Source organism: Ruegeria sp. AL7, from assembly GCF_056536105.1.
Genome location: NZ_JBQFJF010000001.1, coordinates 1645269 through 1701767, shown reverse-complemented (window position 1 = coordinate 1701767; position 56499 = coordinate 1645269). Strand labels below are relative to the sequence as shown.

Genomic DNA, 56499 nt, shown 5'->3' with positions numbered 1-56499 from the left:
GGAGAGGTCGGGCGCGACGAACTGATGGCCGCCGAAATGGCCGCCTATCACGGCCCCGGCACCTGCACTTTCTACGGCACCGCCAACACCAACCAGATGCTGATGGAGTTCATGGGCCTGCACCTGCCGGGCTCCAGCTTCGTCAATCCCAACACGCCCTTGCGCGACGCGCTGACACAGGAGGGCGCGCGCCGCGCCCTGTCGCTCAGCGCGCTGGGAAACAGCTATACCCCGGTTTATCAGGTGCTCGACGAACGGGCCTTTGTGAACGGTATCGTCGGCCTGATGGCGACCGGAGGCTCGACCAATCTGCTGATCCACCTGATTGCCATGGCGCGCGCTGGTGGTATCGTTCTGGACTGGCAGGATTTTTCCGATATCTCCGCCGTGGTCCCGCTGGTCGCGCGGGTCTATCCCAACGGTCTGGCCGACGTGAATCACTTCCACGCCGCAGGCGGACTTGGGTTCACCATTGGCACGTTGCTCGAAGAAGGTTTGCTGCACCCCGATACTCTGACCGTCGCCGGGCAGGGCCTGCACAATTACACGCGCGAACCCAAGCTGATCAATGGTGAGCTGACCTGGCAAGACGGTACAGGCCACAGCCTGAATGACAAGATCGTCCGCCCCGCCCGCGATCCGTTCCAGCCCACCGGCGGCCTGTCGCGCCTGACCGGCAATCTGGGCACAGCCGTCATGAAGGTCTCGGCCGTCGCGCCAGAACATCAGGTGGTCGAGGCTCCGGTCCGCGTTTTCCACGACCAGGACGCGGTCAAGGCAGCCTTCAAGGCTGGCGAGTTCACCGGTGACGTCATCGTCGTCGTGCGCTTCCAGGGCCCCAAGGCCAACGGGATGCCGGAACTGCACTCGCTGACGCCCATGCTGTCGATCCTGCAGGGCCGGGGGCAGAAAGTGGCGCTGGTCACCGATGGCCGCATGTCTGGCGCATCCGGCAAGGTGCCCGCCGCCATCCATGTCGTCCCCGAGGCGCTCGACCGCGGCCCCATTGCATACCTTCAGGATGGTGACATCCTGCGCGTTGACGCGGTCAGGGGTGATCTGGAAATCCTCACTGAGGGCGTTCTGGACCGCGCGCCCGTCACCGCCGACCTGTCCGCCAATCAACACGGTACAGGGCGCGATCTTTTTGGCGCGTTCCGCCAGAATGTCGGCTCGGCCGACACCGGTGCCAGCATTTTCGGAGTTTAACCTCATGTCCAAATCCCAACGCACCCGTGAAATCTGCGCACTGGCCCCGATCGTTCCGGTTCTGGTCGTCGATGACGTTGCGCAGGCCCGCCCGCTGGCCGAGGCATTGGTCGCCGGCGGTCTGCCAGCGCTCGAGGTCACCTTGCGCACGCCCGCCGCGCTCGACGCGATCCGCGCGATGGCCAAGGTGCCCGGCGGCGTGGTCGGCGCAGGTACGCTGGTCACACCCGAAGATGTCCGCGCCGCCAAAGAGGCGGGCGCGCAGTTCGGCGTCTCTCCGGGCGCAACCGACGCGCTCATCGCGGCGTGTGAGGCCGAGGGCCTGCCGCTGTTGCCCGGCGCGGCCACGGCCAGCGAAGCGATGGCATTGCTGGAAAAAGGCTATGACATGCTGAAATTCTTCCCGGCCGAGGCCTCGGGCGGCGCGCCCGCACTCAAAGCCATCGGCGCACCCCTGCCGCAGATCAGCTTTTGCCCGACAGGCGGGGTGTCGCCGTCCAACGCCCGTGACTACCTGTCCCTGTCCAATGTGGTCTGCGCCGGTGGCAGCTGGGTCGCGCCCAAGCAGATGGTCGAAAGCGGCGACTGGGCCGGGATCGAAACACTTGCGCGCGAGGCATCGAAGCTGGCGGATTGACGCCGCGAAGCCCCTCGGTAATGTGGGCGTCAACTCAGACAGGTTGACCCCATGACACAGACATCTGCCCTCTCCCAGGGGCGAACTTATTTGGCGATCCCGGGCCCGTCGGTGATGCCGGACGCAGTCCTGCAGGCGATGCATCGCCCGTCGCCCAATATCTACGATGGCGCGCTCATCGACATGATGCCCGCGTTGACCCGCGATTTGCGCCGGGTTGCTCGCACAGGCCATGACGTCGCCATCTATATCGCCAACGGTCACGGCACGTGGGAGGCCGCTCTGTCCAACGTGATCGCCCCCGGCGAAACCGTTCTGGCTCCTGCCTCGGGCCGGTTCACCCATGGCTGGGCCGAGATGGCCGAAGGCATCGGGGCAAAGGTGCAACTGATCGACTTCGGCACCTCATCCGCCTGGGATCTCGACCGGATTGCCGACGCATTGCGCGCGGATAAAAGCCGTCAGATCAAGGCCGTTCTCGCGGTTCATGTGGACACATCAAGCTCGATCCGCAACGATATCCCGGCACTGCGCAAACTGCTCGACGATCTGGACCACCCGGCGCTGTTGATGGCCGATTGCATTGCCTCGCTGGGATGCGACCGGTTCGAGATGGATGAATGGGGCGTCGATGTCACGGTCACCGCCTGCCAGAAAGGCCTGATGACCCCCGCAGGCACAGGCTTTGTCTTTTTCAACGACAAAGCACAGGCCAAGCGGGCCGCCATGCCGCGTGTGTCGCGATACTGGGACTGGCAGCCGCGCGCCAATCCCGACCTGTTCTACCAGTATTTCGACGGTACCGCGCCGACGCATCACCTCTATGGTCTGCGCGCCGCGCTCGACCTGATCCATGCGGAAGGGATCGAACAGGTCTGGGCCCGCCATGAGCGTCTGGCTACTGCCATCTGGGCGGCCTGCGAAACATGGGCCGAAGGCGGCGCGCTGCATCTGAACGTTGCCGACCGCGACCACCGCAGCCATGCCGTTACAGCCCTGCGCCTGACCGGAGGCCGCGGCACGGCCCTACGCGCGTTCACCGAACATCAACTGGGCCTGACATTGGGCATTGGCCTTGGGATGGAGGATTACGACAGCTGTTTCCGCCTCGGGCATATGGGCCATGTCAACGGGCAAATGGTGATGGCGATGCTGGGCGGTATGGAAACGGCCATGGCCGCGCTTGATATCCCCCGTGGCAAAGGCGCGCTCGAGGCCGCCGCCGCCGTCCTGGCCGCCTGATACACGTCAGACGAACAGCGCTGATCCGCCCCTTCATCTGGCCAAAAATATCCTCGGGGGGAATCGCGCATTGCGCGATGGGGGGCAGACAGCCCCCCTTTGCCCCGTTGGCAAGACAGACCAGCGCTAGCCCGTCTTTGCCCGCACCTCTGCTAGCGCCTTGGGCAAGGCGGCCGCAAAAGCATCCAGATCTGCTGTTTCACCACAGCTTACCCGGATGCACCTGTTCTGGGGCGCTGCAAACGGCATCCGAACAAACAGACCCCGCGCAACCAAAGCCTCCAGTACCGCTCTGGCGAACTCGCCATCCCGCCCGCAATCAATCGTCACGAAATTGGTGGCCGAGGGCAGGGGCTCCAACCCGTTCTCGCGGGCAATCGTTCCTATCCGCTCACGCGCCTCGGCGATCTGTGTTTGAATGTGCTCCAGCCAGGCGCCATCCTGCAACGCGGCCAGCGCCCCGGCCTGCGCCGCGCGGTTCATGCCGAAATGGTTGCGCACCTTGTTAAAGGCTGCGATCAGGTCGGGCGCTCCCATGGCATAGCCAACCCGTGCGCCCGCCATGCCATAGACCTTGGAAAATGTCCGCATCCGGATCACGCGAGGGTCGTCTGCGCTGACGGGTGCCGCTGTCCCATCTGGCGCGCATTCCACATAAGCCTCATCCAGAATCAGCAGGCAACCGTCGGGCAGGGCATCCATCGCCGCCACGATATCCGCGCCGGAATGCCAGCTGCCCATCGGATTGTCCGGATTGGCCAGATAGACCAGTTTTGCACCCACCTCGGCCGCCTTCGCAAACAGGGCCGCCGGGTCCTCGTGATCCCCGGCATAAGGGACCTTGTGCAGAACGCCACCGAACCCGGCCACATGATAATTAAAGGTGGGATACGCCCCGTCCGAGGTTACAACCGCATCCCCGGGCCCTACAATCAGACGCACAAGATAACCCAGAAGCCCGTCAATCCCTTCGCCCACAACGATATTTTCGGAGGTTACCCCATGATACTCGGCCAAAGCATGGCGCAGATCGTGGTTCTCGGGATCGCCATACATCCAGATATCAGACGCGGCCTGCTCCATGGCCCGGATCGCGCGGGGCGAGGGGCCAAACACGCTCTCGTTGGCCCCAAGACGGGCAATGAACGCCGCGCCGCGCTGACGCTCTTGCGTTTCGGGGCCCACAAAGGGCACGGTGGCGGGCAGGGATTGGGCAAGCGGGGTGTATCGAGGTCCTGTCATGCCTGCAGATAACCCCAAGCCCGAGCTTCGGGCAAGCGCGCACCTCATCCCGCGTGTCGGAACGTATTGAAACACAAGTAAGGAGCGCAGATGCGCATACTGTCTGCCATTGTTCTTCTGGGCCTCGCCTATCTTCTGTTCTGGCCCGTTCCCGTTATCCCCGTCGCCGTTGAGATGCCGGAAGATGCAGGTTTCACAGGAGATTTCGCCGAGAACACAGCGCTGGACGCCGCGCAGATGATCCGCCTGCCGGATGGGGAAACCGGCCCCGAAGATATCGCCATCCTGCCCGACGGCGCGGTCTATACGACCAGCCGGTCTGGCACGCTCTATCGGATTGACGGGGCCGACCCTGTTGTGGTCGACCAGCTTGGCGGGCGTCCTCTGGGCCTCAGGGCCGGGCCGGATGGCGCGCTATATATTGCCGACAGCTTTCGCGGGGTGATGCGCTGGACCGGGTCGGGCACGCTTGAATCCGTGGTGGCAGATATCGACGGTGCACCCGTGGTCTATGCAAACCAACTGGACGTGGCACAGGACGGCACGATCTATTTTTCGAACTCCTCTGACCGGTTCGACCCCGAAACCATGGGCGGGACCAAGCCGACCTCGGTCCTGACCATCTGGGAACAATCCGATACAGGCTATGTCGCCCGTCACACACCCGACGGCAGAACCGAAAAGATTGCCACTGGGTTCGTCTATACCAATGGCATTGCCCTCTCGCCCGATACAGATTTCCTGCTGATCGCCGAGACCGGCCGCGCACGGGTGCACAAGCTGTGGCTCAGCGGGCCGAAAGCCGGTCAGCAAGAGGTCTTGCTGGACAATCTGCCGGGCTATCCCGACAATCTCGAAGCACAGGGCGATGGCACCTACTGGATGGCCTTCGCCAGCCCGCGTGTTCCGTCCGAGGTGCTGATGCCGTACCCCTTCCTGCGCAAGGTGATCTGGCGACTGGGTCCCACCGTGCGCCCGGCGCCGATCCACCGGGGTATGCTGGTGCAGTTCGATGGTGAAGGCACGATCCTGCGCACGCTACAGGATCCGCAGGGCCGTATTGGTATCACGACAGGGGGCCGGATCGTGGGCGATCAGTTTTATGTCATGACGCTTGATTCCCCCTGGTTCGGGCGGATGCCTGTCAGCGATATGCCCTGACGTCGCAGTGGAAATCGGCGTCCCGTCCGGGCATGGTCGCCGCAACTGAATTTCGGGAGGTCCCCCATGTCACGCGTATCCGTCACCTATCAAGACCATGTCGCCCATGTCACCCTGACCCGGGGTGACAAGATGAACGCGCTGGATGACGCGATGGTCAAGGCATTGCTCTCAGCCGGGCAAGAGGTCGCCGCCTCGGACGCCCGCGCCGTGGTTTTGTCGGGCGAGGGGAAAAGCTTCTGCGCCGGGCTCGACATGGCAAGCTTTGCCAAGATGGCCCATATGGACCCCACCGAATGGCTGATGACCCGCAGCCACGAAGATGCCAACGAAATGCAGGAGCTGGCGCTGATATGGCGTCGCGTACCGGTGCCGGTGATCTGCGCCATTCAGGGCGTCGCCTATGGCGGTGGCCTGCAAATCGCGCTGGGCGCGGATATCCGTATCGCGCACCCCGAGGCGAAACTGGCGGTGATGGAGATGAAATGGGGTATCATCCCCGATATGGGCGGCATGGTTCTGTTGCCCCGGCTTGTGCGTTCGGACGTGCTGCGCCTGCTGACCTACACGGCCCGGCCCATCGGCGCGCAGCAGGCGATGGATTGGGGGCTGGTCACGCAGCTTTCAGATGATCCGCTGACCGAAGCTCTGGCCATTGCCGAGAATATTGCCGGTCAAAGCCCCTCGGCTATCCGTGCGGCCAAGCGGCTGATCGAAGTGGCCGAAACCCAGCCCCGCGCAGACGTTCTCAAGGCGGAATCCGCCGAGCAGGTGGAGCTGATCGGCAAGCCTCATCAGATGGAGGTCGTGATGGCGCAGATGCAGGGCCGCAAGCCCGAGTTCAAGTGATCAGCGCATGAAAGCCCGCCGCGCATCGCGGGCCATGTTGTAACGCATTTCCAGATCAGCGATCTCCGACATCGCGGCCCGGCGTTCCGCGGGGTCGGTCAGGGCCGGATACGCTTTGCGGGCCGCATCCAGTTTCTTTTTGATGTCGAACTCTTCGGGAAGAACCCCGGCTTGCGCCATGATCCGGTGCCCGGCGGCGATGGCCGGATCGCCCTGCGCCTCGCCGGACCGGTCGGGCAGGGGGAGACCTTCGCCGACAAGGCCCTGCAACTGCCCCTCGGCCTGTGCCTTTTTGATCTGGCGCTCCACCAGTTTTCCAAGTGAACCGAACATGGCGCAATAATACCCGGTAAGGGCGGGATGCGAAAGCGGCTACCGAACTCTGTTGCTGACCAGATAGGCCAGCCCGCCGACCAGCAGACCCCAAACCGCCGCGCCCAGGCCAAAGACGGTGACGCCCGATGCGGTGATCGCAAAGGTCAACATCGCGGCCTCACGCTCGGCCGGAACCTCAAGTGCTGCGAAAATCGAATTGGCCAGAACGCCGATCAGGGCGACACCGGTCAGTGTCCCCATCAACAGCGGATCGGCATGGGATGCAAAGCCGGTAATCGCCACGGCAAAGATACCGAATACACCATAGAACACACCACTCATGATGGCCGACCAGTACCGTTGCGCGGGGTCGGGGTGGCTGTCTTCATTGGAACACATCGCAGCCGTGATCGCCGCAAGGCAGGTGGCAGGTGCACCAAATGGCGCAGATAACAGGCTCGCCCCACCCACAGATGAAAACAGCCTGCCCGGTGCCGGGGTATAGCCAAAGCTGCGCATCACCGCGATGCCGGGAATATTCTGGGTCGCCATCGTGACAATGAACAGCGGGATGGCGATCCCGATGGTCGAAGCCAGCGAGAAACTGGGCGAGGTCCAGACCGGTGCCGCCAGCCATCGCGCCGGGGTCACCGATGCGTCGCCTGCGTTCAGCACCACAACCAGCGCGGCGGCGACAACGGCCGCCGGAACAGCGAACAGCCGGTTGATCCGGCCCGCGATGAACCATGTCAGGATCACCGGCAGGGCTTGCGCGGGCAATTCGACTGCGGCCTGAAAGGGCAGAATGCAAAGCGGCAGCAGAACCCCCCCCAGCATGGCCTGTGCCAGAGTCGTCGGAATGGCGGCCGCCAGCCGCCCCAGTGGCCGCCAAAGCCCGGCCAGAACCGTCAGCGCCCCTGCACACAGGAAGGCGCCCGTCGCCTCGGCAAACCCCAGCGCCGGTGTCGCGGACACCGCCAGCAGCGCCGCCCCCGGCGTCGACCAGGCGACGCTGATCGGTTGCCGGTACCACAGGCTCAGAACAATGGCGGTCAGTCCCATTGCGATGGCCGCCATCATCAGGCCCGAGGCCGCCTGCGCCGGAGACGCCCCCATCGCGGCCAGCCCCTGCAACACGATAGGAAATGAACTGAAGAATCCGACAATGGCGACTACAAGCCCGGTCGAGACTGTCTGGAGCGGTGGGGCAAACTGGGTCATGACTGCCTCGGGCGGTTGGGGTTGGTGATTGCTAACAAGCGGCGGCAGGGACGGGCAAGGTCTGAACGCGCAAAAGAAAACCCCGCCAGATCAGCGGCGGGGTTCGGGGTATGAGTATTTTTGAAAAGATGAAGATCAGGCGATCTCGGCCAGACGGGCCAGCGCCTCGTTCAGCTTGGCTTCTTCTTCCTCGCGTGCGGCGAGGTTGGCTTTGGCTTCCTCGACCACCTCATCCGGGGCCGAGGCCACGAATTTGGGGTTGTTCAGACGCCCACGCAGGCCACCCAGTTCCTTGGCCAGCTTGCCCTTTGCTTTCTCCAACCGCTCCTTTTCCGCGCCAATGTCGATGATATCCGCCAGCGGCAGGCCGAAGGAGGCTCCGGGAGCGGCAATCGAGATGGTGCCCTTGGGCAGCGCGTCCGCGCTGGTCAGGCTGTCGATGCGGGCCAGACGTTTGATCAGCGCCTCGTTGCGGTCCCACGCGGCTTGGCCGTTGGCGTCGATCTCGGTCACCAGCATCGGCACGTAAAGACCCGCAGGCACCCGCATCTGCGCACGGGCCGAGCGGGTGTTCTCGATCACCGAGATCACCCAGTTCATCTCACGATCCGCGTCGGCGTCGACCAGTTCCGTGCCGTAGGTCGGCCAGTCGGCATGGACGACCATTTTCGCGCGGTTGCCGGTCAGGCCCCACAGCTCTTCGGTGATGAAGGGCATGATCGGGTGCAGCAGAACCATGCACTGATCCAGAACCCAGCGCATGGTGGCGCGGGTTTCGACCTGTGCTTCGGCGTCGTCACCCTGCAGCAGGGGTTTCGACAGTTCCACGTACCAATCGCAGACCTTGCCCCAGACAAAGGCGTACAGGCCGTTGGCGGCATCGTTGAAGCGATAGCTCTCCAGCGCCGCGTCGACCTCCGCCCGCACACGGGCGGTTTCGCCGATGATCCAGCGGTTTACGGCGGCCTTGGGCTGCAGGTCGGCCACGTCCAGTTGCGGGACGGCGTCGGTAAAGACCTCGTTCATCTCGGCAAAGCGGACGGCATTCCAAAGCTTGGTGCCGAAGTTGCGATAGCCGGTGATGCGCTCGCGCGACAGTTTCAGCACACCGCCAATCGCCGCCATCGAGGCATTGGTGAACCGCAGCGCGTCGGCACCGAACTCGTCGACGATTTCCAGCGGGTCGATGACGTTGCCGGTGGTCTTGGACATCTTCTTGCCCTTCTCGTCACGGACGAGCGTGTGCAGATAGACGGTGTGGAACGGGATTTCGTTCACCACGGCCAGTTGCATCATCATCATCCGGGCGACCCAGAAGAACAGGATATCCGCGCCGGTGATCAGGACGTCCGTGGGGAAGTAGCGCTCCAGCTCCTCGGTATCTTCGGGCCAGCCCAGCGTGCCGATGGGCCAGAGGCCGGAGGAGAACCAGGTGTCGAGGACGTCGGGGTCGCGGTAGAGGCCGATTTTGCCCTCGCGAATGAACGAGATAGCCTCTTCCTTAGTAGAGACCTCGGCGATTTCCATGCCTTCGTAGTAGCCCTCAACGTCCGCCCGAATTGCATCAAAAGACGGGCCGCAGAATACCGCAAACTCCCCTTTGTTGTGGCTTTCCATACGGGCGATGCGATCAGGGTTCGGTTCCAGCCCCGAGCACTTCTGCTGAGGCCCATACCAAACCGGAATCTGATGCCCCCACCACAGCTGGCGCGAGATGCACCAGGGCTCGATGTTTTCCAGCCAGTGGTAATAGGTTTTCTCGCCCGATTCAGGGATGATCTTGACCGTGCCATCCTTGACCGCGTCCAGCGCAGGGCCGACGACCTTTTCGGCGTCGACGAACCACTGGTCGGTGAACATCGGCTCGATGACGACTTTCGAGCGGTCGCCAAAGGGTTGCATGATCGGTTTGCTCTCGACCAGTGGGACAAGTGCCGGGCTGAAGTCCTGCTCACCGTCTTCGTCCTCTGTAGGCCGGGCCTCAGTCCGGCTCGATCCCAGACGCGGATCGTCCGCTGGACACATAACAGCCAGACCTTCGCGGGTGATCTCTTCGACCACCTTGGCGCGCGCCTCGAACCGGTCCAATCCGCGCAGGTGATCCGGGATCAGGTTGATTGCGTCGATCTCATTCTCGGTGAACGGCTTGCCGCGCGCATATTCCTGCGCCTTGCCCGCCTCTTCGGCGTAAGGCGCGCCATCAGCCCGCATCGCGCCCTTGGTGTCCATCAGGCGGTACATCGGAATACCGCCGCGCCTGGCGACCATATTGTCGTTGAAGTCATGCGCGCCGGTGATTTTCACCGCGCCCGAGCCGAAGTCGGGATCGGGATACTCATCGGTGATGATCGGAATCTGGCGGCGATGCTCTTTCGGTCCAACCGGGATTTCGCACAGTTTGCCGACGATCGGCGCGTAGCGCTCATCCGACGGATGCACGGCCACAGCACCGTCGCCCAGCATGGTTTCGGGCCGCGTGGTTGCAATGGAAATATAATCCCGCTCTTCGCGGAAGATCACATTCCCATCTTCATCTTTTTCCAAATACTCATATGTCTCACCGCCCGCCAAAGGGTACTTGAAGTGCCACATGTGGCCTGGCGTTTCAATATTCTCGACCTCAAGGTCCGAAATCGCAGTCTCGAAATGCGGGTCCCAGTTGACCAGTCGCTTGCCGCGATAGATCAGGCCCTTCTCGTACATATCGACAAAGACCTTGATAACGGCATCATGGAAGTTGGGTGAGTTTTCGTGCCCGGTGCGTGGGTCACCTGGTGCGCCCGCCATGGTAAAGGCATTGCGCGACCAGTCGCAGGAATTCCCCAACCGCGTCATCTGTTCGATAATCTTGCGGCCGTATTGCCCCTTCCAATCCCAGACCTTGGCCAGAAACTCCTCGCGCGCGTAGTCGGTACGCTTCTTGCCCTCTTCGGCCATCAGTTTCTTTTCAACCTGCATCTGCGTGGCGATGCCGGCGTGGTCCTGACCAGGTTGCCACAGAGTGTCGAACCCGCGCATCCGGTGCCAGCGGATCAGAATATCCATCAGTGTATGGTTAAAGGCATGTCCCACATGCAGCGCGCCGGTCACGTTGGGCGGTGGCAGCATGATGCAAAAGCTCTCATCACGCGAACGGTTCGCGCCTGCCTTGAAGGCTCCGGCCTGTTCCCAGGCCTCATAGATACGGGCCTCGGCCTCGGCCGCGTTGAATGTCTTTTCCATCGCCATGGGATGCGTCCTGCGTCAACAAATTCGGGTCAGCGCCTGCAATAGCGAATGGAGACGGGAAGGGGAAGGCCCTGTGCGGCGACGATTGCCGAAGTCACTCCGTGCCGGTCGCCTCGCTTCCGTACAGGTGCGTGCTTTGCGCCGCGCCTTGTGTCATCGCCTTGGCCTGATCCTCCCGGATGCGGGCGTGAAGCGCCAAGGCTGGTGCCGAAAACAACTCGGTCGGCGGTTCGATGAGGATGAAATTGCCCACCCGGTCTTCGCCCCGCGCCAAGACCGCGTAATCGCGGTCCGCCACTTTTTGCTGTGCGTTCGGGTTCAGATACCGGATCGCCAGCCCGATCCGCCGATCGTCCGACGTATTGGGCCCCGAGCCATGGATTGTGAGGCCATGGTGCAGCGACATCTGACCCGGCTGCAGTTCAATATGTGTTTTGTCCTCGTCTGCCACATCGACAGCCACCTCCTGCCCGCGCGACAGCAGGTTGTTGTCTGAAAACGTATCGTTATGGGGCAGGATCGGGTTTTTGTGGCTGCCTCTGACAAAGTCCATGCAGCCGCTTGCTACCGTGGCAGGCGACAATGCGATCCACGCGGTCATCTGATCCGGTGTTTCGCCCATCCCCCAATAGGTCAGGTCCTGATGCATTCCAACAACCTGCGTCGTGCGTGGCTCTTTGATGAACAGTTCCGCAGACCACAGCAGCAAGTCCGGTCCCAGTATTCCTTCGACGACGTCCAGAACCCTGGGGTCCAGTGCGATACGGGCGACCAGCGGCATCACCACATGGGCGTTCAGGCGTTTGTACATGTTCAGCGGCAGCGGAAGGTCGGCCACGCGCCAGGTCTTCTCGACCTGCTCCAGCTCGGCCCGGAACTGTGCGGTCTCATCCGGCGAGAAGACAGTGATGGGAAAGGCAAACCCGTCTTGCCAATACGCGTCGACCGATGGGGCGTCCAGACGGCCCTGTGACAGGGAAATGGGTTCGGGCATGGGGGACCTCCGGCAGGCTGTATCTTAAAACAGCCTACGAATCCCTCTGCGGCTCCCGCAATCCTGTTTACGACATCGGTGTCGCCACACGCTTTCATGCAAGGCGCTGGACATAAGCAAGCACAGGGCTAGTGTCGCCATCAAGGCAGCGACAGGAGCATCCCATGGAAAAATTCGGCAAAAGCCAGCCCGTCAAACGGACCGAAGATCAGCGGTTCCTGACCGGGCAGGGGCGCTATATGGACGATGCCGTGCCCGGCAATGCGCTGTTTGCCGCTTTCTTCCGCAGCCCAGTGGCCCATGGCGATATCACTGCGCTGGATCTTGAATCCGCGCGGAGCGCCGACGGGGTGCGGCTGGTCATAACATTGGACGATCTTGCCGCCTCGGGCATCGACACGGTGATGAATGCAGCAACCTTGACCAACCGCGACGGGACCGGCTCTGCCGCGCCGGATCGGCATATGCTGGCCAAGGACCGTGTGCGCTTTGTGGGCGAACCCGTGGCCGTTGTCATCGCGGATACGCTGGTACAGGCGCAGGACGCGGTCGAGCTGATCTGGATGGATATCCGGGAACGCCCCGCCAAGCTGGACGTGAAAGCGGGGGGTGAGGCCCTGCACCCGCAAGCGCCCGACAATCGCGCGTTTGACTGGGGTCTGGGTGATGAGGCCGCGACCAAGGCCGCCTTTCAGGCCGCCGCCCATACCGTGTCGCTGAACGTGCACGACAACCGCGTCATCATCAGCTCGCTCGAGCCGCGGGGCTGTCAGGCCGACTGGTCTGGCGGGCGTCTGCACTTTTCCTATGGCGGGCAGGGTGTCTGGGCGATGAAGGCACAGCTGGCGCAAAAGCTGAAACTCGATGCGGATGCGATCCGTGTCACCACCCCGGATGTGGGGGGCGGGTTCGGCATGAAGGTGATGCCATATCCCGAATATTTCTGCGTGGCCGTGGCCGCGATGAAACTAGGCCAGCCCGTGCACTGGATGTCCGACCGGTCCGAAGCGATGCTGTCCGATCACCACGGCCGCGATCTGACCTCGCTGGCCGAGCTGGCCTTTGATGCAGATCACCGGATCACCGCCTACCGCGTCCACAGCAAAGTCAACCTTGGTGCCTATAACAGCCATTTCGCGCAGGCGATCCAGACAAGCCTGTTCAGCAAGGTGCTGATGGGGGTCTATGACGTTCAGACCACCTATCTCCGGGTCGAGGGGTTCTATACCACGACAACACAGGTCGACGCCTATCGCGGTGCCGGACGCCCCGAGGCGATCTATGTGCTGGAACGCGTGATGGACCGCGCGGCACGCGAACTGGGCGTTGACCCGTGGGAGTTGCGGCGCAAAAACTTCATCAGGCCCGGCGATTTCCCCTACACCTCTGCCACGGGTGAAACCTATGATGTCGGCGATTTCGACATGGTCCTGCGCCGTGCGGCCAGCCAGACCAGCGGGTTCGAGGCCCGCAAGGCCGCCGATGCCGAACGCGGTCTGATCCGGGGGCAGGGTCTTTGTTACTATATCGAAAGTATTTTGGGCGACCCTTCCGAGAACTCGAAGGTCGAGTTTTGCGAGGATAGCACTGTGAACCTTTATGTCGGTACACAATCGAACGGGCAGGGGCACGAGACGGTTTATGCCCAGTTCCTGTCCGATCAGACCGGCGTTCCGATGGACAGGATCACCGTCATTCAGGGGGATACCGACCTGCTTGGCCATGGCGGCGGAACGGGCGGCTCGCGCTCGGTGACGGTGCAAAGTACCGCGACCCTCGCCACCATTGACAAAATGATCGCCGCATTCACGCCTTATCTGGCCGATAAGATGGGGGTCGAGGACAGTGATGTGCGATTTGACCATGAAACATTCCGCGCGCCGGGCTCGAACCTGACGCCGACCCTGACCGAAGCCGCGGCCATGGCCCGCGCCGACGGGCGATTGGACTTGCTGACGCATGAGTCCCGCGCGCAACTGGATGCCCGCAGCTATCCCAACGGCGCGCATGTTGCCGAGGTCGTGATCGATTCCTTCACCGGCGAAACCCGTGTGGACCGCTACACCGTGGTTGATGATTTCGGAAATCTTATCAACCCGATGCTGGCCGAAGGGCAGGTGCATGGCGGGGTGGTTCAGGGCATCGGGCAGGCGCTGTCGGAACATGTGGTGCATGATGATCACGGACAGCTGCTCACGGCATCGTTTATGGATTACGCCTTGCCCCGCGCGGTGGACGTACCCATGATAAAGTTTACCTCGGCGCCGGTGCCGTCAACTTCCAACCCGATGGGGATGAAAGGATGCGGCGAGGCCGGCACGGTGGGCGCTCTGGCCGCTGTGGCGAACGCGGTTCAGGATGCGCTCTGGGATCACGGGGTGCGGCAGGCGGATATGCCTTTCACACCTCATAAAGTTTGGGAATTGCTGACGCATGGAACTGTCGCGGCTGAGTAGGAAGGTTCTGGGATGGCTCGGGCGGCCCTTACGGTCCGAGCACTCCGCCGAAACGCGGCACCGCGAGCCGATCAGCCACGTCATTATTTTAGATGGCACCATGTCCACCCTCGAACCGGGGTTCGAGACCCACGCCGGTCAGACCTATCGCCTGTGCTGCGAAATGGGCAGCAAGGTGTCGGTGTTCTACGAGTCGGGCGTGCAGTGGGAAAGCTGGAAGTCCACCATGGACGTGATGATGGGCCGGGGCATCAACCGCCAGATCCGCCGCGCTTATGGCTATCTGGCGTCCCGCTACAAACCCGGTGACCGCATTTATTTCATCGGTTATTCCCGTGGCGCCTACGGCGTGCGCAGCCTGGCTGGGGTGATCGATATGATCGGCCTGCTCAAGGCCGAACACGCGACCGAGCGGAACATCCTGCAAGCCTACCGCCATTATGAATGCAATGTCAGCGGCACTGCCGCCCGCGATTTCCGCCGCAAGTTCTGCCACGACAACGTCAAGATCGAGATGGTCGGTGTCTGGGACACGGTCAAGGCGCTGGGCCTGCGCCTGCCGCTGCTGTGGCGCTGGGCCGAGGATCGCCATGCCTTTCACAACCACCAGCTGGGCCCTGCCACTCTGCATGGCTATCACGCGCTGGCCCTCGACGAAACGCGCGAGGTGTTCGAGCCGGTTTTGTGGCGATGCAAGCCCGAGTTCAATGGCCATGTGGAACAGGTCTGGTTCCGTGGCACCCATGGCGATATCGGCGGCCAGCTGAACGGCTATGAAGAGGCCCGGCCGCTCAGCAATATCTCGTTGATCTGGATGCTGGACAAGGCCGAGATGCACGGGCTGCCGATGCCCGAAGGCTGGCGCACCCGTTTCCCCACGGATGCCCATGCGCAATCGGTTGGAACCTGGCGCGGCTGGGGCAAGATCTTTCTGCTGCGCAAACACCGCAAGGTCGGGCGGGACCAGTCAGAACGCCTGCATGTCTCGGTCGCGCCGGATGAATTGCCGGGCTGGGTGGCGATGCCGAACCTGCCGACACATCCCGCGCAGTGAAAGGCTACCATGTGCCACTGACACCAAGATCACCGGCACTTCAATGTCAGGTTCGAGCCCAAAGCGGACTGAAATGTGCTCACCAAAAATGAAGTGCGGCGATAGACATTCTCTTGAGCGGTCTAACCCATCACTAAATGCATTCACCGCCATCGATAACCAAGGCTTGCCCCGTCATAAAAGCGGATTCATCTGAAGCTAAATAGACGATCCCATGGCCAATCTCTTCAACTGTCGCCCACCGACTCATAGGGATCGCCTGCTCGATGTAGCTTTCCAGTTTGGCACGGCCACCCATCTGCTTTTCGAAGCCTGCATTGAAGGGGGTGTCTACAAATCCTGGACAAAGGGCATTGAAACGGATTGCATGGACGGCGTAGTCGGCTGCCATCTGCCGGACCATCGCAACAGCTGCGTGCTTTGTAGTCGCATAGGCGATCATGCCCCGGTCGTATTGAACCCCAGAATTGGAGGCCGTGACGATCACGCTGCCTCCACCTTGTGATTTCATATGGGGGACGGCTGCGCGCGCGGCAATGAAGTGAGCGCGGACATTCAATGCCCAAGAAGCATCCATTCCATCTGGTTCCACTTCTTCCAGCGTTCCTTCGATCTGCAACCCAGCATGAGAGTGCAACACGTCAAGCCGACCGAAGTTTTTTACTGCTTCGTCTATGGCTTTGGTAAGGGCATCGTCATCGGTCACATCAAGCTGTATGGCAGATGCTTGATTCCCCTGCGCAACGATCGCGGCCACAGTGGCTTCAGCAAGTGCTGCATCGCGATCCGTTACCACAACATGCGCACCCTCTTGTGCCATTGCCATTGAACCCGCCCGACCAATTCCTGATCCCGCGCCCGTCACGAGCGCGACTTTACCTGCAAGCCGCATTTCACTTGGCTCCTTTATTTAACTATTCGATTTTGAGGCGCCTCGGCGCAAAAGCAGTTGCGCTGCAACGAGCAACAAGAGCGACGCGCCCATAACCATAGTGCCGATGGCATTGATCTCGGGCGTTACGCCGCGCCGGATGGATGAGAATATGTAGATAGGCAGGGTTGTTTCTGAGCCAGCTACGAAGAACGCTATGATGAAATCATCAAATGAGAAAGTGAAGCTGAGCAGGAAGCCCGCCAAAATTGCCGGTGCTATCAACGGCAGGGTCACCTGCCGAAAGGTGCCCCAGGGCGTCGCAAAGAGGTCAGCCGATGCTTCCATGAGGGCACGGTCCATACCCGATAGCCTTGCACGTACGATGATTATGACCAGCGCCATTGTGAACATGGTGTGTGCGGCGACAAGCGTGGGCATCCCCATGGAAAGTTGCGGGGGATTTGCTCCATCGGGCCATAGGCTCGCAAGAAGCGGGTTTAGCCAGCCAAATACGGTGACCAGGGCAATGAGTGTCGCGATACCGATGACGATACCTGGTATCATTATCGCAATATAAATCATCGCATCGAATAAAGTTCGGAGCCATCCCTTAACCCCTTGTAAAGCGATGGCCGCCATGGTTCCGAGTGTGGATGCGAGGCAAGCAGTTATGAATGCCGCAAGCAGACTGGTCTCGAGCGCGTCCATAACAAATGGGTTGTTGAGCGCTTTGCCATACCATCGGGTCGAGAACCCCATGAACTGGCTTGCGTGTCGTCCGGCATTAAAGCTGAAAAGCGCGATGATGCCGATTGGAATATAGAGAAAAAGGTAGACGCAAATCGCGTACAAGCGCATCGGACCCTCACATCAGCGAGACATCTTCGCGCTGGCCACCCAGGCGCGAGATGAATTTCATGTAAATTGAGACAGTGACAAGCATTACGACAACCAGCGTCATTGCGACCGCCGATCCGTACGCCCAGTTTCGAGACTGCAGGAACAGGTCCACCAGCGCATTTCCGACGAAAAACACTTTTCCGCCACCTAAGATCGCTGGGATCAGAAATTCGCCCATGAGTAGGATGAAGACCAGCATGCAGCCAGTTGCGATACCTGGTATTGACAGAGGAAGTGTTACCTGACGGAACGTACGCCACGGAGTAGAGCCGAGATCCGCTGAGGCTTCCAGAAGGCGTTTATCCAGTTTGTCCAAGCTTACAAAAATTGGGAAAACCATCAACGGTAGATACCCATAGACAATCCCCACAAGCACAGAGAACGGCGTATTTATCAGGCGGACATCATCGATGCCGATCGACTCTAGTAAAGCGGGCAAGCCACGCCCCCCAAGGATGAAAATCCATGCGTATGATCGGATCAGGATCGATGTCCAGAACGGCACGATCACCAGGATCAACAGCGAAGTTCTCCACTTTGGTGAACAACGCACCGCAAGAAAGTAGGCGAGCGGGTAGGCAATTACCAACGCAGCGATAGTCCCCAGAGGTGCAAGGATCAAGGTGTTCTTAAACGCCGTCCATCGCGCAGGAAGGTTGGCATATTGTTCCAAAGTGAACGCTGGAACATAGCCTCCGGCGGCACCCCGTTCGCCAAAGGAAAAGACGAAGACGACCAGTAGTGGAAGGGCAAGCATTACCAAAAGCCATATTCCTGCCGGTGCCAGCAACAGTGCTTTTCTGCCTCGTTCGGTCATATTGTCCTCGTCTTTTCCGATATTGCGGCCTTGCCGCTTAGGCCGACTTGAAGCGGGCGAGCAACTCGGCACGGTTTGGATCGGTTAGCGTAGCCGCCGCGCCAAACTCGAGCGCATTCAGAAGGTCAGCTGCCGGATAAAGGATCGGATCTTCCAGCAATTCCTTCGGCAGCAACGCATTGGTGCGAGCATCAGCCGATGGATAGCCATGAGCGAGGACTTCTTTCGCATTAACTTCCGGGTTCAGCAGGAAGTCGATCAAGGCATAAGCGGCATCCATATGGGGTGCGCCCTTAGGAATAGCGTAGTAGTCGGACCAGAGTTCACCGCCCTCGGCTCCCAGAACGTAGGCGATTTCAGGCATGTCGACATTCATCTGCTTGCCGTCACCTGTCCAGCACATCGTCATCCACGCGTCACCGTTACGCATCGGTGGCTGATAATCCGACGAGATTGCAAACAGATGCGGTTTAGCATCCAGCAACAATTTCTCGGCATCCGCCAGTTCCTTCTCATCGACCGAGTTGAAGGAGTAGCCGAAGTATTTCAGGGCATTACCGATGGTGGTGAGTTGGTAATCATGCACCATTGTCCGACCTGAGTAACCTTCCATAGTAAGGTCCCAGAACTCTTTCCAAGTGGTTGGAGTCGGAGCGCCGTCAAGCTTACTAGTATTCACTGCAAAGCCGGTCGTGCCCCAGTTTTTCGGCACCGCGTAAAGCTGGCCATCGACAGAGCCGGCATCTGAAAAGCGCTGTTCGAATGAACCTGCGTCGTAGTTTGGCAGTTTGGACGTATCGAGCGGGATGATCAGATCTTCGCCCACATACGTAGTGATCGTGTAATTGGTTGGAACGAACACGTCCCAGCCAGACCCTCCGGCTTGCAGTTTTGCCAACATCTCTTCGTTCGAGCCAAAAACATTGACCTGAACGTGGGCGCCAGTGGCTTCCGTGAAGGCTTCGAAGTTCATCTCGTCATGGTAGTTCGGCCACGTGGCGAGGATCACTCGGTCGCCAATGTCTCCGGCAGCAAATGCCGGGCGTGGACGCAACCCAGGCATAGCCGTGCCCAGAACGGCCGTTGCCATCCCAAGACCTGTCACGCCCAAAAAATGTCGCCGTGTGACCGAACCCTTTTGGTACCGGCGAAGCTCTTCCATGAACTTTTGCTTGGAAATAGTCCCATTATCCTTAGTCATTGTGAACCTCTCTGTTGTTGGATTGCGGGATCTGTTAATTTTCCAGGATCAGCAGTGCGCCTTCGCCCCATGAAACAAAGGCCTGTTCTCCTGCATTGAACGTCCCCTCGTTCAATTCCGCTTGCCTTGGCACAAGTACGTGGAAATCACCCAGTGCTTCGTTGCGCGCAAGGTATTCTGTGTGCTCCCCAAGGAAGATCCGATTTTGAATGGTAACTGGCAAAGCAATTTCAGCTGCGGGCAGCGCGCGGGTCAGCGTGATCTGTTCAGGACGGATACTGACGCAAACTTCCTGCCCTGCATCTATTGGAATCTCCGGAGTTCCGTGCACCTTTTGGCCACTCGCTAAACGCACAGTGATTTGGTCGGCTACTGCGTCAGTTACAGTTGCATCAAAGAAATTTGAGGTGCCTACAAATCCAGCCACGTAGCGGCTGCGGGGCATGTCATAGAGTTCGCGTGGGCTGCCAACCTGCACAATACTGCCGCCTTCCATCACACAAATTCGGTCGGACATTGAAAGCGCTTCTTCTTGGTCGTGCGTGACGAGGACAAAAGTTATTCCCAGTTGTCGTTGCAGGTTCTGCAGTTCAAACTGCATTTCTTTTCGAAGCTTTCGATCCAGAGCAGCCATTGGTTCATCAAGCAGCAAAAGCTTGGGCTCGTTTACGATCGCACGCGCCAAAGCGACGCGTTGCTGCTGACCACCAGACATCTCCCAGATGCGACGTGGGCCAAACCCACCAAGACGGACAGTTTCCAGCGCTTGCTCAACCTTTGTCGCGATTGTTTGTTTGTCTACGCGTGGTCGTCGTTGGCGCAGGCCGTACGCGATGTTGTCGAACACGCTTAGGTGAGGAAAAAGAGCGTAGTGCTGAAACACCATGTTGACTGGGCGATGGTGCGCATCCAAGTCGTTGACGACTTCGCCATCGAGCAACACCTGACCTTCGGTTGGTTTCTCGAAACCCGCCAGCATCCTAAGTGCAGTGGTTTTGCCGCAACCAGATGGGCCTAAGAACGACAGGAACTCTCCTTTCCCAATGGAAAGATTCAGGTCTTTGGCGGCGACCACATTCCCGAAGGTCTTGGTCACTCCTCTGAGTTCCGCAATCGTCTGCATGGTGACGCTCATGTCAAAGCTCATATACTGCTGTTTTCCTTTTGCTTGATTTTTTGGCATTTGCTGGCATACCACTCAAACAAGGAAAAAGTAACAATAACTCGGATTAACTGTATATACCACAATTGGGGTATAGAGGTGCTTTTCGAAAATCTGGAGCGGCGTGTGTACGATTGGATGGAAGAGGCCGGCAGGGTCGTAGAGAAGATCGGAACCCCAGAATTTCCATGTGCTTTGGCAGATGGCTTACGGCAGGTCGCACCATTTGATTTTACGGTGGTGTTTGGCCATGTCGGAACCGAAGCACCAATAGACCTTCACGACGATTTTCCCAAAAGCAAACGGCGTATTTTTGTTGAGGATTACCAAGCAGGGCCCTACGTACTTGATCCATTTTTTTTGGCCGCGACAAAACCGATAACACCGGGTCTGTACCGCATGCGCGATATCGCACCGGACAGGTTCTATCAGGGCGAATACTATCGCAGCTATTACAAAAGGACTGGGTTAGCAGAGGAGATTGGCTACTTTATCGATATCCCAAGCACTGGGATGGTTGTGGTCTCGCTCATGCGATCAGCGAAGCCTTTTTCAGCCAAGGAAATTCGTCATTTGCACGCTCTATGGCCGCTCGTTCGGGCAGCCTGTTGCAAACATTGGAGTGACTTTCCAACGATGGCCCGCGGCGCCGCAGCGAATGGCGTTAGTCGTCGCGTTGATCTAGCATTCCAGGCATTTGGCGATGGCGTTCTGACGCCACGAGAACGAGAAGTCGTTGAGTTCACATTGAAGGGCCATTCGGCAGAAGCTGTTGGCACAATTCTCGGCATCTCTCCAGGCACAGTCCGCATCCACAGACGCAACATTTACGCGAAACTTAGGATCAACTCGCAGGGTGAGCTTTTTTCAAAGTTCATTGAAAAGGCTCTTTAAAAGGTTCCTTGAACACCCACTTTATCCGTTTTGCCGACCTTGCTACCTTGTGACCCGGAAAGCACCAAACATTTGGACGGCACTGTCTGATAGCCAAGGAACCCAAAGTGAGAGGATTGGGACGCCCGGGACCCGTGTCGGGCTAAATTAATACCCGGGAACGCTTTCGGGCCATTGTCTATCTAACCGGATCAGCCGTTTTAAAAATGGCGTCAAGATTCGAAAGGCAAAATTTCATGGACGCACCAGTTATCCAGTTGATTTTTATGTTCATCTTGCTGGTTGTCGTGATCTGGCTTTATATCCTGCCGATCACGATGGCGGGACGGCGCAACCGATCTAGTTTTATCTGGTTCCTGATCGGTTTGGTTGGATCACCCCTTTTGGCTATCCTTTTGCTGCTGGCTCTGGGTGACGCACCCGAGCAACCAACAACCTAATTTTGCGGACGATACCGTCTGACACCCAAAAGGGCTTAACCGGAGGGTATCTAGACGCTCGTGAGCCATAAAGGACTGCTCAGCATGCAATGAGGGTGCCAATTGAGACCCTATACTTCCGAAAGTGAAGACTACTAGTCCTTCTCACTCTCCACAACCGTGTACTGTAAACCCAAGGATGGCCGATTTGTTTGGAGAACCATAGACCGCTTTGCCCGTATTGCTGCCGCTCGCGACATTTCAGCGAGCGTCTGTCTCGAGCCCAAACCGACACTTTAGGTTCAGTGATTTAGAGGTCATTGCGATGCACCCTTCCATCCTTCATGACAAAACGGATGACCGACGGGAATAACCTAGATTCGGTTAGGATTTACACAATCCAGAATTTTCTGAGCAGCTAACTGAACCGACTTTCTCAACTGCATGATCTCTGAGTTCGCAGCCAGCCGGGCCTTCATCTCTGCGTCCCCAAGGAGTTGGTTAATCGAATTATCCAACTGCTCCGGTGTCCAATCCCATCGATTTACCCTGAGTCCGACACTGGTCTCAACTGCCCGCTGGGCGTTATCGTGTCCGTCCCAGCAATAGGGAAGGATCAGCGACGGGACCCCGAAATACAGCGCTTCGCAAAAGCTGTTGTTGCCGCCGTGGTGAATAAACAGATCGCATTGTTCAACCACGGAAGGCTGCGGAAACCATTCCTGCAGATGAACATTGTCTGGGACTCTGGAATAGGCGTCGATTTGGGCCCCGACATTGACCAGAAACCTCATGTCCATTGTCTTGAATACGTCGAACAGGCTCTCAAAGAATGGGACATCCATGGCACCCAGACTGCCAAAACTCACGTACACCAGAGGCCCGTCGTTACGGGGCATTTGAGGTACACGGTAAGGACCTTCCTGGCGAACGCAGCCTTCGAGAAAGGTGAATTGTCCAGAGTCCAGTACCTGATCACGATCATGGCGAATGATAGATGGCGCTAAAAGAAGGTTTTGATGCGGTGATGTTTCTAGGAACTCACCTTCTGGCAATAGCTCAAGCCCCTTATCCAGGCGAAATTTGTTGTAGCGAGCATGAATTGGGCCAAGGGTCTCCAGGTACTGGTCTCGGAATGCCGCACACCCGGCGGCGTCAGATGCCGGCAGACCGGACAGGTACGGCGGTAGGCAGTTGTCTGGCAACTCGGTTTCCGCGCAAGAAATAACCCTGACCCATGGGCGCTCGGATCGTACGATGGCCGGGAACATGATGACGTTGTCGAGGACGACGACATCTGGGTTGGTCCGCTCTAGCGCCGTTTCCAACCCCTGTTCGACCGATTCCGCTGTCTCGACGATTGCGTTCCAAACGGGCTCTACATAGGTGGTCAGTTGGTCAGTTGGATGCATGTTAAAATGCGGCAGATGATGGCTCAGGAATTCCTGCCAGTAGGTCTGGGTTTCCTCTTCTGTCAACTCTGATTGAACAGGGACGGCGAACTCGTCAAAACCGTAATCTGCGAATACGCCACCAAAGCCACCGTGGGTCAGGAAAACGGGGTGTGCACCCATTGCGCGAAGTTCCTGAGCGATCCCCACACAATTCAGTGCAGCCCCAAAACTAGCTTCGGGGAAAAACGCGATTACGGGTGCTTCCTTGCGGTTCATCATTCACTCACCGGATTGACCCGCAGGTTGCTTGGACTAGCGCCGGAGCACCACGATTGGCGACGCTGGGCCTTTGGTGCATTGAAAGCCGCAAGTGCACCCTCATCTGATCCGCCGCAAGATCGAAATGATCTTGTTCGATGAAATCAAGTATACGCAGATGTTCATCGAGCGCCTGCCTCATCCGAAAGTCGATCATACCGAATGATCCGCCCGGCAGGTGGCGCAACCCATGATGGGCCATGAGAGCAGAAGCTAGATACTGGTTTCCGGACGATCGAGCGATGAGCTTGTGAAAGGCAAGATCCGCGTCTTGAAAATCCTGGCTATTGAAAGAGTTTTCCGACTGCGCCAGAAGCGCTTCGGTCTGGCTGCGGACCAGATCGGCGCGCTTGGTGTCCAACTTGAAACCGTCGGACAGAATGGCCTGCGGTTCCAGTATCAGACGAAATTCGTAGCTCTCTATTCGTCCGGAGCGGTCTCCCGGCATGCGCGTGAAAACCCAGGATTGACCTTCGGCTTTCTGAATCACGCCTTGGGCCAGGAGGGCTTCGAGCGCACGCTGTGCAGCGCTGCGGGAAACCGAATATCTGCGGATCAGGTCTGTGACATTGATGGCACCGTCCAGGCGTCGGGCGCCGCGATCTCGTAGGATGGCACCAGCGAGATCCACACCTGCTCCGACCGCATGCTGGTTGAGTATCGAATGCCCCTTTTCGGGTTCGCATTCTAGGACAAACCCGCCTTCTGCCGCTTTGCGTGCCATCCCCTCCTTTTCCAGCAGCCTCAATGCGGATCTAACCGGAGTGCGAGAGACGCTGCACGAATCAGCAAGGGTTTTTTCCACCAGTCTGTCGCCCTGATGCAAATCGAGATCCATCGCAACATCCAGTATTTTTTGAGCAAGTTTCAAGTATTTGCTTGGTGGCATAAGAAGACGGCTTTCGTCATACCTAGTTAATATACAATAAAAACGGTATCTTAAATGGCTTCTCCGGGCCATACAAAAATGATTCAAAAAAATGTTGAGTTTTATTTCATCAAAAAATACCGTGATTGCATCATATATCTCGCCCCAGAAGCGAGCGCGGATGTCAAGGGAGGAAGACATGACCAACAAGTTCACCAATTCGTTCCGTTTGCCATTTGCTTGGCTCACCACCGGGGCGGCCTGCGCACTCAGCTTATTCGCCGGAGCGGCCCGAGCAGAAAAAATCGTGATCTCGAACTGGGACGGCTACATGCCGCCGGACCTGCTGGAGAATTTCACCAATGAAACAGGTATCGAGGCCGAGCTCTCGGTGCATGGCACTAACGAAGAAATCATGGGCAAGGTCGTAGCCGGTGGAGGCAAGGGCTACGACGTTCTTTTCGTCTCGTCGCCTTTTGCCGAGGCGTTAAACAACCTGGGGCTGGTGGCTGCAATCGACCACGACAAGGTTCCGAATGCCTCTAACCTGTATGACGAAGCTAAAGAACTAGCCCATGATCCGGGCAACAACTATTCAATGCCATACGCTTGGGGCACGACGGGCTTATGCTACCGGTCTGACCTGATGGCAGAGCCAACTTCGTGGAACGATCTGCTCAAACCCTCTGAAGACCTTAAAGGCAAAGTGACAATGCTCTCGACGGATCGCTGGCTGATGGGGGCTGCTGCGCTAGCCCTCGGAAAGTCGCTTAACGATACGTCGGATGAGACGTTGGCGGCTGCAAAGGACCTGCTGGTTGCGGCGAAGCAGGATCTGCTGGCCTACGATGACGCAACTTTTTATCTGAAGTTGGTATCGGGCGAGGCAACGATGGTTCACGCCTGGGATGGCTGGTGCAACTACGGCATCGGTGAAAACGCGGACATCAAGTACACGATACCATCAGAAGGATCGGATCTGTGGGTAGATGCGCTAGTCATCGCGGATGCATCTGAAAACAAAGATGCGGCGCATGCCTTTGTGAACTATGTCTTGGGCGCGGACGTCGGTGTCTGGGTTGCCAGCAATATCCTTTACAAAACGCCGAACAAGGCTGCGATGGAGGCGCTGGACCCGTCCTTGATCGAAACCTTCCCGAACATGGGAATGTCGCCTGCAGACCTTACCAAGTACGAGCAGTTGCGCGATCTCGGCAATGGCCAGAAACCCTTTGCACGGACCGTGACCGAAATCATGGCCGCACAGTAAGTGATCAAACCCTGAGCAAAACCCGACCCGAACAAAGGGTCGGGCCTGTACGACATCACTCCACAGATTGCCAAGTATATGACCAATCGACTGAAATCGGTGATCTTGCTGGGGCCGGGCCTGGGCTGGCTTGCGCTTCTTATGGTGGTGCCGTGTGGCCTTATTTTTACCTATGCGTTCTTTGAACGCGGTATCTATGGCGGCATCGACCACGTCTTTACGTTTGAAAATTTTGTGCGGGCCGCCGATCCTCTTTACCTCGGGATCTTCTTACGCTCGGCCAAGATCGCGTTTCTGGCCACGATAATCGCGATCCTGATCGCCTATCCGGCGGCCTATGCCATCACGCTGGCGCCGCGCCGTTGGCAGACCGGTTTGCTGATCTTGGTGATCTTGCCGTTCTGGTCCAACTACCTAATCCGCACTTACGCCTGGATCGTGATGCTTAACCGCGAGGGCTTGATCAATAATACTCTCCAGGGGGCAGGCTTGATCGATGAGCCGCTGTCTCTGCTTTATAACAATTTCGCGGTGATCGTTGGGCTTGTCTACAACTACACCCCCTTTGTGGTTCTGGCGATCTATTCGTCGCTGAACCGCATAAATGTCGAAACCATAGAAGCCTCGGAAGATCTTGGAGCGCCCGCTTGGACCACTTTCTACCGGGTGATACTGCCACAGACCGTTCCCGGGATTGCGGCAGGTGGTGTCTTTGTTTTTGTATTGTCGATCGGCAATTTCATTACGCCCGATTTGCTTGGCGGCGGGCGACTTCAGATGGTTGGAAACCTGATCTATGACCAGTTCCTGAGCGCCCGCGACTGGCCGTTCGGAGCAACGCTGTCGATGTTCCTGATTGCGATTATGATGGGGCTTTTGTTCGCACAGGCGGTATTGGCCAATCGCGCAGCGGGACAGAGAGGGCAGGACTGATGCGGGACCGATCCAACATGGGCCTGAAGCTGCACCTGGTTTTGTTTTACACCTTTCTCTATGTGCCGATCCTTGTGCTCATGGCGTTAAGCTTTAACCGGGCCGGACTTCCAACTGTATGGACCGGGTTTTCGTTGGAATGGTACGGCAAGTTGTTTACCGCGGATCCAATACTGTCGGCGGCGCGCAACACGCTAATCGTGGCCTTAATCTCGACCGTTCTGGCGACAATAATCGGCACGCTTTTGGCGGTCGGTGTCGAGACACGGCGTAATTCTTCAGTTCTAGACGCGGTTCTGTTCGCACCGATGATCATCCCCGACATAGTTCTGGCCATCGCGCTCTTGTCCTTTTTCACCCTACTCAACATGACGTTGGGGCTTCATTCGATCATCCTCAGCCATGTCGTATTTAACATAGCCTTTGTTGTCGCCGTGGTGCGTACGCGGATGCGCAATTTCGACCATTCGATACTTGAGGCCAGTGCCGATCTTGGGGCCAGCGAATTCACCACCTTTCGCCGCATCCTGCTGCCCGCCATCGCGCCGGGGGTTATCGCCGGGGCGCTGTTGTCTTTCACCCTGTCTGTGGACGAATTCATTATTGCCTTCTTTACCGCCGGTGCTGGGCAATCCTCGACCACGTTGCCGATGCAGATTTACGCAATGATCCGATTTGGCGTCACGCCGGAAATCAATGCGATGGCTACCATCGTCATGTTCGTTTCATTCACGCTGGTCTTCTTCGCACAGCGTACCGACAAAGAGGTTTTCAGCCGATGAACCAAGGGGTTCAACTCAGGAATATAACCAAGCGATACGGTTTGGTGACCGCGATCGACAATGTTTCACTGGATATTCGCGATAACGAGTTCTTTGCACTTTTGGGCCCATCGGGCTGCGGCAAGACCACACTATTGCGGACGCTGGCGGGATTCGAAACGCCACAGGAAGGACAGGTAATCGTTGCCGGGCAGAACGTGACAAACATACGTCCCAGCAGGCGGCCCCTGAACCTGATGTTCCAATCCTATGCCTTGTTTCCGCACATGAGCGTCGAAAAAAACATCGCCTATGGGTTAGAAATGGAGAAATTGCCTAAGGACGAAATTGCCACGAGAGTGGCCGAGGTTCTGGAAAGTGCGAAACTTTCGGGATTTGCCGGGCGCAAGCCGGATCAGCTTTCTGGTGGGCAGCGACAGCGGGTTGCTTTGGCGCGCGCGCTGGTCAAAAGGCCAAAAGTCCTGTTGCTGGATGAGCCCCTTTCAGCTCTGGACAAGAAACTACGAGAAGAGATGCAGCTGGAGCTCAAACGGTTGCAACACGAGGTGGGGATTACATTTCTAATTGTGACCCATGACCAGGAAGAGGCCTTGGTCATGGCCGACCGGATCGCGGTCTTGCATGATGGTAAGCTGGCGCAGGTCGGTACTCCTCACGAGCTCTACGAACACCCCGGATCGCGCTTTGTTGCAGATTTTATAGGCGTGATGAACTTTCTGGATGGTAACGCCGTCGACGGCGGTGTCGATGTCCACGGGGCGGGAATGCTGAGGGGCGTTTCCGAGCTGCGCGGTGCTGCCACGATTGCTGTGCGCCCGGAACGGGTCAGCCTGATGCAGACCGCCCCTCGAGATGGGCGCAACTGCCTTCCAGGTACTGTCGAAGAAGTCGCCTATCACGGATCAGACCTGGGTGTGCATGTGCGCGTTCGCGGTGGGAGGAGCACCCTTTCCGCCCGCGTTCCCGCCAGCCAAGCCGACCGTGAAAATATCCAGCCGGGTCAGGATGTCCACTGCGTATGGGACGCGAAACATTCCCGCATCCTTCCCAACTGCTAAGCCAAATCTAACCGGAGACCTACAATGTCACAGAAAACCATCGCCTTCTTCCCCGAAGCTGCCTTTGGCCCTGCGCTGAATTCGGTTGGCATCGCGCAGGCCTGCGAGAAACTGGGCCATAAGGCTGTATTTCTAAGCGATCCCGGCTTTGTCGAGGTATATGAAGGTTATGGGTTTGAGGCGCATCCTGTTGCCCTGTCCGAGCCGATGGAACCCGAGGCGATGGCAAAGTTCTGGGAGGATTTCATCAACGGTCACATCCCAAATTTTCGCAAAGCCCCGATTGACCAAATCGATAACTACGTCAAGGATTGCTGGGAGGCGATCGTCGACAGCGCAAAATGGGCGCAAAAAGATCTGCCCGAGGTATTGGCAAAAATCAAACCAGATATGATCTGCGTGGATAATGTCATTATGTTCCCAGCCATCAAGCAGTTCGGCGTACCGTGGGTGCGGATCATCTCATGTTCCGAAAACGAAATCCCGGACCCGATTGTGCCGCCGCACTTATCGGGCTGTCGGGTGGATGACCGCGAGGGCATGGAGGCCTATGAGGCAAAGTTCCACGATGTGATCAAGCCGATCCACGACGACTACAATGCGTTCCTAGCCAGATGCAACGAAGACGCCTATCCGATTGGAGAGTTTTTCGAAGCGTCGCCCACAATGAACCTTCTGCTTTATCCCGAGCCGGCAAAGTACGAACGGCAGAACCCACTGGACCCAAACCGGTTTCAGTATCTTGAAGGTTGCGTGCGCGAAGAAGAACCCTTTGAGGTGCCAACGTTTAAGTCCAACAATGACAAACCACTTCTCTATGTATCTTTCGGGTCGCTTGGCGCAGGCGACACCGACCTGCTAAAGAGGATCATTTCGACCATTTCCAGGTTGCCCTACCGGGCGCTCGTAAATGTCGGGGATTACATTGACGAATACACAGACATTCCCGACAACGTGCACATACAGAGCTGGTATCCCCAGCCTTCGGTAATTCCGCAGGTTGACGCGGTGATACATCATGGCGGTAACAACTCGTTCACAGAGTGCCTATATTTCGGCAAAACAGCAATCATTATGCCCTATGTCTGGGACGGCCACGATAACGCCACCCGTGTTCAGGAAACCGGCCACGGGTTCGGGTTTCACCGATACGACTGGACCGATGATGAATTGGCTATTGCCCTCGACAAATGTATCAACGATCCAGGAATGCAGGCGAAGATGGCGGCAACCTCTGCTCACATGCAGTCACGGCATGGCCCGACCAAGGCAGCTGGCATTCTCGACGAAATCCTGAAAGCCGCGGAATGAGCAGCGCCCCGCATCTTTCGGAAATCTCGACCCGCACCGACCTCACGGACTGGGGGCTACAGCCGGACATGATTGAAGGCCAGTCGCATTCATCGGGTATGCTGGTTCACAAGGGTCCTGACAACCGGCCGGAGATCGGCGCATGGGTCTGCACTCCAGGCCGCTGGCGCCTAACGATACCGCGTGACGAGTTCTGCTATTTTGTGCAGGGCCGCGCGGTCTATCGGTCGGATGCAGGCGAAAGCATCGAAGTTACGCCCGGAACGGCCGTACTATTCCTCGCCGGTTGGGTAGGGGAATGCACGGTCGAGGAAACATTGCGCAACACCTACTACCTAACGGATCGCGAACCTGAAACATGACCACGCCACGTATGCAAAACCCGCTCCAGCAGACTGATCTTGTCGATTGGGGGGTAATCCCGACGATGATTGAAGGGCAATCCCGCACCTCGGGAAAGCTGATCCACAAGGGGCCTGACGGCCAGTCCGAATGCGGCCTTTGGGTCTGCACTCCCGGTAAGTGGGAATGTCACGTCACCAAGGACGAGTTCTGCCACTTTCTGGAAGGCCGCTGTACCTATATCCATGAAAGCGGCGAGGTAATTGAGATTACGCCCGATACGGCGGCCTTTTTTCCGCAGGACTGGAAAGGCGTTTGCACTGTCCACGAGACGGTCAAGAAAGTGTACATGATCCGCTAACGGCGCAATGCCTGTCAAACAAGGGGGCTGCCCAATGCGTGACCCGTTCAAATCTACCTACTACCTCAACCCCAAGCATGTGCCATTGGAGGGTGGTGGGACCACTCTGGTCAACCCGTCTACCTTGCAGCCCGTCGGGGTTTTTGGTGAGCCGTCGCCGCAGATCGTGAACCAGGTCCTGGACCGGGTAAATGCGGCGCAAAGGAGGTGGTCCGCGATGGACTGCAAATCTCGCGCGCGGGTATTGCACCAGATCGCCAACGACATCGAAAGCGGCGACATGACTGAGATCGCCCGCTTGATGACATTGGAAACGGGCAAACCTTACCCTGAATCGATCGGCGAGATTGCGAACATCCCGCCGGTTTTCCGCTACTATGCCGAGATGGCGCGCAATGACGCGGGCAAGATTGCCGGCACGATGCAAACTGGATCTTTTCAGTATCAGACATACGAGCCCTACGGCGTGTCCGTGCATGTGGTTCCGTACAATTTCCCCCTCATTCTTGGCTGCTGGTCGATGGCCGCATCACTTGCGGCAGGTAACGGTGTAGTGTTGAAAGCCTCACCTGCAGGAACTTTGTGCACGATGGCGTTCATGGAGTTTTTTCGGGCGTTGCCCCAAGACCTGATTGCTTGCCTGCCGGGTGGTGCAGACGTGGGCAAACAGCTGATTGCCAGCCCCAAAACCCATGTGGTCGCTTTTACAGGGTCCGTGCCGACAGGTCGTGCAGTCGCAGTGGCCGCAGCGGAGAACCTGAAACCCGCAGTGATCGAGGCTGGGGGAAGCGATCCACTGATCGTCAGTAAACACGCCGACATCGCGGTCGCTGCTGCCGGGGCGGTTACCGCTGCATTTTTGCAGTCGGGCCAGGTTTGCACATCGTCTGAACGGATTTTTGTAGTGGATGACGTGTACGACGATTTTGTCGATGAATTCGTGACCCGAACCCGGAAACTGCGCATCGGCGACGGAATGGGGGTGGCGGAAATCGGACCTTTGGCCTCCAAGGAGGCACGCGACAAGGTCGAGCGTCTGGTGCGCGATGCAACTGAGAAAGGCGCGGTGGTTGAGGTAGGAGGCGGTACCCCGGATCACGTCGGGCCGGGTTGGTTTTTCGAACCAACGATCCTGACCGGCGTGACGACGGACATGGCGCTAACTCAGGAAGAGGTTTTTGGGCCAGTCGCCTCGGTCATTCGGGTGAGCGACTTTGACCAAGCGCTTGAACTGGCAAACGCGTCACAATTCGGTCTTGGCGGATGCCTGTTTACCGGCGACTTGGACGAGGCATTTCAAGGGGTGAACAAGCTACAGGTGGGGATGGTCTGGGTCAACAACCCGCTCGTGGACAACGATGCCTTGCCTTTTGGCGGCGTCAAGAATTCTGGGCTTGGGCGTACGCTAGGCCTTCAAGGCCTCGAGGCTTTCAGACGACCCAAGATGGTCGTGATTGATCCGAAGGCGAAGGAGGCGGACTGGTGGTATCCATATCCCGACGACTGGTTCTATTCAGATGACGTACAGGGCGGGAGAAAGCACACCGGCTAGGGTGATGATCGGTGCGACCTGATCGACTCTACAACTGAAGATGAGCTAACGGCAGGATTGTCCGCGTCTTACCCATTTGCGGGCAATGACGCGGATGGTAGTGTTTCCCGATAGCATACATTCGTGCATCGAGCGGCGAAGGTGCAAGGAGAGCCCATTCTGTGAATTCGATTTTCTCGCTGCGCACGCACGCAGCGAGAAAGATTCGGCATGTGCATAAACTTCTTCGATGCATGGCAGTGGTCAAACCGGCCATCTGTGCTGCGCGCGGCGAAGATTTCGAAGGCAACGAGCAGGTCGTGGACGAAGTTGCCATTCATTCGTGAATTGCCATGTCAGCTTGTGAGATTACGCTGAAAGATGCAATTTTAGCCAACAGAAATAGAAATGCAGGGAACAGGATTGTCACCTATTGACGCAGTACGTACGCCAGACGATCGTTTTCTAAACCTGCCTGATTTCGCCTGGCATCCTCAGTACGAAGATCAGTTGGCCGGGTATGAAGGCCTGCGGATGGCAAGAATAGACGAAGGTCCGCAGGATGCAGAGCGGGTGTTCTTGTGCCTTCATGGGCAGCCTTCATGGAGTTTTTTGTATCGGCATATGATCCCGGTCTTTCTCGAGACTGGCGCCCGAGTTGTCGTTCCTGACCTGTTCGGTTTCGGCCGGTCTGACAAACCTATCCAAGACAATTGCTACACTTTCACATTTCACCGACAGAGCTTGATCGAGTTGATTGAAACGCTCGATCTCAAAGGAATTACACTCGTTGTACAGGATTGGGGTGGGCTTCTTGGTCTTACCATTCCACCAGACATGCCTGATCGCTTCAATCGGCTATTGGTTATGAACACAGTTCTTGGCTTGGGTGGCGGTAGCAGCGAAGGATTCGATGCCTGGAGGGAATTCCACCGAACTCAACCGGACTATGACGTGGCCGCATTGTTTCAAAAATACGTGCCCGGCATGAGTGATGAAGTTGCGGCCGCTTACGCCGCCCCTTTCCCGGACGCGCGTTATCGGGGCGGCGTGCGGAAGTTCCCGTCGCTGGTAATGACCGAACCCGACATGGAGGGCGTTGATGTGTCGCGACGTGCAGCGGCATGGTGGAAAACTGACTGGTCGGGCGACAGCTTCATGGCGATAGGAGAAGCAGATGTTCTGATCCCGCCGAGGCTGATGAAACGCATGCACGAAATATTGGGCGTAGTCCGCCCACCTCTGATGTTGCCAGACGCAGGTCACTTCGTTCAGGAGACCAACGGAGAACAAGTTGCTCGCGCGGGCTTGTCTGCATGGGAAGATGGAGGACATCTCATTCGGCCTAAGGGTTGAGAATTGGGAACTTCGTGCAGACCGCAGCATGAATAGACAAAACACGGAAAAAGCCGCCAGATGCAGTTATCTCGAAAGTGATCTTTGCGTGACGTCGAAAATTCTGAGTGCTTTGATACCATGGGTTATCTGTTGCGCTAGCCGCGGCTTTCCGCGCTGCTGCTGCATTTGGTTTTCACCGGTTCTCTATTTTTAGAGTGCTATGCGCAAGACGCTGTAGTTGCTATCATTCACTTGATGACAGACCGGATATGCCCTTCGCCAGAACTTGCCGCCATAGTGGAACGTTGGATCAAAGCGTACGGTCGCGGCGACGGCGAAACGGTCGCACATCTTTTCTCTGACGATCCAGCGTTGTCCTATTTTGGCTCTGACGAGGATGAGGCGTGGCGGGATGATGCGCTACGTCGTGGCATGGCGCAGTATATTCAGGAGGTTCCACGGTTTCAGTGGCGCCCGGATGAACTGCGTGGTTTTGAATGCGGATCTCTTGGCTGGGTGGAATGGAAGGCAACCATCGACGCGATTGAAACGGGACAATCCGCGCAATTGCGCTCCACCGTCATTTTGAAACTTGACAAGGGTTCCTGGAAAATCGTGCATGTTCACAACTCAATTCCCGTCAACAACGTTGAAGGCTTCGGGTACGAGGCAAAAGGTTTTGAGGAACTTCTCGATGCCGCCCTGTCCACCCCATACGAACTTGGTCAAAGCGGTATTGCGACTGTCATGTTCACAGATATCGCCGACAGCACGACGATCGCTGAAACGATAGGGGACACACTCTGGACCGATTCTGTGCGCAGGCACCTAAAGCTGGTCGAGACCCATATCGTCGATAGCGGTGGGCAATTGGTGAAATCGCTTGGTGATGGTGTAATGTCTACTTTCGGGTCTGCGAGGGCCGCCCTGTTAGCGGCTCAGAATATTCAGCGCGCCAACGCAGCTGAAACTGCCGAACCGAAACTGCAAGTTCGAATTGGTTTGCATACCGGCGAAGTGATTACCTCTGACGCCGATCACTTCGGAACAGTGGTAAACAAAGCCGCTCGCATCGCGTCGCTTGCTGCGCCAAGTGATATCTGTGTGTCAGACGCCACGCGGATTATGGTTGGCGGGTCGAATGAGTTTCTTTTTCGCGACCCGATGACAATTCCGCTAAAGGGTCTGGATGGGGAGCACTCAATACTTAAACTCGATTGGCAAAGAACCACCTAAGAACTGGCCTCCCAGCCAAAAATGGTAATCCGCCATCCTTGCCCAGGCTCATTCGGCAACAGAAGCGCATATAAAAGAGATTTTGGCTTGAATGTTCTTCTCACCATTGCAGACACTGCCGAAGATTTGACCGCGATTTTACAGGACCTGCATGCTCATCCGGAAATTGGCTTTACCGAAACGCGCACGGCACAGATCGTCGCCCGCCATTTGCATAATTTCGGTGTGGATCAAGCCCACGCTGGAAGCGCTCATCCTGGCGCGCGATGTTGAATGGAGACTCTCATTTTAGTTGGTAGGGTCGAACTGGCAGATCCTGGACAAATGCTCATTCGCATTTGGACCCGTCGTTGATTGGCAGCGTTGGTGCATTTGTTTGGCATGCGAAGTCCTACATGGTTAAATTCGACAAGCGTAAAGAGGTGGTTGAGATGGGCGCGCGGGGCTCGCGAGGGGGATTAGATCGAGAAAGTCTGCTGAGTGATCTCGCGCGCGGACAACAAAGAGAGGCGGCTACACGGAGCATTCTTGAAGTCATCAGCCAGAGCCGTGAAGACGAAAAACCTGTCTTTGATGCGATCCTCGACCACGCTTGCAAGCTCTGCAATGCGCCGTTTGCGAGGCTGGTTTTGGGTACTGCAGATGACAACGCGCAGACGCTGGCCGCTCACAATGGTATGTTCCAAGCAGCAGTCGATTTGTTTGAGAGTGGGCAGATGCGTATGGACAGAGACTTGTCCTACGCGGCGCGATCAATCATTGATGGTCGTCTTGTTGCATTCGACGATATGGGAACAAGCGAACTTTACAAAAATGGCAGTCCTATTGTCCGTTCCATGGTCGATACTTCAAACATCCGAAGTGTACTTTTTGCTCCATTAATCAAGGACGGCGCCGGAATAGGATGTTTAACTCTGTTTCGGCGAGAGATCAGTCCTTTCAATCCGTCAGAGGTGTCGCTCGCTCAGACGTTTGCTGAGCAAGCCGTGATCGCAATTGAGAACGTGCGTCAATTTCACGAAATTCAGACCCGGCTTGAACGCGAGTCTGCGACACGAGAAGTTCTCGAAGTGATTAGCCGTTCCCGCGACGATGAAAAACCTGTGTTCGATACAATCCTCAACAGCGTATTGCGTTTGTGCGATGTGGATATGTCGGCTTTGGCGATGCTCAATAAAGAGGGAACACATCTTGAACTCATAGCAAATGCTGGTGCTCGGTTTCTGAAGTTGAAACCGGGCGAAGATGTCCGTCATCGAATGATTTGGAACACGAGCGTTTGATTGGCTTAGGAGGATCAGGCTCGCCGCAGTTTCAATCTACGCCGCGTTCTGATGATGCAGCAAGCGGCGTTTCTGGATTGTCTGGTGTTTGATTTCCTTTCTGCGTCTGAGGATTGTTTCGGCTCGACCGAAATAGACATCGGCGGGTGTCAGATTGCTGATGCTCTCGTGGTATCGGTTGTGGTTGTAGTGATTGATGAAGTCGCCGATGGCCTGTTCGAGCGCTCCTGGCAGATAGTAGTTTTCCAGCAGGACACGGTTCTTCATCGTCTGATGCCATCGCTCAATCTTGCCCTGGGTCTGCGGATGGTTGGGCGCTCCCCGAACATGATCCATACCCTGCTCATCCAGCCATTTCGCCAACTCGCCAGAGATGTAACTGCTGCCGTTGTCGCTGAGCAGCCGGGGCTTGTGGGCAACGGTGACACTGTCACAACCTGATGCAGCCAAAGCGTCTTCCAGCGTTCCTGTGACATCGTCAGCTTTCATCGTGGTGCAAAGGCGCCAAGAGACAACGTAACGGCTGTAATCATCCAGGATCGTAGACAGGTAGAACCAGCCCCAACCGATGACTTTGAGATAGGTGAAGTCGGTCTGCCAAAGCTGGTTCGGCCGCACAGTCTTCTCATGGAATTCATCCGCCGCTTTGATGGTGATGCAGGCTGGGCTAGTGATCAGATCTTGTGCCTTCAGAAGCCTGTAAACACTGGCCTCAGAAACGAAGTAGCGCCTGGTGTCGGTGAACCGCACCGCAAGCTCGCGGGGCGATAACTCGGGTTCTTCCAGAGCCAGTTCCACGATCTGCTTGCGCACCTTGTCGGGGATGCGGTTCCAAACCCTACCTGGCCGGGAATGGCGATCCTCAAGCCCGGCCTCGCCGAAAGACAGATACCTGTCGTACCAGCGGTAGAAGGTCGTTCTGGGAATGCCGAGCTTTTCCAGTGTGCGTTTGATCGGCAGGTGCGAACCGTCAACCAGCCGAATGATCTCAAGCTTTTCGGATGTTGCCCTCTCATCGCTGCAAGCAGCGACTGTTGGGTGACAGATATCTCATTCGTCGTCTCCCCCATCCTCGAACATGCTTTTTGAGCAGCCGGTTCTCAAGGGTCAGGTCGGCGACTCTTTCAGCGCCGACGATTCCGCTCTCAAATCCTTCACCTCAGAGCTGGTAGCCTGGCGTGCGGTATCGCCAGCCAACCGCTTCTTACCGGCCTCAAGGAACTCTTTCGACCAGCTGTAATACAGGCTCGTAGCTATTCCTTCACGGCGACACAGCTCCGCTATGCTGTCTTCACCACGAAGCCCATCCAACACAATACGGATCTTCTCCTCTGCCGAATGCTGGCGCCGTGTCTTCCTGCGGATGTCTTTGACAACTCTCTCTGCTGACGCTTTCTGTTTCCCGGATTTCATTCTCATCTCCACTCTCTGATGGTTACGATGAGCCTGAAATCCTCCGCTACGCAATCAACCTAGTCTGTTCCATGGGTGCTGATGGCGGACAGCGACTGGGCTATACATAGCCCTCAAAGCGTATTGTTTGCGGGACTTCAGTTGCACCGTTTTCCTGAGCGAGTAGGGCGCGTGCTGACGAAAAGGTAGCAAGCGCAAAAAGAACAAGAAGGGCCTTTATCATCGTAGCGCCTCGGATCCGGGTTTTGAACTTGGGCCGGGGTTCACAAATGATCGCCCCGGCCAGCGTCAGGGCAAACGAGGTAGTTCTTGCCCTGAAACATCGTACTTTCGCCTAATTTAGAAGATCACCGACGATGCCGACGGCATCGACCACGGTAGACAGGTCATTCGTAACTTCGAGGACTTCGTCATCGACCAGAATGTAGCGGTTTCCTTTGCCCGGCTCCCCAAGCTTCCATTTGGAAAGGTCCCCAATATCCTCGAACTCCAGGTCAGATGGGAGCTTGGCACCGCGCGTGTAGCGCTTGATCTGTCCAGGTGGTACAGCTTTTGGGCCTTTGCCGGGTTTGTCTTCTATCTGAATGCTGACATCACCGTTCTTGCCCCCCTTGTTCGGCTTTTTACCCTTGTTGTCTTTGGCATGGGCATCGCTGCCTCCAAGGATGAAAAACACAACTGCTAAGGCTGCAAGAATTCCGTATGCAATCTTCATAGATTGTTCCTTTGCTTCCCAACTTCATTCGACCGGCGTTGAAAATTCCGGCACGCGCTTGATCTCTCTTAGTTGCCCTTTGGCACACCCCTTAGTGACTGCCTTCACCCCGCATTAGAAAACGATCCGGGTTCTTAGACCGAACAGGGTAATCCGGTCCTGATCGGGATTTAGAAGCGGGTCGGAAATGAATTGTACCGATGGCGTGATCTGTAGCCCAGGCGAGATTGAAAAGCGGTAGAAGGCTTCCAGTGTGAATTGTCCACCGTCTATGCCTCTTGCCTCGGCCCAGTTCAGGCCCAGTCCGGCCAGATCGGTATTGCGACCATAGTAGCCCAAACCGGCAGAAACAGACCGATCATAAAGCGCTGCGGCCCCCTTCGAGGCCCCAGCCCGAAAGAACGGCATCCACCTATTGTCAACAAACCATGCGGCGGAAAACGCTGCGCCGTAATCTTCCGCTCGACTGCCATCGTCAGCCGCATCCGCATGCCAGAGGGTCAGGTGGATGTTGTCGAAGTAGATGCGATCATAACCGGAAGTGTAACCAAGTTCGAGTGATTTGAAGAGATTGCCGTCGCTAAACACATCAAAGTTTGGATCAGACGGGTCGGCGTTTGCGTCTGAGACGCTGGCAACGGCGTAAAGGTTCTCGCTCAGCTTTACCCCACCGGCAACACCAAGGCCTTGGTTGGGCGCGTTGATTGTCGGGTTGGTGTTGAAAGACAGGTTCTGGAAACCACTGTAGGGGCTTACCAACCCATAGATATCCACAAAGTCTGTTACATCAATCTGGCCGACTTGCAGCGTCCAAGAACCGTTCTCGGCCCTTTGGGTCCAGAACAGATTGGTCAGCAGCAGACCATTATCGTTGAAGGCTGTCCCTGTGATCGAAAGGGCTCCGCCATCCAGCCCGAGAAACTGTGGGGCAACGTCCGTGTAACTGTGCCGGTCTTCGATCTTGAATGTTACAGAGCCCCGTTCAGTCGCCTGCCAATTCCCGTAGAATCGTGCAATTCCGCTGGCCGCTTCGCCGGTTCCCAAATCAGCATTCGTGGTTTGGCCCAGTGCCAAGTAGTCAATATTGAACTGAAACCCACCCTCAGCCAGTCGGTCTTTCCACTGAAACCAACCCGGCGCGATGTTGCGTGGAAAATTGGAACGGTATTGTGGGTCGGTCAGGCCATCTCCGGGCTCTAGATCAGCTTCGACCGAAGATGGACCGGATAGTCCCTGAGCCGACGCGGCGCCAGCGAAGGCAATGCTCGATGCGGCAACCAGAAGTCTTATCATTTTGACGCCTGTGCCCCACCGGTCTTGCGATTTCCCGCCGCGCGGATGCGATCAGCAGCACGCTGCTTCCATTCCAACCTGTCTGCCTCGGTTTCCAGAGTTTCGACACGTTCTGTCTCTAGCTGGAAAGTCGCATTCATAGGCATGAGACCATCCACAACCATCATATTCTGAACAGAAGGATCGATAGTCAGCATGCCCGTCAGCCGAACGGGTTCATGGAAATAGCGGGGCGCCCAGTCCCCGTTCAACCGCACACGGATCATCTGGTTAGGCGGAGGTGGAGGCATGTGGCTGCACATCCCTCTTTCTGGCACCAAATACGCCACAGGCCGGCCGTCCGGATCGCTTGGAGCAGGAATGGCAAAGCCCGCGAGTGTGATTGTTCTGCCGTCGAATTGCGGGTTTCCGCTCGTTCCAGCCTTTCTTCGACGTTCAGTCACAACCTCGCGCTGATCGAGTAACCAGTCGACGTCAATTCCGTCTGACACCAAGGCGTCTTCGGTCTCTGCTAAAAGCAATTGCCATTTCTGCCGTTCTTCGGCGCTGCCAACCTCCTGCTGCAACCTGCCGCGTATACGCACAACGAAAAGAACATCGTCGAACTGTTCGGGGCTGAGATCACGATAGGGGTCATCAAAGACCTGCGCAGACGGATCTGGCAGGTCTGCCCAGTCCAACGCGGTTCCAGGCGTCGCCGCAGCATCATAACCGCACAAAACCAACCCTGCGAATACTGCGGAGCAAAACCAATTTCGCATGAATGCTCTCCGGCTGCTTTATCTGGTCAATCCAGTGTGTTTTTGTAGATCACACCGTCCTTCATGATCAGGCGGATTGTTTCTGGGCTTTCAGGCCTCGGGTCGGCCCCAAACCATTGATCACCCGTACCAACCACCGAGAAATCTTCGAGCGGATTGCCGTCGATCAGCAGGATATCCGCATAGGCGCCTTCCTCGATCACACCGAGCTTGCCAGATGTGTAAGGGTTCGAGAAATCGCCTGACAATGCTACGACCTCACCGCCGATTGACGTAAGTGTCACCATCGACTGGTACGGTCCGAAGAACTCGTTATTGAGATGTTTTTCATAAGCAATCTGGATGTTGCATGCTTCCACTGATCCCACGCAATCGGTCTGAAAGCCGCGTTTTACCGGGCATTCCTTCATATTCGGAATGTAGTTCGCGAAAGTCGCGGACGCCGATATCGCTTTCGCGAGGCTCTTGGGCTCGTTCTTGACCGATGGGATATCCAACAAACCCGGATCAAAAGCCGTGAGGTTAGTCGTTATGTAAGCCCCTTTCTCGTTCATAATCTCGGCAATCTCGCAATCGAAGGAGAAGCCGTGTTCAATGGACATTACACCGGCCTCAAGGGCGTTCATGATTGCTTCCTTGCGGTAAGAATGCGCCATGACATAGGTGCCGTATTCGTTGGCAACCTGAACGGCAGCTTCGATTTCTTCCTTGGAGCCGGCGAGCAACTGCCATGGGTCAAACGCCGAGATCACCCCACCCGACTGCATGAATTTCAGCTGTGTCGCCCCCATGCGCATGTTATTACGACCATACAGGTAGACATCATCGACACCGCTGACTTGTTGCGCCATGTTCAGATTACCGAAGTTGGTCTGTCCGCCCGGCGGCGAGGTGAAGGATGCGAAGTCAGCGTGGCCGCCGCGTGTCCCGAGGAACGCGCCTGACGCATAGTGACGTGGACCGACGATCTGTCCGGCGTCGATGGCCCTCCGCAGACCGCCGTTGGCGCCGCCAGCATCTCTTACAGTCGTAAATCCTTGCATCAGGTACATCTCGGCCATCCTGGTTCCATGGATGCCAAAATCCTCCCAGGTCGAGTTCGTTTCCATGGAAGCGATAGACGGTCCCATGAGCATGAGGTGTGCGTGAAGCTCGATGAAGCCCGGTGTGAGTGTCCTACCGCCGCCATCGATCACCTCCGCATTGGGGGCATCGATCGCATCAGTTGAGACGGACTTGATCAGATTGCCCTCGACCAGAACACTGGCATTTTCAATGCGTTGCTCATTCACACCGTCGAAGACATGCACGTTGGTAAACAGCGTTTGGGGTTCTTCTTGATCCTGAGCCTGCGCGGTCGCCGAAAAAGAAAGAACTGCCGCGACAATTGCCGTCGAGCAAAGAGACATTCGTAAGCCGGACATAAGTACTCCCTTCATATTCATGTTTTGCCAACTATAGTCTGGAATTCATTGGCTCGGTTGCCCCTTTTGAATTAGGATGTACGAATGTGACTGCAAAAATGGCCACTTCTTAAAGCTAATCCAACAAGGGTTATGAGCTTGCCTTTCAACTCCACCTCCCGAGAGCATAGCGAGGGCTTTGTTCGCCTCTCTTTAGCCGCTCCCTTTCTGCAATATCTCACCGAACGTAAGATCAATCCGCAACCAGCATTGGATCAGGTCGGCTTGAAAGCTGAACTGATGACTAACCCATCCGTGTTCGTTCACTCCGAGTTGGTTTACGGCTTGGTAAATGCTTTCTCAGAAGTATCAGGGGATCGATACCTAGGACTGAATGTAGGGGAAGCGTTTGACCTACAAGGATGGCCGCCCTTCGCTCAAGCCTTGCAATCTACAAAAACGCTGTTCGAGTTTTTTACCCGCTTTGTTGAGCTCGTGCCGCAGGAGTCCAATTCTGTGCGGCACAGCCTTGTCATTGAAGCAGACAAAGCGACTTATCGTATCGAGAGGCAACAGGAACCAACCGTCCCACCCATTCAGGTGACCGGTTTTGGTGCCGCAATCTATGTACGCCTATTGCAGACCGTCGTCGGAGAGTCCTGGGACTCTTCCCGTGTGCGATGGGAAAGCAGATACATCAATGGGCTGCCTATCGACTACAAAGGGATCGAGGTTGGCCTTGGGACTGATCCCGGAATGCAAATTAGTTTTCCTGTGGAATGGTTGTTTTTGCACCACGTCTCTGAGGGTTCTGCCAAGCCCATAGCATCACTTCGACAAGATGAAGAAGTAACCGTGGTGGCAGCTTTGCGATCTGTCTTACGCGACAAACTGGATGAAACCGATTTGGGACCAGAGATGGTGGCTGGAATGCTGGGAATACAACCGGAACGGTTTCTGAAAGCGCTTCAAAAACAAGGCACAACGCTACCGCGCGAAATCAAACGGCTGCGTATCGATGTCGCCAAGGAGCACCTCAAACAAAACCAGATGACAATTGCAGAGATCGGACTGATGCTCGGCTATTCTGACAAGTCCCATTTCACTCGCTTTTTCCGAGGTCAGACCGGAATGACACCGACCAAGTTCCGAAGCAAGTAAATGTGGTCGAGCCAAATGAACGCTTCGAAGATTAGGTCCTCGTGGGATCAGTTCGGAGAAGTTGTAGTGCGACGTTGAACAGGTTAGTCGACGACATGAATGGTTGGTTGCCACCGCCGATACAACCTCTGCAACTGGCCGTTTCGTTGTGTATTTCGGAGTTAGCAAAGCTTGGTTGCGAAGGTCCGCTTCGGGGCTGACTGCGGTCCTTTGGACTAAAAATGCGGAAGGCCGCAAAGTCCCGCGTCTTGTTTGCCGGTTCCAGCCGCGGCGAAAGTGCGTTTCGGAATCCGCTCAAATTTGTGCCGCTCAATGACCGCTCTCACGGCGCCTGCTGCTTCACAGAGAAAATCCCTCCGCGCCCGCGAGTGCTTTCTGCGTCAGCAAAAGCAGCATCGGCAAAAGGCGGGTTTGTCCCGCAAAGTTGACGCTCCGAACTAAAACACCTTCGCAGCATTCAGCGAGGGTGTTTTCTTTGTAAGAGCTCGTTACGTCTTGCGTCGTTGTTGACTATGCAACGCCTCCGGTAAGAGGCGTGGCGAAACGCCTGCGCCCTTTTCACGTTCCATAGACAAGATTTAGGTTCTTGTGTTCGCTATTACCGCCGCCGGTCGCGGCGCGAGCTCATGGGTTGGAAGGCCACGCCCACATGCGCCTCGCAATAGGGTTTGCCCGCCTCAACCGGCAGGCCGCAGAACCAGAAATCCTCGGTCGCGGGGTCGCCCACGGGCCATTTGCAGGTCTTCTCGGTCAGTTCCATCAGCGTCAGCTTCTTGGCTTTCTTCTCGATCTCGTTGACCTTGGCCAGCGCCTCGGGGCTGATTTCGTTGGCCGAGGGCTGCGGCGGCAGCGGCTGACCGGCCGGGATGATCTGGCGGCGCGCCGGAACGGCGGGTTTCGCCTCGGCAGCAGCAGCCGGGCGCGCCGGTTCTGTCTTTGGCATGGGTCTGGGCTTGGCTTCGGCCTTGGGCGCGGGTGCCGGTTTCTCTTTCGGTTCGGACTTGGCCGGGGCTGCGCCTGCTGTCCGGTTGGACAGGCCCAGGCGGTGGACCTTGCCAATCACCGCGTTGCGGGTCACGCCACCCAGTTCCTTGGCGATCTGGCTGGCCGACTGGCCTTCGCCCCACATCTTCTTCAGCAGTTCTACGCGCTCGTCTGTCCAGGACATCGTCAGCCTTTCAAAAGCGGAAAGCGGCCCCGGATTCGGGCCGCCTTGGGAATTCGTCTCAGCCCCCTATTCTAAACACTGCAGCCCGAGTTACAAGCTGTCTTCGAATCAGGTTGAGGGCAAAGCATGCAGAATCCCGCAGAACAGACCGAACGCAGCTTTGGGGCGGTCAACTGGATGGGGCTTTACACGCTGGCGCAGCGCGAAATCCGGCGCTTTCTTTCGGTCTGGACCCAGACCGTTCTGGCGCCTCTGGTCACGGCTGGCCTGTTCCTGCTGATCTTCACCATCGCCATTGGGCCCAGCCGCCCTGACGTCATGGGCGTGCCGTTTGTGGTCTTTCTGGCACCGGGGATCCTGATGATGACGGTAATCCAGAATGCCTTTGCCAATACCTCCTCTTCGATGGTGATTGCCAAGGTACAGGGCAATATCGTCGACACGCTGATGCCGCCGCTGTCCCCGCTCGAGATCCTGCTGGGGTATCTCGCCGGTGGCATTGCCCGTGGCCTGATGATCGCGCTGGTGATTTCAGTTGCGTTGCTGGTTTTGCTGTCCATCGCGCCCCAGCACCCGTTGATTGCACTGATCTTTGTTGTTCTGGGGGGCGCCTTCATGGGCGCACTGGGCCTGTTTGCCGGGATCTTTGCAAACAAATTCGATCAGATGGCCGCGATCACCAACTTCATCGTCACGCCATTGGCCTTCCTGTCGGGCACCTTCTATTCGGTCGAGGCGCTGCCTCCTGTCCTGAACCGCCTGACCCATCTGAACCCGGTCTTCTACCTGATCGATGGGCTGCGTTACGGCATGATCGGCGTGTCCGACAGCTCGCCGTGGTTGGGCATGGCGGTTTGTGGCTTTGCCACGCTGGCCATCGGGTTGATCACCTGGCAAATGCTGCGCACCGGTTATCGGCTAAAGGCTTAACCGGTCTCTGCCAACCTGTCGGGCGGCAGGGAAGGCTTGGATTCGCCCAGCCGCGGATGCAAGCGGGCCGACACAGCCCAAGCGCCAAACAGGGCAATCCCGCCTGCCGCGAACACACCGGCCACCGGCGCCACCAACAAGACCAGAGATGCAACACCGGGCGTCAGAATGCCCGAGACATCGCGGTAACTGGAATAAATCGCCGACATCTCGGTTCGCTCAGACGGTTTAACGGCCATAAGGAAGGGCAATCCGGCGCAGATATCCAGAACGATCAGCCAGACAGACCCCAGAACCAGCGCAGCCACCGAGGCAACCGGCCATCCCGCGACCAATCCGGCTGCGAAAAAGCAGGCCCCCGCGGCGGCAAACCCGATGCGAACAGCCGATCTGAGCGACCGCGTCTGGACCCAGCGCAGGATCAACGGGGCGGCCAGCAGCATGGCGTTTGTGCACGACAGAAGGATGCCGCCCAGTTGTTCTCCCAGCCCGTTTTGGATGGCGAAAATGGGCAGGTAGACCACATATATCCACCAGCCGCAGGACCGGATCATTGCAAACAGATATCCGGCAACCAGTCGGGGTTGGACAAAGAACCGGGGAAGAAAGGCCAACGGGTTCTTGGCCGGACCACGAGCCTTGGTGATCAGCTTGCCATTGCCCAGACGCATGCGCCAGAACTGCGCCAGCATGACCAGCGCCGCTCCGGCACTGATGACAAACGGGGCAGGGCGCCAAAGCTCCATCAGCAGAACACCGGCCATTGGGCCGCCCGTCCATCCCAAAGCGCTGTAGAACATGCGGCTGGTCTCGCACCGGCCAAGTTCGATCTTGCTGATGTAATCCAGCACATAGGTGTTGAAGCAGATGAAAGTGACAACCGCGGCCATGGTATTCAGGGCCAACGCGCCGACCACGGCCTCGGGGCTGCCCACGATCGCCAGCGATGCACCGCAGATGAACATGACGCAACCGGTGGAATAGGCCCATCTGCGCGGTACAAAACGGATCAGGAACGGCACCATCAACCCGACCAGCAGGGACAGGATGCCAATCAGGAAATACAGGAATGACACGGACGAGGCATCGCCCAGCGCCCGGTACATCGCCAGCGGAAAGACCGAAATCAGAATACCGCGCACCACGGCTTCGATTCCGGCCAGAATCCCGAAATCGCGCACCGATGGGGCAGGCGCGTGGCGTACCCATTCAGGTATTCGGCGTTCATGCATAACAAACTCGCAAATCAACTCAGCCCAGAATGCGCCGGTCACCTCGCCATTCATGGGGATTTGCGACACAAAGGTCGCCCCTGAACCGCAAGGGCGGTTTTTTCTGTCAGGTCCGGCGGTTTACCGCCTCGCGCCAGACCAGGATCAGCCCCCCGGTGAGAATCGTGATCGCACCAATCAGGCTGATCCGGTCGGGGATCACATCAAACACCGCAAAATCGTACAGCGCGGCAAAAATCAGTGTGGCATAGCTGATCGGGGCCACGAATGACGCGTCCGCACGTGCCATGCCGTTGATAAAACAAACCTGCGCGCAGGCCATCAGCAGGCCGATCCCCACCAGCGCAACCCATTGCTGCGGTGTCGGCATGTGAAACACAAAGCTGACCGCGACCGTGGCGATCACCAGCCCCATCGTGTTGTTGATCAGCAGAATCTGGATCGGGGCCTCGCGCCCCGACAGTTTCTTGATAAAGATCAGCTCCATCCCGATAAACGCAGCCGCAGCCAGCGCCAGAAGGGCGGCGGGTTGAAAACTTGCAGGTGTCGGGCGCAGCAGGATTACCGCACCCACAAAGGCCACGGCCGCCGCCAGCCAGCGCCACGGGCCGACGCGTTCCCCCAATAGCGGAATGGCCAGGACCATGCCAAAGACCGGGTTCAGAAAGGAGATCGCCGTCGCATCCGCCATCGGAATGAACGCAACAGACGCGAACATCAACGTCACCCCGGCCCAGCCAAAGCTGGTTCGCCCGACATGCAGCCCCCAATGGGGCCGCCCCAGCCGGGGACGAAGCACTGCGACCGCCGACAGGATGGCAAGCAGGGCAAACAGAAACCGCCCGTGACTGATTTGCATCGCGTGCAAGGGTGGCCCGAGTGTATCCGTCCCCAAGGCCTTGGCCAACAGCGTCGTCGCCGCGATAAAGGCGGTCGCGACAAAGATCAGCCCTGCGGCCAAAGCAGGATTTTGCGCCTTCGGGGTGAACATGGGCGAAAGCGGTGCGCCAAAACGGGTGCCTTGGCAAGACGCAATTCTGCGCTCAGCGCAAAACCGGTGGGGCCGCCAGCGCCGCCTTGGCTTGTTTGAGGCTGTCCAGAAACCGCTCTGCCCGCACAATCCGCGCTTCGACCTCGTCAATCCGGTCCTGCAAAAACGCCTCGCCGTCAAAGCTGTCGGGATCGGCGGCTTCCAACTGCCCCAGCAACATGACCAGTTCTGCAATGCTGATGCCTGCCGCCTGTGCATCGGCTACCTGTTCCAGCGTGATCAGCGCGTCTTCGGGATAGTCGCGATAGCTGTTTGTGTTGTCCGGCCCCGGGCCTGACCGGATCAGCCCTTGGCGTTCATAAAACCTCAGCGTGTCACGGCTCAGCCCGCTGCGCCGCGCAAGTTCCCCGATCCGCATGTTTCAAAACCGTTGACTCAACTCCATGGTTTTGATCCTATGTCAGACAGTCATTCTCTGCAAGGACATGCACCATGGGTCCCAAATGCCAAAGTTGCGGCATGCCGCTGTCAAAAGATCCCCAGGGCGGCGGGTCCGAAGCTGACGGCGGGCGCAGCACGCGTTACTGCTCGCTGTGTTACGAAAACGGTGCGTTCCGCCACCCCGACGCTTCGCTGGAAGAGTTTCAGTCTCATTGCGTCGATGCCCTCGTCGCCAAAGGCATGCCCCGCATCCTTGCCTGGGCTTTCACCCGCGGTATGGGCAAGCTCGACCGCTGGCGCTCGGCGGGATGATCCGGCGGCAATTTTGACCCTGCGGCAATAATAGGGTTTTCAGGCTGTCTTTTCACGTCTATAGAGCGGCCATGATCAAACGCGCACATATCCAGTTGCTCCGACGCCGACGCCTCTCTGCGTAATCGGCCTGTTTGATCCCATGTGCCTGCCAAATTGGCACAAATCTCACCAAATCTGTTGACGAACCGGGCCTTCGTGTATCACTCACGAGGCTCAAACGACCCGAAAAGGATGATCCCATGATCCCGTCCGTTCTGCCGACCTATAACCGCGCGCCCCTGTCATTTGTAAAGGGCGAAGGCGCCTGGCTGACCGAGGCGGATGGCCGACGTTTTCTGGACCTCGGCGCAGGGATCGCGGTGAACGCGCTGGGCCACGCCCATCCGGCGCTGGTGGCCGCACTGACGGAACAGGCCCATGCGCTGTGGCATGTCTCGAACCTCTACAACATCCCGCAACAGCAGGCGCTGGCAGACAAGCTGGTCGAACACACCTTTGCGGATACGGTATTCTTTACGAATTCCGGTACCGAAGCCTGTGAACTGGCCGTGAAAATGGCCCGCAAGTATTTCTATGACAAAGACCAGCCCGAACGGGTTGAGATCATCACCTTCGATGGCTCCTTCCATGGCCGGTCGTCGGCGGGCATCGCTGCGGCCGGGTCCGAGAAGATGACCAAAGGCTTTGGCCCGCTTTTGCCGGGCTTTGTCCACGTCACCTTTGGCGATCTCGACGGTGTCACCGACGTCATCACGGAAAATACCGCAGCCATCCTGATCGAACCGATTCAGGGCGAGGGTGGCATCCGCCCCGTACCCGATGCCGAACTCAAGGCCCTGCGCGCCATTTGCGACGAACACGGTCTACTGCTGATCCTGGACGAGGTGCAATGCGGCGTCGGTCGGACCGGCAGGCTCTTCGCCCATGAATGGGCCGGGATCACCCCGGATATCATGATGGTCGCCAAAGGCATCGGCGGTGGTTTCCCCCTCGGCGCTGTGCTGGCAACCGAAGATGCGGCGTCCGGTATGACCGCAGGCACGCATGGCTCCACCTATGGCGGCAACCCGCTGGGCTGCGCCGTGGGCTGTGCGGTGATCGATCAGGTCGCCACACCCGCCTTTCTCGAAGGTGTCAACCGCAAGGCTGGCCTGTTGCGCCAGAAACTCGAAGGCCTGGTCGCCGATCACCCCGAGGTCTTCGAAGAGGTGCGCGGATCGGGCCTGATGCTCGGCCTGAAATGCAAGGCGCCGAATATTGATGTGGTCAATGCGGGCTATGACAATCTGGTCATCACCGTCCCCGCCGCCGACAACGTCATCCGCCTGCTGCCCCCCCTGACCCTGACCGAGGATGACATCGCCCAGGCCATGATCCGCCTCGAAAAGGCCGCCAATCAGATCGAAACCCAGCTCGCAACTGCCTGAGCTTCATCTTTTCCCAAATACTCCGGGGGTGTGGGGGCTGGCCCCCACCGCCCGACCAGCCAAAAGCGAAGCGATATGAACCATTTTCTCGATATCCACAAAACTGATGCCACCGCGCTGCGGTCCATGATCGATCAGGCGGGCGCGATGAAACTGGCGCGTCTGGGCCGCCCCAAGGCCGCCCCTGACGACGAACAGCCGCTGAAAGACCGTATGGTCGCGCTGATCTTCGAAAAGCCCTCGACCCGGACGCGCGTGTCCTTTGACGTGGGTGTGCGCCAGATGGGTGGCCAGACCATGGTGCTGTCGGGCAAGGACATGCAGCTGGGTCACGGCGAAACCATTGCCGATACCGCCCGTGTGCTGTCGCGCTATGTCGACATGATCATGATCCGCACCTTCGATGAAACCATCCTGACCGAAATGGCCGAGTATTCCGACGTGCCCGTCATCAACGGCCTGACCGACCGCACCCATCCCTGCCAGATCATGGCCGATGTTTTGACGTTCGAGGAACACCGCGGCCCCATTGCGGGCAAGAAAGTGGTCTGGACCGGCGATGGCAACAATGTCTGCGCCTCCTTCCTGCACGCCGCCGGTCAATTCGGCTTCGATCTGACCTTCTCCGGCCCGGCCCAGCTTGATCCGGAAGAAGAGTTCATGGGGTTTGCCCGCCAGAAGGGGTCCAGAGTCGTCATCGAACGGGACCCGCACAAAGCGGTCGAGGGCGCTGATCTGGTGGTGGCCGACACCTGGGTTTCGATGCATGACAGCCAATCCGCCAAGGAACGCCGCCACAACATGCTGCGCCCCTATCAGGTCAACGCGGAACTCATGTCACATGCCAAACCCGACGCGCTGTTCATGCACTGTCTGCCCGCGCATCGTGAGGAAGAAGCAACCTCCGAGGTCATGGACGGCCCGAACTCGGTCATCTTCGATGAGGCCGAAAACCGCCTGCACGCACAAAAGGCCGTAATGCGCTGGTGTCTTGGCGTTTAGGATCAACTTGCAGTTTCGAGAGGGCCATCAGGCTCTCTCATGACCTCCGGAGCATTCAATGCCTCACGTCACGCTGGAATTTTCCAAATCTCTGGACGACACTCATGATTTCCAGATGATATGCGAGCGGCTGCATACTGTTCTCGCAAAACATGATGAAATCGACGCCTCAGCGCTCAAGATCCGCGCCGCACCAATTGCCTATTCCTTCATCGGCACGCAACCGCAGACCTTCGTGCATGCCACGCTGCTGTTGATGCGCGGCCGGGATGAGGCCACACGGGCCGAGCTTAACGCCATCATTCTGGACGTTCTGGCCCAGACCATGCCCGAGGTCGGCAGCATCACCGTGCAGGATGTCGAGATGACCCGCGCCACCTATGCAAAGCGCCTGGCAGGTTGATGGCGCGGGTACTCTCCGGGTCCGTCAGCCGTGTATCGGCGCGTTGTTGATCGCGCTGAGGTCTTCCATGATATCAAAGACATGATCCGAGGTCACTGCGACCCCGATGGCCTCAAGGCGTTTCAGGTGCATCGCCTTGTAGGTCTCCAGACTGGCGCGATCGCGAAACAGATAGGTCGATCCGAAATGGTTCGTGCCTTCTTCGACAGTCCAGATCTTCCAGACGACACCGGGTTCCTGGGCGATGCTTTCAGCCAGTTCCTTTGTTCCGGCCAGAAACTCTGCGGTTACGGGTCCGTCATAGGCCAGATGCAGATCCCAGATTTTCATCGTACTCATGGTCAAATGCTCCACGTTCAGGGGGGTAGGGGGTGTGATCAGCGGTTCTTGCCAAGCTGCACAAAGCTCAGAATGGCAAGCAGCGCAAAGAAGATGGGGTCGGACCAGCCAAAGCCGGTGAACACCCCGGTCAGACAGGCATAAAGCGTGATGACAACGCCCAATATGTTGGTCCCCATCAGACCTTTCAGGATGTTCTGTGCCGTCTCGGTACCGGTTTCAGTGTTTCGAAACAGGAAGCTGATTAGGCCGATGCCACCCAGAAAGATCGCATTATGCTGCGACAGAAACACGGCATACCGATCGTTCAGTTGCAGTCCATAATTGGGCCAAAGGATGGTTGGCGCAAATAAAAGCGCCAATGCGAAAAACATGTAGATCACACCATGCGCGGTCAGGAAGGTTTTGTTGGTCATGTCTCGCCTTTCTGTGGTTGGGGCAGCTTTTTGCGAAGCTGGTTGAGCGTTCTGATTGTCTCGCGTCTGGTTTCGGTGCTCAGGCGTCCGAATATCTGCTCCAGCGCCTGATTGTGGACGGGCATGAACGCGGCCACTTTCTGTTTTCCGGCTTCTGTCAGGCGTAAAACGCGGGCGCGCTTGTCGGTTTCATCAACGGTCTTCTCCACCAGACCGGCCTGAATCAGGTTTTTGACGACAACATCCAGATTGCCGGATGTGGACAGCGTCAGGCGCAACAGGTCATTGATCGACAGCGCACCTTTGGTGTTCAGGGTCTCCAGCGCATCCCACTGAGGTGCCGTCAGCCCCCCGGCGCGAAACACCGGCCCCATGGCACGCATGAACAACTGCTGGCTGCGCAACAGGGCCAATACCAGGGCCTGGTTTTCTCGGTCTTGGGTCTCGTGTGTCATGGCTGTCATTTATCCCTAGTTAGGGGTAATGTCAAGATGCACCCACACGTGCGAATGCTGCAAATATGCACGTCCCCCGTGCAAGGCTGCACTGACGCCGGGCCCGGGCCTGCATATATTTTGACTTAGCGAATGCAGACCTGCTTTGGATGATCAAAAAGGCCGAGGATACGAATGTGAGCTGGAACCCGTCCCACACCACCGACGCAGCTGAAAACGGCGCGCTGGAAACACTCATCATTCCCCGCGCCCGCGATCTGGGCGGGTTCGAGGTGCGCCGCGCGCTGCCCTCGGTCAAACGCCAACTGGTTGGCCCATTCATCTTCTTCGATCAGGTCGGCCCGGCAGAATTCGTCACCGAAGGCGGCATTGACGTGCGACCGCACCCGCATATCGGGCTGGGAACCGTCACTTACCTCTATCAGGGCGAATTCGAACATCGCGACAGCCTCGGCACTCACCAGATGATTTACCCCGGCGAGGTCAACTGGATGGTTGCAGGCCGTGGCGTGACCCATTCCGAGCGCACCAGCGAAGAAACGCGCGGCAAAGGCCACAAGCTGTTCGGCATTCAGACCTGGCTTGCCCTGCCCGAAGCGCAGGAGGATATGGCCCCCGAGTTCGAACACCACAAGCAAGGCGCGCTGCCCCATATCCAAGACAAGGGCGTCAGCGCACGGCTGATCCTCGGCAACGCTTATGGCGAAACCAGCCCCGTGACGATGCTGTCCGAGACCTTCTATCTGGATGTTCAGCTTGCCCCCGGCGCGTCCTTCCCGCTGCCCGACGACCACGAGGATCGCGGTGTCTATGTCACGCAAGGATCGATCGAGATTGCAGGCGACATGTTCGACGAAGGCCGCATGATGGTGTTCCGCCCCGGTGACAGGCTATCGGCCCGGGCAGGCCCGCAGGGCGCGCGGCTGATGCTGCTGGGCGGCGCGACCCTGAATAAGGATCGCTATATCTGGTGGAACTTCGTCTCATCCTCGAAAGAAAAGATCGAGACGGCGATTCATGAGTGGAAAAGCGCCGATTGGGTCAATGGCGCCTTCCACCTTCCGGCAGGGGATGACCGCGAATTTATCGCCATTTCAGAACAGTTTGAGCATACTAAGCCCCGGCTGGCCCGCCCGCGTACGGCGTCGGGGCCGGGTGGGCTTGTGTAACCGTCCGTTTGCGGTGATCCTTTCTGGTATACCAGAGGGGGTATCATGAAACTTGTCATCGCAGGCGCGGGCAGCATCGGCTGCTACTGCGGCGGTTTACTGGCCCGCTCAGGGCATGCGGTGACCTTGCTGGGGCGTGCCCGTGTACTGGACCCGATCCGCGAACATGGGCTGGCGGTCACGGATTACGATGGCCTCAATGCCCATGTTGCGGCGGAAGCCCTGACACTCAGCACCGATCCTGCCTGCCTGGATCAAGCCGAGCTGGTCATTGTCACCGTCAAATCCGGGGCGACGGCGGATATGGCCGGTCACATCGCGGACGCCGCCTGTCGGGACGCGCCCGTCCTGTCCTGGCAAAACGGGATCGAGAATGCGGCAACCCTGCGCAAGGCGCTGCCCGGTCGGGATGTGCGCGCGGGCATGGTCCCCTTCAACGTGGTCCCGAACGGCCCCGCCACCTATCACCGGGCCACATCAGGCGAAATTGTCATCCAGAACGGCCCCGGCGATCTGGCCACCGCCCTCAGCAGCCCGGACCTGCCCGTTATCGCAACTGACCGGATCGAGGCGGTGCAATGGGGCAAGCTGGTGATCAATCTGAACAATGCGCTGAACGCGCTGTCGGGCCTGCCGCTTGTGGATCAGCTGCTCAGCCGTGACTGGCGCAACCTCATGGCCGACCAGATGGCCGAGGCGCTGTTGGTTCTCAAATCGGCCGGGCATCCGGTGGCCTCGACAACGCCGCTTCCGGCGTGGATGACGCCGCATATCCTGCGCCTGCCGACACCCTTGTTCAGCCGGATCGCAGCGCGGATGCTCACCATTGACCCGACCGCCCGGACCTCGATGGCCTATGACCTGATGGCCGAGCGGCAAACGGAAATCGACAGCCTTCAGGGCCATATCATTCGGCTGGGGCATGAAACCGGGGTGCCCACCCCCCTTTGCACAAAAGTGTCAGACCTGATCAAACACGCGCCAGATCATCCGTTGTCCCCGGAACAGATCAGGCTCTGATCGCGGTCGTCAGACGAATCTGGTCAATGTCCAGAAAATCACGGCCGACATGGCGGCTGCGGCAGGCACGGTCACGACCCAGGCCGCAACGATCGTCATGAAATGCGACCGCCGCACCAGCTTGCGCCGCCGGTATTCTTCCGGGGCCAGCTTCTGGGCCGTCGCGTTTCGCCCATTGTTCTGTTTCCGCCTGCGATCCGACTGCCACTCACGATAGAACCCGACGCCGAAAATTGCGCCAACGGCGATATGCGTGGAACTGACCGGCAGGCCCAGCCAGCTGGCGACAATGACCGTGATCGCCGCTGACAGCGCCACGCAAAACGCCCGCATCGGGTTCAGCTTGGTGATCTGGCTGCCGACCATCCGGATCAGCTTGGGCCCGAACAGGAACAGGCCGAACGATATCCCGAACGCGCCGATGATCATCACCCATAACGGGATCGAAACCTTTTGGGCGAAATCCCCGAACTCCGCCGCGTGAACAATCGCTGCAAGGGGGCCGACCGCGTTGGCCACATCATTGGCGCCATGGGCAAAACTCAGAAACGCGGCCGATATCACCAATGGCAGGCCAAACAGGGTTTTCAGCGACCGGGTCCGGTTCTCCAGCCCCTCGGACTTGCGACGCACCCAGGGAACCGTCAGCGCCCAGACCAGCACACCGCTGCCCAGACCGATCAGCAGCGCCACCTCCAATTCGATTTTCACGATCCGCTTCAGACCCTTGACCGACAGGTAGGTGGCGAACGCTGCCGCCATCACCGCCACAAGGATCGGCACCCAACGCCGCGCGGCGGCGATCTTGTCGTCCTGATACTGGATCTTGGTCTTGATCAGCGCCAGGAATGCCGCCGCAATCACGCCGCCTAGAACCGGGGATATCACCCAGCTGGCCGCAATCGCGCCCATCGTGCCCCAGCTCACCGCGCTCAGACCGGCAGCGGCAATCCCCGCGCCCATGACCCCGCCCACAACCGAATGTGTTGTCGACACCGGCGCACCGATCCAGGTCGCCAGATTGACCCACATGGCGGACGAGATCAGCGCCGCCATCATGGCCCAGATGAACACGTTGCTGTTCTGCACCGAGGCCGGGTCGATGATCCCCTTCGAGATGGTCGAGACCACATCGCCCCCCGCAAGCAAAGCGCCCGCGCTTTCGGCAACGGCGGCGATCACGATGGCACCGCCCATGGTCAGCGCGTTCGCACCCACCGCGGGACCCATGTTGTTGGCCACGTCATTGGCACCGATGTTGATCGCCATATAGGCTCCGAACGCGGCGGCAGCCACGACGATATAGGTGCCGTCGGCCCGACCGAACAGCACCGCCGCCATCAATCCGGAAAGCACCATGAACGCCAGTGCAATTCCCGGCGCCAGCAGCGGGCGGGCGACATGAAGATTGGCGATTTCTACGCGCGAGATGCGTTGCAGGTCGCTGTCAAGCGACTGCCAGCGCGGTTTTGAATTTGTGTCAGACATGGGCTTGGTCAAAGTTTCGCAGATCGCCCGCAGCTAACGGTTTCCCGGTTCAGGGGCAAGCGCGCAGCCATCAAATTGTTGCGAAACGGCTACATCTGTCGCAGCAGCGCCTGCAACTCGGGCTCCTGCACCCGTTTGGCGGCTTCTGCCGGTGAAAACCACTGACGTTTGCGCTTATCCACTTCGGGAAAATCATCGGCAAGTTCTCGCACGGAAACCCGGTAGACGCGGGTCAGGACCGACTGTGCCGATCCCCCCTTGAAGATCTTGTCATAGGTGAATTGGCCGATGGGCTCCTTGTCGACCGCTTCTGCACGCACGCCAGCCTCTTCCCACGCCTCCAGCAGGGCCGTCTCCAACCCGTCCAGACCATTGACAGGCCAGCCCTTCGGGATGATCCAGCGCCCGGTTTCGCGGCTGGTGATCAGCAGAACCTCGTCCTGATCCTCATGCCTGCGTGTACACAGGGCCGCAAACTGCACCCTTTGGGGACGCAGGAACAAGGGGCGTCCGACCTCTTCCCAGATATTTCGCAGCCAAGCACTCATGAGATGTTCTTCAAATCCTGTTTCTGTCTTCGAAACCTGTGTGACGTAACAACAATAATGCCAGACTTCAATGAAATGTCCGCTTATTTCTGATTATGACCGGTTCTTCGGTCAATTTACTGTGATTTGTGAGATTTCGTGCAACAGCCCCGAAAGCCTGAGCCGCTTGCCGGAAGCAACGCGGCAATGGGTCTATTCCTGCCTGCGTTTGGCCCTCAGCGTCGGGTCGGCCTGTGTCGGGTCTTCGGGCCATGGATGTTTGGGGTATTGCGCCCGCATATCCTTGCGCACATCCGCATAAGACCCGGCCCAGAACCCCGGCAGATCGCGGGTAATCTGGATCGGGCGCTGCGCCGGGGACAGCAGCGTAATCTTCAGGGGCTGTCCGCCAACCACCGGATGCCGGGTCACGCCGAACAGCTCCTGCAACCGAACCGAGATTTCGGGGACCGCCGCGCCATAATCGATTGGTACCTTGCGCCCCAGGGGTGTTTCAAACGATCCCGGTG

General features: G+C 57.9%; 55 protein-coding genes and 1 pseudogene (2 of these 56 running past the window's edge). 29 read left to right on the top strand and 27 right to left on the bottom strand.

Translation table 11 applies throughout. From position 1 onward, the window contains the following. The 3 genes in view from edd to ACR3E2_RS08465 are tightly spaced (at most 51 nt apart) and all read left to right on the top strand, a layout consistent with a single transcriptional unit that may run on beyond the window. Nucleotides 1-1209: the 3' portion of a phosphogluconate dehydratase gene (edd, locus tag ACR3E2_RS08475; RefSeq protein ID WP_480484395.1), read on the top strand. 597 nt of this gene lie to the left of the window's left edge; only the last 1209 of its 1806 coding nucleotides appear in the window; its start codon lies off the left edge, out of view; its stop codon occupies nt 1207-1209. Between the two features lie 4 nt (nt 1210-1213). Continuing rightward, nucleotides 1214-1846, top strand: coding sequence for a bifunctional 4-hydroxy-2-oxoglutarate aldolase/2-dehydro-3-deoxy-phosphogluconate aldolase (locus ACR3E2_RS08470; protein WP_209505652.1), 633 nt, complete (start codon nt 1214-1216; stop codon nt 1844-1846). Between the two features lie 51 nt (nt 1847-1897). Next, nucleotides 1898-3088 carry a pyridoxal-phosphate-dependent aminotransferase family protein gene (locus ACR3E2_RS08465; protein ID WP_480484396.1) on the top strand — a complete coding sequence of 397 codons (1191 nt, stop codon included), beginning with the start codon at nt 1898-1900 and terminating at the stop codon, nt 3086-3088. Nucleotides 3089-3214: 126 nt separating this feature from the next. Here ACR3E2_RS08465 and ACR3E2_RS08460 read toward each other — a convergent pair whose 3' ends face one another. Further along, nucleotides 3215-4330 (bottom strand): pyridoxal phosphate-dependent aminotransferase, encoded by a 1116-nt coding sequence (locus ACR3E2_RS08460; protein ID WP_480484397.1) that lies wholly within the window; start codon nt 4328-4330, stop codon nt 3215-3217. A gap of 90 nt (nt 4331-4420) precedes the next feature. Here ACR3E2_RS08460 and ACR3E2_RS08455 point away from each other — a divergent pair, with 90 nt between their 5' ends. Both ACR3E2_RS08455 and ACR3E2_RS08450 read left to right on the top strand, forming a co-directional pair. Next, on the top strand, nt 4421-5491 hold the full coding sequence (locus tag ACR3E2_RS08455; RefSeq protein WP_480484398.1) for an SMP-30/gluconolactonase/LRE family protein: 1071 nt from the start codon (nt 4421-4423) through the stop codon (nt 5489-5491). Nucleotides 5492-5557: 66 nt separating this feature from the next. Next, nucleotides 5558-6340, top strand: a complete 783-nt coding sequence (locus ACR3E2_RS08450) for a crotonase/enoyl-CoA hydratase family protein (RefSeq protein ID WP_209505660.1) — start codon at nt 5558-5560, stop codon at nt 6338-6340. Here the strand turns inward: ACR3E2_RS08450 and ACR3E2_RS08445 are convergent, their stop codons facing one another. From ACR3E2_RS08445 to ACR3E2_RS08430, 4 genes are all read right to left on the bottom strand, one after another. Then, nucleotides 6341-6673: a DnaJ family domain-containing protein gene (locus ACR3E2_RS08445; protein WP_267363466.1), complete on the bottom strand. Its 333-nt coding sequence runs from the start codon at nt 6671-6673 to the stop codon at nt 6341-6343. Between the two features lie 39 nt (nt 6674-6712). Beyond that, entirely contained in the window at nt 6713-7876 is a 1164-nt protein-coding gene (locus ACR3E2_RS08440) for a benzoate/H(+) symporter BenE family transporter (protein WP_480484399.1), read from the bottom strand. A 135-nt stretch (nt 7877-8011) separates the two neighbouring features. After that, complete coding sequence (locus ACR3E2_RS08435; protein WP_480484400.1) at nt 8012-11104, bottom strand: valine--tRNA ligase; 3093 nt, start codon at nt 11102-11104, stop codon at nt 8012-8014. 94 nt (nt 11105-11198) lie between these two features. Then, nucleotides 11199-12098 carry a phytanoyl-CoA dioxygenase family protein gene (locus ACR3E2_RS08430; RefSeq protein ID WP_480484401.1) on the bottom strand — a complete coding sequence of 300 codons (900 nt, stop codon included), beginning with the start codon at nt 12096-12098 and terminating at the stop codon, nt 11199-11201. Nucleotides 12099-12262: 164 nt separating this feature from the next. On the opposite strand from ACR3E2_RS08430, the gene ACR3E2_RS08425 reads away from it, so the two are divergent. Both ACR3E2_RS08425 and ACR3E2_RS08420 read left to right on the top strand, forming a co-directional pair. Continuing rightward, nucleotides 12263-14554 (top strand): xanthine dehydrogenase family protein molybdopterin-binding subunit, encoded by a 2292-nt coding sequence (locus tag ACR3E2_RS08425; RefSeq protein ID WP_480484402.1) that lies wholly within the window; start codon nt 12263-12265, stop codon nt 14552-14554. After that, nucleotides 14532-15608 carry a DUF2235 domain-containing protein gene (locus ACR3E2_RS08420; RefSeq protein WP_480484403.1) on the top strand — a complete coding sequence of 359 codons (1077 nt, stop codon included), beginning with the start codon at nt 14532-14534 and terminating at the stop codon, nt 15606-15608. The genes ACR3E2_RS08425 and ACR3E2_RS08420 overlap by 23 nt, the downstream gene beginning before the upstream one ends. A gap of 133 nt (nt 15609-15741) precedes the next feature. Here ACR3E2_RS08420 and ACR3E2_RS08415 read toward each other — a convergent pair whose 3' ends face one another. From ACR3E2_RS08415 to ACR3E2_RS08395, 5 genes are read right to left on the bottom strand one after another with little or no spacing between them, the layout of a single operon-like run. Continuing rightward, nucleotides 15742-16500, bottom strand: a complete 759-nt coding sequence (locus ACR3E2_RS08415; RefSeq protein WP_480484404.1) for an SDR family NAD(P)-dependent oxidoreductase — start codon at nt 16498-16500, stop codon at nt 15742-15744. Nucleotides 16501-16518: 18 nt separating this feature from the next. Further along, on the bottom strand, nt 16519-17340 hold the full coding sequence (locus ACR3E2_RS08410; protein WP_171176822.1) for an ABC transporter permease: 822 nt from the start codon (nt 17338-17340) through the stop codon (nt 16519-16521). A gap of 7 nt (nt 17341-17347) precedes the next feature. Continuing rightward, nucleotides 17348-18199: an ABC transporter permease gene (locus ACR3E2_RS08405; protein WP_171176820.1), complete on the bottom strand. Its 852-nt coding sequence runs from the start codon at nt 18197-18199 to the stop codon at nt 17348-17350. 37 nt (nt 18200-18236) lie between these two features. After that, nucleotides 18237-19400 (bottom strand): ABC transporter substrate-binding protein, encoded by a 1164-nt coding sequence (locus tag ACR3E2_RS08400; protein WP_171176818.1) that lies wholly within the window; start codon nt 19398-19400, stop codon nt 18237-18239. Nucleotides 19401-19434: 34 nt separating this feature from the next. Further along, entirely contained in the window at nt 19435-20547 is a 1113-nt protein-coding gene (locus ACR3E2_RS08395; RefSeq protein ID WP_171176816.1) for an ABC transporter ATP-binding protein, read from the bottom strand. 153 nt (nt 20548-20700) lie between these two features. Here ACR3E2_RS08395 and ACR3E2_RS08390 point away from each other — a divergent pair, with 153 nt between their 5' ends. Both ACR3E2_RS08390 and ACR3E2_RS08385 read left to right on the top strand, forming a co-directional pair. Beyond that, on the top strand, nt 20701-21456 hold the full coding sequence (locus ACR3E2_RS08390) for a helix-turn-helix transcriptional regulator (protein ID WP_170463244.1): 756 nt from the start codon (nt 20701-20703) through the stop codon (nt 21454-21456). A 236-nt stretch (nt 21457-21692) separates the two neighbouring features. Beyond that, entirely contained in the window at nt 21693-21896 is a 204-nt protein-coding gene (locus tag ACR3E2_RS08385) for a hypothetical protein (RefSeq protein ID WP_170666102.1), read from the top strand. Between the two features lie 353 nt (nt 21897-22249). On the opposite strand, the gene ACR3E2_RS08380 is transcribed toward ACR3E2_RS08385, so the two are convergent. Together ACR3E2_RS08380 and ACR3E2_RS08375 are read right to left on the bottom strand one after the other, a co-directional pair. Beyond that, nucleotides 22250-23545: a glycosyltransferase gene (locus ACR3E2_RS08380; protein ID WP_170463330.1), complete on the bottom strand. Its 1296-nt coding sequence runs from the start codon at nt 23543-23545 to the stop codon at nt 22250-22252. A gap of 7 nt (nt 23546-23552) precedes the next feature. Then, the gene (locus tag ACR3E2_RS08375) at nt 23553-24656 is read right to left on the bottom strand and encodes a GntR family transcriptional regulator (RefSeq protein WP_170463245.1); all 1104 of its coding nucleotides are present in this window, start codon (nt 24654-24656) and stop codon (nt 23553-23555) included. On the opposite strand from ACR3E2_RS08375, the gene ACR3E2_RS08370 reads away from it, so the two are divergent. From ACR3E2_RS08370 to ACR3E2_RS08315, 12 genes are all read left to right on the top strand, one after another. Further along, the gene (locus ACR3E2_RS08370) at nt 24655-25725 is read left to right on the top strand and encodes a polyamine ABC transporter substrate-binding protein (protein ID WP_480484406.1); all 1071 of its coding nucleotides are present in this window, start codon (nt 24655-24657) and stop codon (nt 25723-25725) included. The genes ACR3E2_RS08375 and ACR3E2_RS08370 overlap by 2 nt on opposite strands. A gap of 78 nt (nt 25726-25803) precedes the next feature. Next, nucleotides 25804-26658 (top strand): ABC transporter permease, encoded by an 855-nt coding sequence (locus ACR3E2_RS08365; protein ID WP_170463247.1) that lies wholly within the window; start codon nt 25804-25806, stop codon nt 26656-26658. Continuing rightward, nucleotides 26658-27440, top strand: a complete 783-nt coding sequence (locus ACR3E2_RS08360; protein WP_170666106.1) for an ABC transporter permease — start codon at nt 26658-26660, stop codon at nt 27438-27440. Before ACR3E2_RS08365 ends, ACR3E2_RS08360 begins: the two co-directional genes overlap by 1 nt. A 44-nt stretch (nt 27441-27484) precedes the next feature. Continuing rightward, nucleotides 27485-28498 carry an ABC transporter ATP-binding protein gene (locus ACR3E2_RS08355; RefSeq protein WP_480484407.1) on the top strand — a complete coding sequence of 338 codons (1014 nt, stop codon included), beginning with the start codon at nt 27485-27487 and terminating at the stop codon, nt 28496-28498. Nucleotides 28499-28522: 24 nt separating this feature from the next. Beyond that, the gene (locus ACR3E2_RS08350; protein ID WP_480484408.1) at nt 28523-29809 is read left to right on the top strand and encodes a glycosyltransferase; all 1287 of its coding nucleotides are present in this window, start codon (nt 28523-28525) and stop codon (nt 29807-29809) included. Beyond that, a complete protein-coding gene (locus ACR3E2_RS08345; protein ID WP_170463251.1) occupies nt 29806-30171 on the top strand; it encodes a cupin domain-containing protein in 366 nt (121 codons plus the stop codon). The genes ACR3E2_RS08350 and ACR3E2_RS08345 overlap by 4 nt, the downstream gene beginning before the upstream one ends. Next, entirely contained in the window at nt 30168-30512 is a 345-nt protein-coding gene (locus ACR3E2_RS08340; RefSeq protein WP_170463252.1) for a cupin domain-containing protein, read from the top strand. The genes ACR3E2_RS08345 and ACR3E2_RS08340 overlap by 4 nt, the downstream gene beginning before the upstream one ends. A gap of 34 nt (nt 30513-30546) precedes the next feature. After that, nucleotides 30547-32064 carry an aldehyde dehydrogenase family protein gene (locus tag ACR3E2_RS08335; RefSeq protein WP_170463253.1) on the top strand — a complete coding sequence of 506 codons (1518 nt, stop codon included), beginning with the start codon at nt 30547-30549 and terminating at the stop codon, nt 32062-32064. Between the two features lie 387 nt (nt 32065-32451). Then, on the top strand, nt 32452-33399 hold the full coding sequence (locus ACR3E2_RS08330) for a haloalkane dehalogenase (RefSeq protein WP_480484409.1): 948 nt from the start codon (nt 32452-32454) through the stop codon (nt 33397-33399). A 168-nt stretch (nt 33400-33567) separates the two neighbouring features. Further along, nucleotides 33568-34617: a nuclear transport factor 2 family protein gene (locus ACR3E2_RS08325; protein ID WP_480484410.1), complete on the top strand. Its 1050-nt coding sequence runs from the start codon at nt 33568-33570 to the stop codon at nt 34615-34617. 87 nt (nt 34618-34704) lie between these two features. Continuing rightward, nucleotides 34705-34890, top strand: a complete 186-nt coding sequence (locus ACR3E2_RS08320) for a hypothetical protein (RefSeq protein ID WP_480484411.1) — start codon at nt 34705-34707, stop codon at nt 34888-34890. Between the two features lie 122 nt (nt 34891-35012). Beyond that, complete coding sequence (locus ACR3E2_RS08315) at nt 35013-35900, top strand: GAF domain-containing protein (RefSeq protein WP_480484412.1); 888 nt, start codon at nt 35013-35015, stop codon at nt 35898-35900. 36 nt (nt 35901-35936) lie between these two features. Here ACR3E2_RS08315 and ACR3E2_RS08310 read toward each other — a convergent pair. From ACR3E2_RS08310 to ACR3E2_RS08290, 5 genes and pseudogenes are all read right to left on the bottom strand, one after another. Beyond that, nucleotides 35937-37319: pseudogene (locus ACR3E2_RS08310) on the bottom strand (IS3 family transposase). A 328-nt stretch (nt 37320-37647) separates the two neighbouring features. Then, nucleotides 37648-38028, bottom strand: coding sequence for a hypothetical protein (locus ACR3E2_RS08305; protein WP_170337130.1), 381 nt, complete (start codon nt 38026-38028; stop codon nt 37648-37650). A gap of 114 nt (nt 38029-38142) precedes the next feature. Next, nucleotides 38143-39321 carry a carbohydrate porin gene (locus tag ACR3E2_RS08300; RefSeq protein ID WP_480484538.1) on the bottom strand — a complete coding sequence of 393 codons (1179 nt, stop codon included), beginning with the start codon at nt 39319-39321 and terminating at the stop codon, nt 38143-38145. Beyond that, nucleotides 39318-40082 carry a DUF3299 domain-containing protein gene (locus tag ACR3E2_RS08295; RefSeq protein WP_480484537.1) on the bottom strand — a complete coding sequence of 255 codons (765 nt, stop codon included), beginning with the start codon at nt 40080-40082 and terminating at the stop codon, nt 39318-39320. The genes ACR3E2_RS08300 and ACR3E2_RS08295 overlap by 4 nt, the downstream gene beginning before the upstream one ends. A 26-nt stretch (nt 40083-40108) precedes the next feature. After that, nucleotides 40109-41521, bottom strand: a complete 1413-nt coding sequence (locus tag ACR3E2_RS08290) for an amidohydrolase family protein (RefSeq protein WP_480492711.1) — start codon at nt 41519-41521, stop codon at nt 40109-40111. A gap of 117 nt (nt 41522-41638) precedes the next feature. Between ACR3E2_RS08290 and ACR3E2_RS08285 the strand changes: the two genes are divergently transcribed. Next, complete coding sequence (locus ACR3E2_RS08285; protein WP_170357373.1) at nt 41639-42646, top strand: helix-turn-helix domain-containing protein; 1008 nt, start codon at nt 41639-41641, stop codon at nt 42644-42646. 598 nt (nt 42647-43244) lie between these two features. Here the strand turns inward: ACR3E2_RS08285 and ACR3E2_RS08280 are convergent. Continuing rightward, complete coding sequence (locus ACR3E2_RS08280) at nt 43245-43814, bottom strand: GcrA family cell cycle regulator (protein WP_267363457.1); 570 nt, start codon at nt 43812-43814, stop codon at nt 43245-43247. 126 nt (nt 43815-43940) lie between these two features. Here ACR3E2_RS08280 and ACR3E2_RS08275 point away from each other — a divergent pair, with 126 nt between their 5' ends. Continuing rightward, complete coding sequence (locus ACR3E2_RS08275) at nt 43941-44744, top strand: ABC transporter permease (RefSeq protein ID WP_209505676.1); 804 nt, start codon at nt 43941-43943, stop codon at nt 44742-44744. Here ACR3E2_RS08275 and ACR3E2_RS08270 read toward each other — a convergent pair. The 3 genes from ACR3E2_RS08270 to ACR3E2_RS08260 all read right to left on the bottom strand — a co-directional run bounded on the left by ACR3E2_RS08270 (nt 44741) and on the right by ACR3E2_RS08260 (nt 47385). Further along, nucleotides 44741-45976 (bottom strand): MFS transporter, encoded by a 1236-nt coding sequence (locus ACR3E2_RS08270; RefSeq protein ID WP_480484540.1) that lies wholly within the window; start codon nt 45974-45976, stop codon nt 44741-44743. The genes ACR3E2_RS08275 and ACR3E2_RS08270 overlap by 4 nt on opposite strands. A 106-nt stretch (nt 45977-46082) precedes the next feature. Then, nucleotides 46083-46967 (bottom strand): DMT family transporter, encoded by an 885-nt coding sequence (locus ACR3E2_RS08265; protein WP_480484535.1) that lies wholly within the window; start codon nt 46965-46967, stop codon nt 46083-46085. Between the two features lie 52 nt (nt 46968-47019). Further along, entirely contained in the window at nt 47020-47385 is a 366-nt protein-coding gene (locus tag ACR3E2_RS08260; protein ID WP_209505680.1) for a MerR family transcriptional regulator, read from the bottom strand. 74 nt (nt 47386-47459) lie between these two features. Between ACR3E2_RS08260 and ACR3E2_RS08255 the strand changes: the two genes are divergently transcribed. The 4 genes from ACR3E2_RS08255 (at nt 47460) to ACR3E2_RS08240 (ending at nt 50555) form a co-directional block, all read left to right on the top strand. Beyond that, complete coding sequence (locus ACR3E2_RS08255) at nt 47460-47720, top strand: zinc ribbon domain-containing protein (RefSeq protein ID WP_209598147.1); 261 nt, start codon at nt 47460-47462, stop codon at nt 47718-47720. Nucleotides 47721-47962: 242 nt separating this feature from the next. Further along, nucleotides 47963-49150, top strand: a complete 1188-nt coding sequence (locus tag ACR3E2_RS08250; RefSeq protein WP_480484534.1) for an acetylornithine transaminase — start codon at nt 47963-47965, stop codon at nt 49148-49150. Between the two features lie 75 nt (nt 49151-49225). Beyond that, nucleotides 49226-50152: an ornithine carbamoyltransferase gene (argF, locus tag ACR3E2_RS08245; protein ID WP_480484533.1), complete on the top strand. Its 927-nt coding sequence runs from the start codon at nt 49226-49228 to the stop codon at nt 50150-50152. Between the two features lie 58 nt (nt 50153-50210). Next, nucleotides 50211-50555 (top strand): 5-carboxymethyl-2-hydroxymuconate Delta-isomerase, encoded by a 345-nt coding sequence (locus tag ACR3E2_RS08240; protein ID WP_480484532.1) that lies wholly within the window; start codon nt 50211-50213, stop codon nt 50553-50555. 24 nt (nt 50556-50579) lie between these two features. Here the strand turns inward: ACR3E2_RS08240 and ACR3E2_RS08235 are convergent, their stop codons facing one another. From ACR3E2_RS08235 to ACR3E2_RS08225, 3 genes are read right to left on the bottom strand one after another with little or no spacing between them, the layout of a single operon-like run. Further along, nucleotides 50580-50894, bottom strand: a complete 315-nt coding sequence (locus ACR3E2_RS08235; RefSeq protein ID WP_480473648.1) for a monooxygenase — start codon at nt 50892-50894, stop codon at nt 50580-50582. 38 nt (nt 50895-50932) lie between these two features. Continuing rightward, nucleotides 50933-51310 carry a hypothetical protein gene (locus ACR3E2_RS08230; protein ID WP_480484531.1) on the bottom strand — a complete coding sequence of 126 codons (378 nt, stop codon included), beginning with the start codon at nt 51308-51310 and terminating at the stop codon, nt 50933-50935. Beyond that, a complete protein-coding gene (locus ACR3E2_RS08225; protein WP_480484530.1) occupies nt 51307-51765 on the bottom strand; it encodes a MarR family winged helix-turn-helix transcriptional regulator in 459 nt (152 codons plus the stop codon). The genes ACR3E2_RS08230 and ACR3E2_RS08225 overlap by 4 nt, the downstream gene beginning before the upstream one ends. A gap of 176 nt (nt 51766-51941) precedes the next feature. On the opposite strand from ACR3E2_RS08225, the gene ACR3E2_RS08220 reads away from it, so the two are divergent. Together ACR3E2_RS08220 and ACR3E2_RS08215 are read left to right on the top strand one after the other, a co-directional pair. Further along, complete coding sequence (locus ACR3E2_RS08220) at nt 51942-52934, top strand: pirin family protein (protein WP_480484529.1); 993 nt, start codon at nt 51942-51944, stop codon at nt 52932-52934. A gap of 45 nt (nt 52935-52979) precedes the next feature. Beyond that, complete coding sequence (locus ACR3E2_RS08215; RefSeq protein WP_480484528.1) at nt 52980-53954, top strand: 2-dehydropantoate 2-reductase; 975 nt, start codon at nt 52980-52982, stop codon at nt 53952-53954. A gap of 9 nt (nt 53955-53963) precedes the next feature. On the opposite strand, the gene ACR3E2_RS08210 is transcribed toward ACR3E2_RS08215, so the two are convergent. From ACR3E2_RS08210 to hrpB, 3 genes are all read right to left on the bottom strand, one after another. Next, the gene (locus tag ACR3E2_RS08210) at nt 53964-55442 is read right to left on the bottom strand and encodes an inorganic phosphate transporter (protein ID WP_480484527.1); all 1479 of its coding nucleotides are present in this window, start codon (nt 55440-55442) and stop codon (nt 53964-53966) included. A gap of 89 nt (nt 55443-55531) precedes the next feature. Next, the gene (locus ACR3E2_RS08205) at nt 55532-55990 is read right to left on the bottom strand and encodes an NUDIX hydrolase (protein ID WP_480473641.1); all 459 of its coding nucleotides are present in this window, start codon (nt 55988-55990) and stop codon (nt 55532-55534) included. A gap of 192 nt (nt 55991-56182) precedes the next feature. Then, on the bottom strand, nt 56183-56499 hold the end of the coding sequence (gene hrpB / locus ACR3E2_RS08200) for an ATP-dependent helicase HrpB (RefSeq protein ID WP_480484526.1). It continues 2137 nt past the right edge of the window; the window shows 317 of its 2454 coding nt (coding positions 2138-2454); the start codon falls outside the window, past its right edge; it ends in the stop codon at nt 56183-56185.

Bases quoted from the DNA above. Each gene is read 5' to 3' on its own strand.
- ACR3E2_RS08470 (WP_209505652.1), top strand. From the start codon at position 1,214: ATGTCCAAATCCCAACGCACCCGTGAAATCTGCGCACTGGCCCCGATC.
- ACR3E2_RS08465 (WP_480484396.1), top strand. From the start codon at position 1,898: ATGACACAGACATCTGCCCTCTCCCAGGGGCGAACTTATTTGGCGATC.
- ACR3E2_RS08460 (WP_480484397.1), bottom strand. From the start codon at position 4,330: ATGACAGGACCTCGATACACCCCGCTTGCCCAATCCCTGCCCGCCACC.
- ACR3E2_RS08455 (WP_480484398.1), top strand. From the start codon at position 4,421: ATGCGCATACTGTCTGCCATTGTTCTTCTGGGCCTCGCCTATCTTCTG.
- ACR3E2_RS08450 (WP_209505660.1), top strand. From the start codon at position 5,558: ATGTCACGCGTATCCGTCACCTATCAAGACCATGTCGCCCATGTCACC.
- ACR3E2_RS08445 (WP_267363466.1), bottom strand. From the start codon at position 6,673: ATGTTCGGTTCACTTGGAAAACTGGTGGAGCGCCAGATCAAAAAGGCA.
- ACR3E2_RS08440 (WP_480484399.1), bottom strand. From the start codon at position 7,876: ATGACCCAGTTTGCCCCACCGCTCCAGACAGTCTCGACCGGGCTTGTA.
- ACR3E2_RS08435 (WP_480484400.1), bottom strand. From the start codon at position 11,104: ATGGCGATGGAAAAGACATTCAACGCGGCCGAGGCCGAGGCCCGTATC.
- ACR3E2_RS08430 (WP_480484401.1), bottom strand. From the start codon at position 12,098: ATGCCCGAACCCATTTCCCTGTCACAGGGCCGTCTGGACGCCCCATCG.
- ACR3E2_RS08425 (WP_480484402.1), top strand. From the start codon at position 12,263: ATGGAAAAATTCGGCAAAAGCCAGCCCGTCAAACGGACCGAAGATCAG.
- ACR3E2_RS08420 (WP_480484403.1), top strand. From the start codon at position 14,532: ATGGAACTGTCGCGGCTGAGTAGGAAGGTTCTGGGATGGCTCGGGCGG.
- ACR3E2_RS08415 (WP_480484404.1), bottom strand. From the start codon at position 16,500: ATGCGGCTTGCAGGTAAAGTCGCGCTCGTGACGGGCGCGGGATCAGGA.
- ACR3E2_RS08410 (WP_171176822.1), bottom strand. From the start codon at position 17,340: ATGCGCTTGTACGCGATTTGCGTCTACCTTTTTCTCTATATTCCAATC.
- ACR3E2_RS08405 (WP_171176820.1), bottom strand. From the start codon at position 18,199: ATGACCGAACGAGGCAGAAAAGCACTGTTGCTGGCACCGGCAGGAATA.
- ACR3E2_RS08400 (WP_171176818.1), bottom strand. From the start codon at position 19,400: ATGACTAAGGATAATGGGACTATTTCCAAGCAAAAGTTCATGGAAGAG.
- ACR3E2_RS08395 (WP_171176816.1), bottom strand. From the start codon at position 20,547: ATGAGCTTTGACATGAGCGTCACCATGCAGACGATTGCGGAACTCAGA.
- ACR3E2_RS08390 (WP_170463244.1), top strand. From the start codon at position 20,701: ATGGAAGAGGCCGGCAGGGTCGTAGAGAAGATCGGAACCCCAGAATTT.
- ACR3E2_RS08385 (WP_170666102.1), top strand. From the start codon at position 21,693: ATGGACGCACCAGTTATCCAGTTGATTTTTATGTTCATCTTGCTGGTT.
- ACR3E2_RS08380 (WP_170463330.1), bottom strand. From the start codon at position 23,545: ATGAACCGCAAGGAAGCACCCGTAATCGCGTTTTTCCCCGAAGCTAGT.
- ACR3E2_RS08370 (WP_480484406.1), top strand. From the start codon at position 24,655: ATGACCAACAAGTTCACCAATTCGTTCCGTTTGCCATTTGCTTGGCTC.
- ACR3E2_RS08375 (WP_170463245.1), bottom strand. From the start codon at position 24,656: ATGTCTTCCTCCCTTGACATCCGCGCTCGCTTCTGGGGCGAGATATAT.
- ACR3E2_RS08365 (WP_170463247.1), top strand. From the start codon at position 25,804: ATGACCAATCGACTGAAATCGGTGATCTTGCTGGGGCCGGGCCTGGGC.
- ACR3E2_RS08360 (WP_170666106.1), top strand. From the start codon at position 26,658: ATGCGGGACCGATCCAACATGGGCCTGAAGCTGCACCTGGTTTTGTTT.
- ACR3E2_RS08350 (WP_480484408.1), top strand. From the start codon at position 28,523: ATGTCACAGAAAACCATCGCCTTCTTCCCCGAAGCTGCCTTTGGCCCT.
- ACR3E2_RS08345 (WP_170463251.1), top strand. From the start codon at position 29,806: ATGAGCAGCGCCCCGCATCTTTCGGAAATCTCGACCCGCACCGACCTC.
- ACR3E2_RS08340 (WP_170463252.1), top strand. From the start codon at position 30,168: ATGACCACGCCACGTATGCAAAACCCGCTCCAGCAGACTGATCTTGTC.
- ACR3E2_RS08335 (WP_170463253.1), top strand. From the start codon at position 30,547: ATGCGTGACCCGTTCAAATCTACCTACTACCTCAACCCCAAGCATGTG.
- ACR3E2_RS08330 (WP_480484409.1), top strand. From the start codon at position 32,452: ATGCAGGGAACAGGATTGTCACCTATTGACGCAGTACGTACGCCAGAC.
- ACR3E2_RS08315 (WP_480484412.1), top strand. From the start codon at position 35,013: ATGGTTAAATTCGACAAGCGTAAAGAGGTGGTTGAGATGGGCGCGCGG.
- ACR3E2_RS08305 (WP_170337130.1), bottom strand. From the start codon at position 38,028: ATGAAGATTGCATACGGAATTCTTGCAGCCTTAGCAGTTGTGTTTTTC.
- ACR3E2_RS08300 (WP_480484538.1), bottom strand. From the start codon at position 39,321: ATGATAAGACTTCTGGTTGCCGCATCGAGCATTGCCTTCGCTGGCGCC.
- ACR3E2_RS08295 (WP_480484537.1), bottom strand. From the start codon at position 40,082: ATGCGAAATTGGTTTTGCTCCGCAGTATTCGCAGGGTTGGTTTTGTGC.
- ACR3E2_RS08290 (WP_480492711.1), bottom strand. From the start codon at position 41,521: ATGAAGGGAGTACTTATGTCCGGCTTACGAATGTCTCTTTGCTCGACG.
- ACR3E2_RS08285 (WP_170357373.1), top strand. From the start codon at position 41,639: ATGAGCTTGCCTTTCAACTCCACCTCCCGAGAGCATAGCGAGGGCTTT.
- ACR3E2_RS08280 (WP_267363457.1), bottom strand. From the start codon at position 43,814: ATGTCCTGGACAGACGAGCGCGTAGAACTGCTGAAGAAGATGTGGGGC.
- ACR3E2_RS08275 (WP_209505676.1), top strand. From the start codon at position 43,941: ATGCAGAATCCCGCAGAACAGACCGAACGCAGCTTTGGGGCGGTCAAC.
- ACR3E2_RS08270 (WP_480484540.1), bottom strand. From the start codon at position 45,976: ATGCATGAACGCCGAATACCTGAATGGGTACGCCACGCGCCTGCCCCA.
- ACR3E2_RS08265 (WP_480484535.1), bottom strand. From the start codon at position 46,967: ATGTTCACCCCGAAGGCGCAAAATCCTGCTTTGGCCGCAGGGCTGATC.
- ACR3E2_RS08260 (WP_209505680.1), bottom strand. From the start codon at position 47,385: ATGCGGATCGGGGAACTTGCGCGGCGCAGCGGGCTGAGCCGTGACACG.
- ACR3E2_RS08255 (WP_209598147.1), top strand. From the start codon at position 47,460: ATGGGTCCCAAATGCCAAAGTTGCGGCATGCCGCTGTCAAAAGATCCC.
- ACR3E2_RS08250 (WP_480484534.1), top strand. From the start codon at position 47,963: ATGATCCCGTCCGTTCTGCCGACCTATAACCGCGCGCCCCTGTCATTT.
- argF (WP_480484533.1), top strand. From the start codon at position 49,226: ATGAACCATTTTCTCGATATCCACAAAACTGATGCCACCGCGCTGCGG.
- ACR3E2_RS08240 (WP_480484532.1), top strand. From the start codon at position 50,211: ATGCCTCACGTCACGCTGGAATTTTCCAAATCTCTGGACGACACTCAT.
- ACR3E2_RS08235 (WP_480473648.1), bottom strand. From the start codon at position 50,894: ATGAGTACGATGAAAATCTGGGATCTGCATCTGGCCTATGACGGACCC.
- ACR3E2_RS08230 (WP_480484531.1), bottom strand. From the start codon at position 51,310: ATGACCAACAAAACCTTCCTGACCGCGCATGGTGTGATCTACATGTTT.
- ACR3E2_RS08225 (WP_480484530.1), bottom strand. From the start codon at position 51,765: ATGACACACGAGACCCAAGACCGAGAAAACCAGGCCCTGGTATTGGCC.
- ACR3E2_RS08215 (WP_480484528.1), top strand. From the start codon at position 52,980: ATGAAACTTGTCATCGCAGGCGCGGGCAGCATCGGCTGCTACTGCGGC.
- ACR3E2_RS08210 (WP_480484527.1), bottom strand. From the start codon at position 55,442: ATGTCTGACACAAATTCAAAACCGCGCTGGCAGTCGCTTGACAGCGAC.
- ACR3E2_RS08205 (WP_480473641.1), bottom strand. From the start codon at position 55,990: ATGAGTGCTTGGCTGCGAAATATCTGGGAAGAGGTCGGACGCCCCTTG.